The sequence below is a fragment of the Kitasatospora sp. NPDC040550 genome (assembly GCF_055594965.1).
The window spans coordinates 1-56715 of record NZ_JBVIWC010000030.1; the positions used below are offsets into that span (position 1 = coordinate 1).

Below are 56715 nucleotides of genomic sequence, written 5' to 3' on the forward strand. Positions count from 1 at the left end.
CGAATCCAGCCGCAATCCGATAAAAAGCGCACGCCGAATAAGCACCGAGCCGAGACGCGAAAAAGCGAAACGACCGGCACGAACCGGAAGTGGTGTTTCAAGGGATTGGCTGCCTCAGGACCGTCCGCGCAGATGCGTGTCCGGTGCTCCCTGCCGGGCAGCTCGAAGAACTGTACGCGCATCTGGGTCCGGATGCAAACGACCTGCAAAAGGGGGCAGGCCGGGCCCCGGGGAGAGGGGTCCGGCCTGCCTGGCGCGAGCGCGTCGAGCGCGCAGCCGGCTCAGCTGTTGGTGGGGAAGCCGAGGTTGATGCCGCCGTGCGAGGGGTCCAGCCAGCGCTGGGTCACGGCCTTGCCGCGGGTGAAGAACTGGACGCCGTCCGGGCCGTACGCGTGGGCGTCGCCGAACAGCGAGGCCTTCCAGCCGCCGAAGGAGTAGTAGGCGACCGGCACCGGGATCGGCACGTTGATGCCGACCATGCCGACCTCCACCTCGAACTGGAAGCGCCGGGCCGCGCCGCCGTCGTTGGTGAAGAGGGCGGTCCCGTTGCCGTACGGGTTGGCGTTGATGAGCGCCAGGCCCTCGTCGTAGGAGGCGACGCGCACGACGGAGAGGACCGGGCCGAAGATCTCGTCGTTGTAGACGGACATGCCGGGCTTCACGTGATCGAACAGCGTGGGGCCGAGCCAGAAGCCGTCGGCGGTCGGGCTGCCGTTCTTGTCCTCGGCGGTGACCGGGTGCTTGCGGCCGTCCACGGCGAGCTCGGCACCGTCGGCGAGGCCGGACTCCACGTAGGAGGTGACCTTGTCACGGTGCTGGCCGGTGACCAGCGGGCCCATCTCGGAGTCGCCGTTGCAGCCGGGGCCGACCTTCAAGGTGGCGATCCGCTGCTTGATCTTGTCGACCAGCTCGTCACCGATCGGGTCGACGGCGACCAGGACGGAGACCGCCATGCAGCGCTCGCCGGCCGCGCCGAAGCCGGCGTTGACGGCGGCGTCGGCAGCGAGGTCGAGGTCGGCGTCGGGCAGCACCAGCATGTGGTTCTTGGCGCCGCCGAGGGCCTGCACGCGCTTGCCGTAGCGGGTACCGGTCTCGTACACGTAGCGGGCGATCGGGGTGGAGCCGACGAAGCTGACGGACTTGACGTCCGGGTGCTCCAGCAGGCGGTCGACGGCCACCTTGTCGCCGTGCACGACGTTGAAGACGCCGTCCGGCAGGCCGGCCTCCTTCCACAGCCCGGCCAGGAAGTTGGCCGCGGACGGGTCCTTCTCGGAGGGCTTCACCACGACGGTGTTGCCGGCCGCGATGGCGATCGGGAAGAACCACATCGGCACCATGGCCGGGAAGTTGAACGGCGAGATGATCGCGACCGGGCCGAGCGGCTGGCGGATCGAGTAGACGTCGATGCCGGTGGAGGCCTGCTCGGTGAAGCCGCCCTTGATCAGCTGCGGGATGCCGCAGGCGTACTCGACGACCTCCAGGCCGCGGGCGATCTCGCCCAGCGCGTCCGAGTGCACCTTGCCGTGCTCGGCCACGATGATCTCGGCCAGCTCGTCCCGGCGGGCGTTCAGCAGCTCGCGGAAGGCGAAGAGCACCGTGCTGCGCCGGGCCACCGAGGCGGTGCGCCACTCGGCGAAGGCCGAGGCGGCGGCGGCCACGGCCTGGTCGACCTCGGCGATCCCGGCGAAGTCGACCTGGCCGGCGACCTGGCCGGTGGCCGGGTCGAAGATGTCACCGCGGCGGGGCGCGGCACCGGCGGTGGCGACCGACCGGCCGCCGATCCAGTGAGTGATGTGCTTGCTCAAGTCCGTCTGCCTCCGAAGTCCCGGGCGGCGTCCTGCCACCGGTCCGGTCTGGCGCCGCCCGCGAGAGGGTCGGGCGACGGGAAATCACGGGGCTACCGCGCTCGTCTCCCAGTCTGCTGGCCTCCGGAGCGCGGCTCAACGAACAGGCTGACGGGGATCGCGGATTCAGCCTTACAGGTCGTCCGGTCGTCCGCCCACTGCGCCGAACGGGTGGGGGTCACGGCCCGGCGGCTCAGGACTCCTCGTCCTCCAGGTACGGGTCGTGCAACCCGTCCGCCGCCTCCTGGGTCTCCAGCAGGTCCAGCCGGAGGTCCTGCGCCCAGGCCAGCGCCCACCGTTTGAGCCCGTCCACCGCGCCGGCCTCGACCCCGCGGGCACGGAACCGGCCGTCCGCCGCCTCGGCCAGCGTCTCCAGCCGGTCGGCGAGCCCGCCCGGCTGGAAGTCCGGGTCCAACTCCCCTGCCAGGGCCAGCAGTTCGCCCTCGCGGTAGTTGCGGGTGAGGGCGTGCACGTCGATCAGGTCGCGCGGCATGCCCCGGTCGACCAGCAGCGCGGTGGTCAGCGCCGCGGCGTCCTCCAGGGCCACCACCGGCAGCACCAGCGGGGGCCCGTCCGCCTCCGGGGCGCCGAAGTCCAACCGGACCGGCCGGTGGCCGAGCGGCTCCTTCCGCAGCTCCACCGAGTGGACCCGCCCGCCCAGCGCCAGCCGTACGGTCAGCTGTTCCAGCCGCGGCGTGCCGGGCCGTTCGGCGACCCCGCCGCCCGCCGCGCGGTACGCCTCGGTCAGTGCGGCGGCCACCTCGGGCAGGTCGGCGCCGCCGGTGGCCAGGGTGAGTCCGTCCTGTCGGCAGGCCGGGACCCCGTGGGCGCGCAGCGCGTGCCCGCCGGCCAGCGCCAGCCCGTACCGGGTGCAGACGGGCTCGGCGAGGGCGGCCAGGCGCAGCTGGGCGGCACCCGGCCGGAGGGAGGGGTCGACGGCGTGCGGGGCGGTGGTCACGCCTCCAGTCTGACCCGGGCGCCCGCCCCGCGCGCTGCCGCCGCGAACGGCCCGCGAACCTCCCGCGACCGGCACCCAGTCCGTCCGCGACCCGCCGCGACCCGCCCGCGCTACCAGCCGCCGAGCCCGGCCGCCGCCTCGTGCAGGGCCAGCTCCAGCAGCACCGGGTCGTTGAGCCGCCCGGAGCCGTCGGGCGGCACCAGCCAGCGCACGCCCCGGCTGCGGCGTCCGGGGTGCGGGACGACGATCCAGGTGCCCTCCCCCGCGCAGCGCACCCCGGTGCCGACCCAGCGGGCGGCGGTGCCGACGGGCACCAGGAAGCTGACGTGCTCCTCGCCGAAGTCGGTGAGGACCGGGCCGCGGAAGCCGGTGTCCAGCACGTCCAGTGCCGGTCGCCCGAGCCGCCCGGGGACGGCGAGGACGTCCCAGCGGCGCCCGGCCGGTAGCAGGACCAGGCCCAGCCCGGTGCGTTCCCACTGCTCCCGGAAGTCGTCCGGGTCCGCTGCCACCTGGGCGAGCCAGTGCAGTCCGGTGCTGTCCATGTCGTGTCCCCGCTCCTCGCCGTTTCCTACGGTCGGACGTGGCGGGAGTGCGAGACCCGCCGTCACCGAGGAGAGGCGGACGGCGGGTCCCTCTTACACGGGTCGCGGGAGATACCCCACGATCGGAGGTGGTCAGCTGTCGAAGCCGAGCCCCATCCGGTCGAGGGTGCGCAGCCAGAGGTTGCGGTGGCCGCCGTTGCGGTCGGCGCGCTCCAGCGAGCGGGTGGTGATCTCGATCCCGGCCCAGCGCACCGGTTCGGGCGGGAACGGCAGCGGCTTGGAGCGCACCATGTCCAGCGAGGTGCGCTCGGTGCGCTCGCCGGCCAGCAGGTCGAGCATCACCTCGGCGCCGAAGCGGGTGGCGCCGACGCCGAGCCCGGTGTAGCCGACGGCGTAGGCGACCTTGCCGCGGTAGGCGGTGTCGAAGAAGGCCGAGAAGCGGCTGCAGGTGTCGATGGCGCCGCCCCAGGCGTTGGTGAAGCGCAGCCCCTCCAGCTGCGGGAAGCAGCGGAAGAAGTGGTTGGCCAGGGTGCGGAAGGTCTCCGGGCGCTGGTCGTACTCGTGCCGGACGTGGCCGCCGTAGTGGTAGACGGCGTCGTAGCCGCCCCAGAGGATCCGGTTGTCGGCGGACAGCCGGAAGTAGTGGAACTTGTTGGCGCTGTCGCCGAGCCCCTGCCGGCCGCGCCAGCCGATCGAGGCGAGCTGTTCGTCGCTGAGCGGCTCGGTCATCAGCGCGTAGTCGTACACCGGGACGACGTACGGACGGACGCGCTTGAGCAGGGACGGGAAGACGTTGGTGCCGAGCGCGACCCGGCGGGCGTGGACCCGGCCGTACGGGGTGCGGGCGGCCATCCCGCTGCCGTGCTCGCGCAGCTCGGTGGCCCGGGTGTGCTCGTAGATCCGGACGCCCAGGCCCAGGCAGGCCTCCTTGAGGCCCCAGGCGAGCTTGGCGGGGTGGACCATCGCCACCCCGTCCTTGTCCCAGAGGCCGCCGAGGAAGGTCGGCGAGTTCACCTCGGCGCGCAGCTGGTCGGCGTCCAGGACGGTGAGCTCGAAGCCGTACCGGGCGACGGCCTCGGCGACCTCGTGCAGCTCCTCGACCTGGTGCGGCTGGGTGGCGACGTCGATCTCGCCGGTGCGCTCCCACTCGGCGTCGATGCCGTAGCGCTTGAGGGTGGCCTCGATGCCGTCCAGGTTGGCGGCGCCGAGGCGTTCCAGCTGGGCGAGTTCGGAGGGCCAGCGCTCCAGGCCGTTGCCGAAGCCGTGGGTGAGGCTGGCCGCGCAGAATCCGCCGTTGCGCCCGGACGCGGCCCACCCGACCTCGTGGCCCTCGACCAGGACGACGTCCAGCGAGGGGTCGCGCTCCTTGGCGATGAGCGCGGTCCACAGTCCGGAGTAGCCGCCGCCGACGACCAGCAGGTCGCAGGCGGTGTCGCCGACCAGGGCGGGCAGCGCCTCGGGCCGGCCGGGGTCCTCCAGCCAGAAGGGGGTGGGCCTGGCGTCACTGAGTGCGCGGGCGGAGTCCATGCATTATCAGCCACTTTCCACGAATAGGTGATGGTACGAACCACCGCTGACCGACCGTACGTCAGGCGGTGGCCTTGCGGCGGTTGCCGAGCCACTGGCCGGCCACGGTCAGCGCGACCGCGGCCACGAACATCGCGGTGCCGATGACGTTCACCTGCACCGGGATGCCGCGCTGCGAGGCGCCCCAGACGAACATCGGGAAGGTGACCGTGGTCGGGCCCGAGTTGAACTGGGTGATGATGAAGTCGTCGAAGGAGAGCGCGAAGCTGAGCAGCGCGCCGGCGGCGATGCCGGGGGCGGCCAGCGGGAGGGTGACCCGCAGGAAGGTCTGGACGGGGGTCGCGTAGAGGTCCTGGGCGGCCTGTTCGAGCCTCGGGTCCATGCTCATCACGCGCGCCTTGACCGCCGTCACGACGAAGCTCAGGCAGAACATGATGTGGGCGATGAGGATGGTGGTGAAGCCGAAGGGGATGCGCATGTTGAGGAACAGCGTCCCCAGCGAGGCGGCCATGACGACTTCGGGCATGGCCATCGGCAGGAAGATCATCGCGGTGGTGGCCGAGCGGCCGCGGAAGCGGTAGCGGGCCAGCGCGAAGGCGACCATGGTGCCGAGCACGGTGGCGCCGATGGTGGCGAGCACCGCGATCTGCAGGCTGAGCGAGAGCGACTGGCACATGTCGGCCACGCCGCAGGGGTTGGTCCAGGCGTCGGTGGAGAACTCGTTCCACTCGTAGTTGAACTTGCCGACCGGCTTGTTGAACGAGAAGGCCAGCACGACCAGGTTGGGCAGCACCAGGTAGGCCAGGGCCAGCAGGCCGGCCAGGACCACCAGATGGGCGCGGACCCACTTCAGGATGCGGGACATCAGACCAGTTCCTCCGTCCCGGCCTTGCGCATGTAGACCGTCACCATGCCCAGGATCAGGGCCATCAGGATGAAGCTCAGCGCTGCCGCCGTGGGGTAGTCGAGCACGTTCAGGAACTGCTTCTGGATGCCGTTGCCGACCATCTGCTCGCTCGGCGAGCCGAGCAGCTGGGCGTTGATGTAGTCGCCGGAGGCGGGGATGAAGGTGAGCAGGGTGCCCGCGACCACGCCCGGCAGCGAGATCGGGAAGGTGACCTTGCGGAAGGTGGTGAAGGGCCGGGCGTAGAGGTCGCCGGCCGCCTCGTGCAGCCGGGGGTCGATCCGCTCCAGCGAGGTGTACAGCGGGAGGATCATGAACGGCAGGAAGTTGTAGGTGAGGCCGCAGACCACGGCCAGCGGGGTGGCGAGCACCCGGTCGCCGGAGGTGAGCCCGACGGCGTTGGTGAGGTCCAGGACGTGCAGGGTGTTGAGCGCGCCGACCACCGGTCCGCCGTCGGACAGGATGGTCTTCCAGGCCAGCGTGCGGATCAGGAAACTGGTGAAGAACGGCGCGATGACCAGGATCAGGATGACGTTGCGCCAGCGCCGGCTCGCCTTGAAGGCGATGGTGTACGCCAGCGGGTAGCCGATGGCCAGGCAGAGCACGGTGGCGATGGCCGCGTAGGAGAACGAGCGGACGAAGTGCCACTTGTACTCGACCAGGGCGTCCCAGTAGGTGGCGAAGTGCCAGGTGACCTTGAAGCCCGCCTCCAGCGAGCCGGTCTGCAGCGAGGTGGACGCCTGGTACACCATCGGCACGGCGAAGAAGACGACCAGCCAGGCGATGCCGGGCAGCAGCAGCCAGTACGGGGTGAGCTTGCGCTTCGGCTTCGGCGCGGGCTCGCCGAGCGGGATGACCTGGGGGGCGGCCGCCGGGGTGGTGGTGGTCATGCGGCCTCCTCCGCGGTGCCCGCGTCGATCGCCTGCGCGGCGTCCAGGGCGAAGGAGTGCGCCGGGTTCCAGTGCAGCTGCACGGGGGCGCCGGGGACGATCCGGGCGTCGCGCTCCATGTTCTGCTCGAAGACGGTGACCTCCTGGCCGCTGTCGGTGCGCACCACGTACTGGGTGGAGACGCCGATGAAGCTGGAGTCGAGCACCGTGCCGGCGAGCCGGTTGCGGCCCTCGGCGACCGTCTCGGAGGCGTGGCTGATGGTGATCTTCTCCGGGCGCACGCCCAGGTGGACCAGCTTGGCCTCGGTGGCGCAGCGCGCCTTCGGCACCGCGAGCCGGCTGCCGGCGACGGTGAGCAGCAGGTCCCCGCCCGCGCCGCCGGTGACCTCGGCGGGCAGCAGGTTGGACTGGCCGAGGAAGTTGGCCACGAAGGTGGTGCCGGGGTTCTCGTACAGGTCGGCGGGCGCGCCGAGCTGCTCGACCCGGCCGCCGTTCATCACCGCGATGGTGTCGGCCATCGTCATGGCCTCCTCCTGGTCGTGGGTGACGTGCACGAAGGTGATGCCGACCTCGGTCTGGATCCGCTTGAGCTCCAGCTGCATCTGGCGGCGCAGCTTGAGGTCGAGGGCGCCGAGCGGCTCGTCCAGCAGCAGCACCTGGGGGTGGTTGATCAGGGCGCGGGCGACCGCGACGCGCTGCTGCTGGCCGCCGGAGAGCTGGTGCGGCTTGCGCCGGGCGTACTGGCCGAGCTCGACCAGTTCCAGCATGGACTCGACCTGCTTCTTCACGTCCTTCTTGCCGCGCCGGCGCAGGCCGAAGGCGACGTTCTCGAAGATGTCCAGGTGCGGGAAGAGCGCGTAGCTCTGGAAGACGGTGTTGACCGGGCGCTTGTACGGGGGCAGCGCGGTGACGTCCTGGCCGCCGATCAGGACGGTGCCGCTGGTGGGCTCCTCCAGGCCGGCGATCATGCGCAGGGTGGTGGTCTTGCCGCAGCCGGAGGCGCCGAGCAGGGCGAAGAAGGAGCCCTGGGGGACGGTCAGGTCGAGCGGGTGGACGGCGGTGAAGGAGCCATAGGTCTTGCCGATGCCGGTGAGGCGGACGTCGCCGCCGGCCGCGGCGCGCAGCTGGTCTGTCATGGGGTGTCTTCCTGGGTCTTTCTGCCGGGGGTGGGGGTCAGGCGCCGATGAGCTTGGAGAACTTCTGCTCGAAGTCGCTCTCCTCGGCCTCGGTGAGGGTGCGGAACACGTGCGCCTTGGCCGCCATCTCGGGGGTGGGTACGACCAGCGGGTTGGCCGCGCTGTCCGGGGCGAGGGTGGCGAGCTCGTCCTTCATCCCGGTGACGGCGGAGACGAAGCCGATGCCCGCGACCAGCTGCGCCGCGATCTTCGGCTGATAGTAGAAGTCGATCAGCTTCTCCGCGTTCGTCTTGTGCCGCGCCTTGGCCGGGACCAGCATGTTGTCGGTCGAGGCGAGGTAGCCCTTCTCCGGGATGACGAACTCGATGTCCGGGTTGTCGGCGCGCAGTTGGATCAGGTCGCCGCCCCAGGCGACGCAGGCGGCGATGTCCCCGGAGGACAGCTCCTGGCCGTAGTCGTTGCCGGTGAAGCGGCGGATCTGCTTGTTGTCCACGGCCTTCTGCATCCGGGCGATCGCGCCGGCGTAGTCGTCGGCGGTGAACTTCGCCGGGTCCTTGTCCATGTCGAGCAGGACCATCCCGATGCTGTCGCGCATCTCGGAGAGGAAGGTGACCCGGCCCTTGAGCTCGGGGTCGTCCAGCAGCTGGGAGACGCTGGTGACCTCCTTGCCCTTGGTCGCCTTCCGGTTGTAGGCGATGACGGTCTGGATGCCGGCCCAGGGGTAGGTGTAGAGCCGGCCCGGGTCCCAGTCGGGGGCGCGGAAGCGGGCCTCGACGTTGGTGATCGCGGTGGTGACGTTCGCCGGGTCGAGCTTCTGCGCCCAGCCGAGCCGGATCAGCCGGGCGGCCATCCAGTCGGTGAGCACCACCAGGTCGCGGCCGGTGTCCTGGCCGGCCGCCAGCTGCGGCTTGACCTTGCCGAAGAACTCGACGTTGTCGTTGACGTCCTCGTTGTACTTGACCTTGATGCCGGTGGCCGCGGTGAAGGCGTCCAGGGTGCCGTGCTTCTGCTTGTCCTTCTCGTCGGTGTCGACGTACAGCGGCCAGTTGGAGAAGTCGACCTCCTTCTCGCTCCCCGAGTGGTCCTCGGCGGCGTTGGCGGTCGAGTCACCGGTCGCCCTGGGGGCGGCCGGGATGCCGCAGGCCGCCAGGGTGCCCGCCCCGGCGGTCAGGGCGGCGGCGCGCAGCAGGGTGCGGCGGCCGACCGCGGCCCGGCCGCTGGTCAGACTGCGTTCCCAGGCCCTGCGGACGGGTTCGGGCAGACCGTCGGTGAGCTCGTTGAACGCCTTGAACGCCATGGAACGGGCCTCCTGGGGGGGGGACGGCGGGTGCGTGGGGGAGCACCCGGCCTGAGGGGTTATCGGTCTCCGAAGACGGTGCGGTGCCAGTCCTTGCGGGCCACCGCGGTGGTGTCGAACATGACGTGCTTGACCTGGGTGTACTCGTCCAGCGAGTACTGGGACATGTCCTTGCCGTAACCGGACGCCTTGTAGCCGCCGTGCGGCATCTCGCTGATGATCGGGATGTGGTCGTTGACCCAGACGCACCCGGCGGCGATCTCCCGGGTGGCGCGCAGCGAGCGGTGCACGTTGCCCGTCCAGGCGGAGGCGGCCAGGCCGTACGGGGTGTCGTTGGCGAGCCGCAGGCCCTCGTCGTCGCCGTCGAAGGGCAGCACCACCAGCACCGGGCCGAAGACCTCGCCCTGGACCACCTCGCTGTCCTGGACCGCACCGGTGATCAGGGTCGGCGCGTAGTAGGCGCCCCGGGTGAGGTCGAAGCCGTCGTGGCCCTTCTCCGGCGCGGGGCCGCCGGTGACGACGGTGGCGTAGGAGCGGGCGCGCTCGACGAACCCGGCCACCCGGTCCCGGTGGGCGAAGGAGACCAGCGGGCCGAGGTCGGTGTGCGGGTTGCGGGGGTCGCCGATCCGGACGGCCGCGAAGAGCTCGGCGACACCGGCCACGAAGGCGTCGTAGAGCGGGCGTTGGACGTACGCGCGGGTGGCGGCGGTGCAGTCCTGGCCGCCGTTGATCAGTGAGGCGGCGACGGCGCCGTGCACCGCGGCGTCCAGGTCGGCGTCGTCGAAGACCACGAACGGGGCCTTGCCGCCGAGCTCCAGGTGGGTGCGCTTGACGCTCGCGGTGGCGAGCTCGGCGACCCGCCTGCCGACGGCGGTGGAGCCGGTGAAGGAGACCATCGCGACCCCGGGGTGGGAGACCAGGTGCTCGCCGGCGGTGCGCCCGGCGCCGGTGACCACGTTGACCACGCCGTCCGGGATGCCCGCCTCGGTGCAGGCCCGGGCGAACATCACCGAGGTCAGCGGGGTCAGCTCGGCCGGCTTGAGGACGATGGTGTTGCCCGCCGCGATCGCCGGGAGGATCTTCCAGGCGGCCATCTGCAGCGGGTAGTTCCACGGCGAGATCGAGCCGACCACGCCGATCGCCTCGCGCCGGACGTAGGAGGTGTGGTCGCCGGAGTACTCGCCGGCCGCCTTGCCCTCCAGGTTGCGGGCGGCGCCGGCGAAGAACGCGGCGTTGTCGACGGTGCCGGGGACGTCGAACTCGGTGGCCAGCTTGACCGGCTTGCCGGTCTGCGCGGTCTCCACCCGGGCGAGGTCGGCGGCGTTCGCGCCCAGGACGGCGGCCAGCCGGGTGAGCGCCTCGGACCGGGCCCCCGGGGTGGCCGAGGACCAGCCGGGCAGGGCGTCCCGCGCGGCGGCGACGGCGGCGTCCACGTCCCCGGCGGTGGCCAGCGTGACCTCTTCGGCCACCGTGCCGTCGGCGGGGTTGACGACCTGGAAGGGCTCTCCGCTCCCCCGGGCCTGACGGCCCGCGATGTACTGCGCGCCCGTGCCGAAGTCGGTCAGGTCCATCTGGGTTCCTCCAAGAGCCGGCGGTTCGACCGCGCTGCGGCGAAACGCTTCCGCGGTGGGGGTCTGCGGTCCCGCTGACCTTGCCAACTGCGGGGTTGACGTGACAAGGGTCACTTCGACAGTCTCGACACGAAGGGCCTTACAGAGTGCAAGGCTCCTCGCAGGGCAACAGGTCGTCGCGACGATGCATGATTCACCTGACACTCTGTCCCCTTCACCCCCTCCCCTCCCACCTCCCCCGCCCTGGAGGCCCGCGATGCTCCCCACCGTCGCCCGTGTGCTCGACCTGGAGGTGATGCGGCGCGGCCTGCCCCAGGTGGTGGCCGGCGCCGACCACCTGGAGCGACCGGTCCGCTGGGTGCACGTCAGCGAGCTGCCCGACGTCGCCGGCGTGCTGCAGGGCGGCGAGCTGGTGCTGACCACCGGCATCGCGCTGCCCGAGGACCGCGAGGGCCTGGCCCGCTACGTCCGCGACCTGGACGACGTCGGCGTGGCCGGCCTGGTGGTCGAGTTCGGCCGGCGCTACTTCGACTCGCTCCCGCGCGCCCTGGTGCACGCCGCCGAGCAGCGCGGGCTGCCGCTGATCGCGCTCCGCCGCGAGGTGCGCTTCGTCGCCGTCACCGAGGCCGTGCACGCCCTGGTGGTGAACGCCCAGCTGGAGCAGCTGCGGGTCTCCGAGTCGGTCCACCAGGTCTTCAACGAGCTGGTGGTCGAGGGTGCCGAGCCGCCCGAGGTGATCCGCCAGGTGGCCCGGATGGCGGGCGCGCCGGTCGTCCTGGAGAACCTGGCCCACCAGGTGCTCGCCCACGACAGCGCCGGACGCCCCGAGGCCGAGCTGCTGGAGGACTGGGAGCGCCGCTCGCGCGGGGTCCGCCCGCCCGGCCGCACCGGCCACGACCCGCGCAGCGGCTGGCTGGTGACCACCGTCGGCGCCCGCGGCCAGGACTGGGGCCGGCTGGTCCTGGTGCTGGAGCCGGGCCCGCTGCCGGAGGGCGAGGCCCACCCGCACGCCATGCTGCTGGAGCGCGGCGCCTCCGCGCTGGCGCTCAACCGGCTGGTGGTGCGCGACCGGGAGAGCCTGGAGCGGCAGACCCACCGCACCCTGCTCTCCGGCATCCTCACCCACGCGCTGACCGTCTCCGAGGTGGCCCTGCGCGCCCAGGCGCTCGGCGTCCCGCTGGACGGCCGACGGCTGGTCGGCGTGGTGCTGCGCCAGCGCCGGGGGCCGATCCCGGCCGCGCTGGAGGCCCAGGCCCGGCTGCGCGACTTCACCGAGCTGGCGGCCGGCGCGGTGCGGGCCAGCCGGCTCTCCGCCCTGGTCGGCGCGCTGGACGACGAGGGCGTCGGCCTGCTGATCGCGCTCGGCGCCCAGCAGGACGAGCACTCCGCGCTGGAGGCCTTCTCGGCCACCCTGCGCCGGATGTCCGCCGAGTCCGGCCGGGAGCCCGCCGACACCCCGGGGCCGGTCGTCGCGGTCGGCTCCTCGGTCGGCTCGGTCCGCGACGCCCGGCGCACCCTGCTGGAGGCCGCCCAGGTCGCCGACGCGGCCCTGCACGACGCGCCCGGCGGGGGCCGGACCGCCTCCTACTACCGGCTGCCGGACGTCCGGCTGCGCGGCCTGCTCCACCTGCTGCGCGACGACTCCCGCCTGCAGACGTACGTGGAGCGGGAGTTGGGCCCGCTGCTGGCCCACGACGCCGAGCACAACGGCCAGTTGGTGCAGATGCTGCGGATCTACCTGGAGCAGGGCCGGAACAAGTCGGCGGCGGCCGACGCCGCGCACCTGTCCCGGCCGTCCTTCTACGACCGGCTGCACAAGGTCGAACGGATCCTCGGCGTCGACCTCGACCAGGTGGAGTCCTGCCTCTCCCTGCACGTGGCGCTGCTCGCCCTGGACGCCGTGCGCCGGTAGGGCCGGACGGGGTCACACCCCGGTGATGCGCCCCCAGACCTTGTGCAGCTCCGGCCGCTCGGCCGAGGTGACGTCCCGCATGCTGCGCAGCCGGGCGCGCATCTCCTCGGTCGGGAACACCAGCGGGTTCTCGGCGAGTTCGGCCTTGTCCTTGTCCCCGCTGTCCGCCAGCACCTCGCGGGCGGCCGGCACCGGGCAGATGTACTGGACGGCCGCGGCGAGCTCGGCGGCCACCTCGGGCTGGTAGTAGTAGTCGACCAGCAGCTCGGCGTTGCGCTTGTGGACGGCCCGGTTGGGGATCATCAGGCTCTCCGCCCACAGCTCGCCGCCCTCCTCCGGCACCACGAAGGCGATGTCGGGGTTCTCCGCGGTGAGCTGGACGGCGTCACCGGAGTAGGCCTGGCAGGCGATCGCGGCACCGGAGGCGAGGTCGCTGGTGTAGTCGTTGCCGGTGAAGCGGCGGACATGCCCGGTGTCGACCATCCGCTGCACCAGGTCCATCGCCTTGTGCGCGTCGTCGTCCCCGAACCGGGCGATGTCCGCGCCCTGGGAGAGCATCAGCAGCCCGAGCGCCTCGTCCAGCCCGGCGAACAGCGTGATCCGGCCCTTGAGGTCGGGCGCCCAGAGGTCGGCGGTGGACCTGAGCTCCCGGCCGAGCGCCTTGCGGTTGTACGCGATGCCGGTGATCCCGGACTGCCAGGGCACGCTGCGCCGGCGTCCCGGGTCGAAGACCGGGTTCGCCAGCTGCGGGTCCAGGTTGGCGGTGACGTTGGGCAGGTTGGCCCGGTCCATCGCCTGCACCCAGCCCAGCGAGACGTACCGCCCGGCCATCCAGTCGCTGATCACCATCAGGTCCCGGCCCGGGTCCGCGCCCTGGGTGAGCACCGGGCTGATCTTGCCGAAGAACTCGTCGTTGTCGTTGATGTCCTCGGTGTAGGTGACCGCGATCCCGGTCTTCTCGCTGAACGCGTCCAGGGTCGGGCGCTTGCCCTGGTCGTCGGTGTCGATGTACTGCGTCCAGTTGGAGAAGTTCAGCCGCTTGTCGTGCTCCGAGCGGTCCGGTGCCGAACGGCGGTCCTCGGCGACGTACGCGGACGGGATGCCGCAGCCGGTCAGCGTGCCGGCGCCGAGCAGCGCGGCCCCGCCGAGGACGGAACGCCGGCGCAGGCGCGTCGGGCCCTGCGGGCGGTCGGCGGAGGATCGGCGGGTCGGGGTGGAGCTGCGGGACATGTGGGGGCCTTCCGGAGCGTGGAACGGCCCCGGGAACACGCGGGTGCGCCCGGGGCCGTCCTGGTAGGTACGTCAGACGGTGTGCGCGTCGGCCAGCGACAGCGCCTCGTCCAGCACCGCGAGGCCGGCCTTGGCCTCCTCCTCGGTGACGGTGCACGGCGGGACGACGTGGAAGCGGTTCATGTTGACGAACGGCCAGAGCCCGCGCTGCTTGCAGGCGGCGGCCAGCTCGGCCATCGGCGCGTTGGCGGCGCCCGCGGCGTTGTAGGGGACGAGCGGCTCCCGGGTCTCCCGGTCCTTCACCAGGTCGAGCGCCCAGAACACGCCCAGGCCGCGCACCTCGCCGATCGAGGGGTGCCGCTCGGCCAGCTCGCGCAGACCGGGGCCGAGCACCGTCTCGCCGATGTGCTTGGCGTTCTCGACGATGCCCTCCTCCGCCATGGCGTTGATGGTGGCCACCGCCGAGGCGCAGGCCAGCGGGTGCCCCGAGTAGGTGAGCCCGCCGGGGAACGGCCGCTCGGCGAAGGTGGCGGCGATCTCGGCGTTGATCGCCACGCCGCCCAGCGGGACGTAGCCGGAGTTGACGCCCTTGGCGAAGGTCATCAGGTCCGGCACCACGCCCCAGTGGTCGGCGGCGAACCACTCGCCGGTGCGTCCGAAGCCGGCCATCACCTCGTCCAGGACGAACACGATCCCGTGGCGGTCGCAGATCTCCCGCACCCCGGCCAGGTAGCCCGGCGGCGGGATCAGGATGCCGGCGGTGCCGACCACGCTCTCCAGGATGACCGCGGCCACCGTGCCCGGTCCCTCGAAGGCGATCACCTGCTCCAGGTGCGCCAGCGCGCGCTCGCACTCCTGCGCCTCGTCCTCGGCGTGGAAGTTGGAGCGGTAGGCGTACGGGCCCCAGAAGTGCACCACGCCGGAGACACCGGTCTCGTTGGCCCAGCGCCGCGGGTCGCCGGTGAGAGCGATCGCGTTGGCGGTGGCGCCGTGGTACGAGCGGTAGGTGGAGAGCACCTTCTGCCGGCCGGTGTGCAGCCGGGCCATCCGGATGGCGTTCTCGACCGCCTCGGCGCCGCCGTTGGTGAAGAAGATCTTGTCCAGGTCGCCCGGGGTGCGCTCGGCGATCAGCCGGGCCGCCTCGCTGCGCGCCTCGACCGCGAAACCGGGGGCGATCGTGCAGAGCTTCGCCGCCTGCTCCTGGATCGCGGCGACCACCTTCGGGTGCTGGTGCCCGATGTTGGTGTTCACCAGCTGCGAGGAGAAGTCGAGGTAGCGGTTGCCGTCGTAGTCCCAGAAGTACGAGCCCTCGGCGCCGGCCACCGCGAGGGGGTCGATCAGCGCCTGGGCGGACCACGAGTGGAAGACGTGCGCGCGGTCGGCGGCCTTGACCGCCTTTCCGGCGGCTGAGTCAGCGGTGGGGATGCTCATGCCGGTAAGGCTAGGGCCGAGCGCCCCCGAAGTGCAGTTTCATCCTGTCAGCCGGACGCGCGACCCGCCGACAGGGTGCAAAGCGACAGGGCCCGGGTCGAAAAGACCCGGGCCCCTTGTCAGTTCAGCTGATTGTTCAGATCGCGGTCATACCCCGCCCGATGGTCACGACCCGCTAGATCGCGGTCATGACGTGCCCGATGGTCATGACCCGCTAGATCGCGGTCATACGGTGCCCGATGGTCACGACCCGCTAGATCGCGGTCATGACGTGCTTCACCCGGGTGTAGTCCTCGAAGCCGTACGCCGACAGGTCCTTGCCGTAGCCGGACTTCTTGAACCCGCCGTGCGGCATCTCGGCGACCAGCGGGATGTGGGTGTTGATCCAGACGCAGCCGAAGTCCAGGCGGCGGGACATCCGCATGGCGCGGGCGTGGTCCTTGGTCCAGACCGAGGAGGCCAGCGCGAACTCGACGCCGTTGGCGTACTCGACGGCCTGGTCCTCGTCGGTGAACTTCTGCACGGTGATGACCGGGCCGAAGACCTCGTTCTGGATGATCTCGTCGTCCTGCAGCAGGCCGGAGACGACGGTCGGGGCGTAGAAGTAGCCCTTGTCGCCGACCCGGTGGCCACCGGCCTCGACCTTGGCGTGGGCGGGCAGCCGCTCGATGAAGCCGGCCACCTGCTTGAGCTGGTTGGCGTTGTTCAGCGGGCCGTAGAGCACGTCCTCGTCGTCCACGCCGCCGGTCTTGGTCTCGGCCGCGGCCTTGGCCAGCGCCTCGACGAAGGCGTCGTGGATCGACTCGTGCACCAGCACGCGGGTGGCGGCGGTGCAGTCCTGGCCGGCGTTGAAGTAGCCCGCCACCGAGATGCCCTCGACGGCCTCGGCGATGTCGGCGTCCTCGAACACCACGACCGGGGCCTTGCCGCCCAGCTCCAGGTGGACCCGCTTGACGTCCTTGGAGGCCGACTCGGCGACCTGGATGCCGGCGCGCACCGAACCGGTGATGGAGGCCATCGCCGGGGTCCGGTGCTCGACCATCAGCTTGCCGCTCTCGCGGTCGCCGCAGATGACGTTGAAGACGCCGGCCGGCAGCTCCAGGTCCTTGAGGACGCCGCCGATGATCTCGGCCAGCAGCACGGTGGAGGCCGGGGTGGTGTCCGAGGGCTTGAGGACCACGGTGTTGCCCGCGGCGATGGCCGGGGCGAACTTCCAGACCGCCATCATCATCGGGTAGTTCCACGGCGCGACCTGGGCACAGACGCCGACCGGCTCGCGGCGGATGATCGAGGTCATGCCGTCCATGTACTCGCCGGCGGCCTTGCCCTCCAGCAGCCGGGCGGCACCGGCGAAGAAGCGGATCTGGTCCACCATCGGGCCGATCTCCTCGGAGAGGGTCAGCGCGCGGGGCTTGCCGGTGTTGCGCACCTCGGCGTCGACGAGCTCGTCGGCCCGGGTCTCGACCGCGTCGGCGATCTTGAGCAGCAGCTTCTGCCGGGTGCTCGGGGTGGCGTCGCGCCAGACCGGGAAGGCGGCGGCGGCCGAGGCCATGGCCGCGTCCACGTCAGCGGCACCGGACAGCGGCGACGTCGCGTAGACCTCGCCCGTGGTCGGGTCGACGATGTCGAGCGTGCGGCCGTCTGCCGCGTCGACGAACTCACCGTTGATGTAGTTGCGCAGCGTGCGAAGGTCGCTCACGGGTCTCTCCTCGGTCTGGGCCTGCGGCGTTGCAGATTCCGGCGCCATGGTACGTCGACGGATCCGGCCTACGAAGGGTGCCGAGTGGCCCGGCCGGGAGCGGCGCGGTCCACTGGTGGCGGAATGCGCGCCGCCCTGCGGGGGCGCGCGCGTACCGTGCCAGAGTAGCCGCAGGACTGCCGGGATCGACAGGCGCGGTACGCATCTGCGATGAAATCCGCATGGGATTTCAAGGAGCACGACGAAATCAGCAGTTTCCACGCTTGCGAACGGGGGAACGATCAGGCACAGTGGCCGCGTGGCCAACCGCGACCGGAACGCGAGTGTTCCCCTCGACGCCGCCTCCAAGGCGATCATCGAGCAGCTCCAGGAGGACGGGCGCCGCCCGTACGCCGCCATCGGCAAGGCCGTCGGCCTGTCCGAGGCAGCCGTACGGCAGCGCGTCCAGAAGCTGCTCGACCAAGGCGTGATGCAGATCGTCGCCGTCACGGACCCGCTCACCGTCGGCTTCACCCGCCAGGCGATGGTCGGGATCCGGGTCGAGGGCGACATCGAGCCCGTCGCCGACGCGCTGGCCGCCCTCGACGAGGTCGACTACGTCGTCTGCACCGCAGGCTCGTTCGACCTCCTGGCCGAACTGGTCTGCGAGGACGACGAGCACCTGCTCGAAATGATCAACAAGCGCATCCGCGCGCTTCCCGGCGTGCGGAGCACCGAGAGCTTCGTTTACCTGAAACTCCGGAAACAGACCTACACCTGGGGCACCCGATGACAGCCGACCCGGCGCAGAAGGACCTTTCCAAGACCGCCTACGACCACCTGTGGATGCACTTCACCCGCATGTCGTCGTACGAGAACTCCCCCGTGCCGACCATCGTCAAGGGCGAGGGCACGTACATCTGGGACGACAAGGGCCGGAAGTACATCGACGGCCTGGCCGGCCTGTTCGTCGTGCAGGCCGGTCACGGCCGCACCGAGCTCGCCGAGGTCGCCGCCAAGCAGGCCAAGGAACTCGCGTTCTTCCCGATCTGGAGCTACGCGCACCCCAAGGCCGTCGAGCTGGCCGAGCGCCTGGCCAACTACGCCCCGGGCGACCTCAACAAGGTCTTCTTCTCCACCGGTGGCGGCGAGGCCGTCGAGACCGCCTGGAAGCTCGCCAAGCAGTACTTCAAGCTGATCGGCAAGCCGACCAAGTACAAGGTCATCTCCCGCGCCATCGCCTACCACGGCACCCCCCAGGGCGCGCTGTCCATCACCGGCCTGCCGGGCCTCAAGGCCCCGTTCGAGCCGCTGGTGCCGGGCACCCACAAGGCCCCGAACACCAACATCTACCGCGCCCCGCACTACCTCGAGGGCCCCGACGGCACCGTCGACCCCGAGGCGTACGGCCGCTGGTGCGCCGACCAGGTCGAGGAGGCCATCCTCTTCGAGGGCCCCGAGACCGTCGCCGCCGTCTTCGTCGAGCCGGTGCAGAACGCCGGCGGCTGCTTCCCGCCGCCGCCCGGGTACTTCCAGCGTCTGCGCGAGATCTGCGACCGCCACGACGTGCTGCTGGTCTCGGACGAGGTCATCTGCGCCTTCGGCCGCCTCGGCACCATGTTCGGCGCCGACAAGTTCGGCTACGTGCCGGACATGATCACCTGCGCCAAGGGCATGACCTCGGGCTACTCCCCGATCGGCGCCACGATCATCTCGGACCGCATCGCCGAGCCGTTCTACAAGGGTGACAACACCTTCCTGCACGGCTACACCTTCGCCGGCCACCCGGTCTCCTCCGCCGTGGCGCTCGCCAACCTCGACATCTTCGAGCGCGAGGGCCTCAACCAGCACGTGCTCGACAACGAGTCGCGCTTCCTGGGCACCCTGAGCAAGCTGCGCGACCTGCCGATCGTCGGCGACGTCCGCGGCAACGGGTACTTCTACGGCATCGAGCTCGTCAAGGACAAGGTCACCAAGGAGAGCTTCAACGACGAGGAGACCGAGCGCGTGCTCTACGGCTTCCTGTCGAAGGCCCTCTTCGACAACGGCCTGTACTGCCGCGCCGACGACCGTGGCGACCCGGTCGTCCAGCTGGCCCCGCCGCTGATCTCCGACCAGTCGACCTTCGACGAGATCGAGCAGATCCTGCGGACCAGCCTCACCGACGCGTGGGCGAAGCTCTGATCCCCTGAGCCCTCCTCCCCACCCTCCGCCGAAGGGCGGCCCCGCACCCGCGGGGCCGCCCTTCGGCGTTCACGCAACGCCACGGAACATCACAGTCGTACGACCAAACATGCCTGAATGCGGGTGATTTGCCCGTGATGGACCAGAGCGCCGCAACCGCGACCGGCCCCGGTCGTTCTAATCTGACGACTGTCATATCCCTGCGGCCACCCAGGATGGAACCTCATGTCAGCGGCACCGCCTGACAACGACGTGCTGTGGGCCCGAGGGATCGTCAAGTCCCACGACGGCACCCCCGCCCTGCGCGGCATCTCCATCGGCGTCCGCGAGGGCGAGGTGCTCGCCGTCACCGGCCCGCGCGGCTGCGGCAAGAGCACCCTGCTCGGCTGCCTCTCCGCCCAGCTCCCGGTCGACGAGGGCGAGGTCTGGTTCAACAGCTCCCCCGTCCACACCCTCGGCCGCGCCGGACGCGAACGGCTGCGCCGCGACCGCTTCGGCTTCGTCGGCTCCGAGCCCCACCTGGTGCCCGAGCTCAGCGCCCGCGAGAACGTCGCCCTGCCGCTGCTGCTCGCCGGCGCCGGCAACAAGGCCGCCTACACCGCCGCCGACGAGTGGCTGGAGCGCCTGGACGTCGGCGAGATCGGCCGCCGGCGCCCCGACCGGCTGGTCCAGAGCCAGCGCCAGCGGATCGCCGTGGCCCGCGCCCTCGCCCCGCTGCCGCCCGTCGTCTTCGCCGACGACCCCACCGCCCCGCTGCACCGCGAGGCCGCCGACCAGGTCCTGCGGATACTGACCAGCGCGGCCCGCTCGCACCAGCTCACCCTCGTCCTGGCCACCCACGACCCCGAGCTCGTCCGGTTCGCGGACCGCGCCGTCGCCCTCGTCGACGGACGCCTCACCGCCCCCGCCGCCCCCGTCCCGCGCGGCGCCGCCGCCCCGGGCGCGACCGGTGCCTCCGCCGTCACGGCCACCCGCCGCTGACCGCCCCAGTCGCTGACAGAGCCGAGCCGCTGAAAGAGTCGACGTGTTCTACCTCCGTCTGGCCCGGGGCTACCGGGTGCCCGACCTCGGCCGCTGGCTGCTCACCGCACTGGCGGCCGCCGTCGTCGCCGCCTTCCTGCTGCGCTCCCTCGGCCGCGCGCTGAGCGACCCGCTCGGCGGCGCCGACGCGTTGGCGCGACTGCTCTGGTGCCTGCCGCCGCTCGCCGCCGTCGCCTGGTTCGCGGCCGTCGCCGCCCGCTCGGTGCCCGCCCGACGGCCCGAGCGGATCGCCGGCCTCACCGCCGCCGGGGCCGGCTCCCGCCGGATCCGCACCCTGATCGCCGGCGAGGTCGCCCTCGCCTGCACCCTCGGCAGCGTGCTCACCCTGCTGGTCTTCCTGGTGCTGCGCAACGACATCGCCGGCCCCTCGCTCGCCCCCGACCTCGGCATGGGCGTGCCGCTGCCCGCCGCCGCGCCGGTCACCCTGCTCGCCCTGGTCCCGTTCACCGCCGGCCTCGCCGCCGGCTTCTCGGTGCCCGTCGCCGAGACCCTGCCCGGCGGCCGCACCCGCGGCCGGACCGGCTTCGGCCCGCTGCGGATCGCCGTACCGGTCGGACTCGTGGTCATCGGTGCCGCGCTCGAACTCATCGCCCTGCGGCCCGGCGCCCCCGCCGACGGCCGTCCGATCCACCTGCCCGCCGGACTCGGCACCACCAGCACCGCTGCCCTCGGCGGCTGGGCCGGCGGCGCGCTCGGCCTCGCCCTGCTCACCGGCCCGCTGCTCGCCTGGACCGGACGGCTGCTCGCCCTCGGCCGGCCCACCCCGCTGCGGCTGCTCGCCGGACGCGGCCTCACCGCCCAGGCCCGTCGGCTCGGCCCGCCGCTGGCCGTGCTCACCCTGGTCGTCGCCCTGGTGCTGACCACCGTCCGCTACTGGATCGGCACCCCCGACAGCGCCGACGCGCTGCCCGCCGTCGAGGCCTGCCTGGTGCTCGGCTGCACGGTCGCCGCGGTGATCGCCCGGCTCGCCGAGGTCCGCACCGACCGCCGGGAGATCACCGAGGCGCTGCTGCGCCTCGGTGCCTCGCCCCGACTGCTGTTCGGCGCGGTCGCCCTGCGCACCCTCGCGGTGGGCACCACCCTGCTGCTGACCGGCGGGGCGACCGCCGCGCTGGCGGCCGCCGGACTGCGTTAGCCCTCCGCCGGTCCTGCTACCGCGGTCCTCAGCCCGCCGCGGCGAGCTGGCCGCAGGCGCCGTCGATCTCCTGGCCGCGGGTGTCGCGGACAGTGGTCGGCACGCCGTGCGACTGGAGCCGACGGACGAACTCGCGCTCGTCCTCGGGCCGGGAGGCGGTCCACTTGGACCCCGGGGTCGGGTTCAGCGGGATCAGGTTGACGTGCACCCGGTGGTTCTTGATCAGCCGGCCGAGCAGGTCGGCGCGCCAGGCCTGGTCGTTGATGTCCTTGATCAGCGCGTACTCGATGGAGATCCGGCGGCCGGACTGCTCCGCGTAGTTCCACGCCGCGTCCAGCACCTCGGCGACCTTCCACCGGGTGTTCACCGGGACCAGCTCGTCGCGCAGCTCGTCGTCCGGCGCGTGCAGCGACAGCGCCAGGCGGCAGCTGAGGCCCTCGTCCGCCAGCCGGTTCATGGCCGGCACGAGACCGACCGTGGAGACCGTGATACCGCGCTGGGACAGGCCGAAGCCGTCCGGAGCCGGGTCGGTCAGCCGGCGGATCGCGGCCAGCACCCGGTTGTAGTTGGCCAGCGGCTCGCCCATGCCCATGAAGACCACGTTCGACAGCCGCGCCTCGCCACCGGGGATCTCGCCGGCCTTGAGCGCGCGCATCCCGGCGGCGATCTGCTCGACGATCTCGCCGGTCGACAGGTTGCGGGTCAGCCCCGCCTGGCCGGTGGCGCAGAACGGGCAGTTCATGCCGCAGCCGGCCTGCGAGCTGATGCACATGGTGACCCGGTCCGGGTAGCGCATCAGCACCGACTCGACGAGCGTGCCGTCGAACAGCTTCCAGAGCGTCTTGCGGGTGGTGTCGTCGTCGCAGGAGACGTGCCGGACCACCGACATCAGCTCGGGCAGCAGGCTCTCGGTCAGCTTCTCCCGGCTGCCGGCGGGGATGTCCGTCCAGCTCGCCGGGTCGTTCGACATCCGGCCGAAGTAGTGGTTGGAGAGCTGCTTGGCGCGGAACGGCTGCTCGCCCAGCTCGGCGACGGCCTCCTTGCGCTCGGCGGGGCTCAGGTCGGCGAGGTGTCGCGGGGGCTTGGCGCCGCGCGGCGCGACAAAGGTGAGTTCTCCGGGCTTAGGCATGGTTGTTCCAGTGTCGCAGACGCGCGGGGGCCCCGGACGCCTGGCATCCGGGGCCCCGTTGCGCAACGGTCGGTGGGCGGGTCAGCTCCCGACGAAGGCCGCCAGCAGCAGCCAGACCACCGGGGCGGTCGGCAGCAGCGAGTCCAGCCGGTCCATGATGCCGCCGTGGCCGGGCAGCAGGGTGCCCATGTCCTTGATCCCGAGGTCGCGCTTGATCATCGACTCGCCCAGGTCGCCCAGGGTCGCCGTGACCGCGGCGCAGCCGCCCAGGATCAGGCCCTGCCACCAGCTGCCGCCGTCGATGATCAGCTGCATCAGCACGGCGCCGGCCAGCATCGACAGGCCGATGCCGCCGGCCAGGCCCTCGCGGGTCTTGCCGGGGCTGATCGTCGGGGCCAGCTTGGTCCGGCCGAACTTGTAGCCCACCGCGTAGGCGCCGGTGTCGCTGCAGATCGTGACGATCAGGAAGAGCACGATCCGCTGGGGGCCGTCGTCGGCCGCCAGCATCATCGCCACGAAGGTCGCCAGGAACGGCACGTAGAAGGCGGTGAACACCCCTGCCGTTATGTCCCGCAGGTAGTTCTCCGGCGGTTCGGCCATCCGCCAGACCATCACCGCCAGTCCGGTCAGCGCGAGCGAGGCCGCGGCCCACTCGACGCCGGCCCAGTAGCCGGTGGCGATCATGGCGATGCCGCCCACGACCAGCGGGATCAGCGGCGCCTTGATCTGCTTGCGCTCGGACAGCCGACTGGTCAGCTCCCAGACGCCGACCGACGCCGCGGCCATCACCACGAACAGGAACAGCGCCTTGACGACGAAGAGCGAGGCGATGATCACCACGCCGAGGCCGACCCCCACGCCTATGGCGGCCTGGAGGTTACGGCCGCCGCGCTGCTTGCGCGGCTCCGGCTGCGGGGCGGGCTGGGCGGCCACGGGTGTCTCCTGCCCTGGATGGGACGACGGCACGAAGGGGGGCTGCCCGGCCGCCCAGTGGCGCTGCGGCGGCGCGGGATGCACCGGAGCCCCCGGGTACGGCGGGGTGCCGTGGCCGGGGGCGGGGGTGGCGTCGTCGGTTATCGCGCGCAGCACGACCGTCTCCGTCACGCCCGGCGGCGGCGTCCCGGGCTGCTCGTCCCGGAACAGCGGCCCGCCCGCCCGACCGGCCTGCCCGGCCTGGTCGGCGGCGGGACCGGCCGGAGCGCCGGCCGGGCCGCCGACCGGTCCGTTCGCGGGGCCGTTGACCGGGCCGTTCGCGGGGCCGTTGACCGGGCCGTTCGCCGACCCGTGGTCGGGCGCACCGGGGTGCGGGCCGGGATCGGCCGGTACGGGAGGCATGACCTGAGTCTCCTCCGCGTCGCCGCCCCAGTACACCGGAGGCTGCTGCGAGTGATCCGAACGGAGGTCCTGGTCCCCCGGGACGGCACCCGGCCCGCCCTGGTGGGCGGCCCGGGGCTCCGGGTGACCGGGGTGCCCCGGCGCCGGACCGGCCGGCGGCCGGGGTCCCTGCGGCTGCGGCGCCGGGCGGTAGGGCTGGAACTGCTGGTCGGACGGGCCCCAGTAGCCAGGGGCGTCAGGGGCGTCGTTCATCAGACCTCGAGCAGCTCGGCTTCCTTGTGCTTGAGCAGCTCGTCGACCTGGGCCACGTACTTGGCCGTGGTGTCGTCGAGCTCCTTCTCGGCGCGGCGGCCGTCGTCCTCGCCGACCTCGCCGTCCTTGACCAGCTTGTCGATGGCGTCCTTGGCCTTGCGGCGGACGGCGCGGATCGAGACCTTGGCGTCCTCGCCCTTGGTCCGGGCGATCTTGATGAACTCCCGGCGGCGCTCCTCGGTCAGCTCCGGCAGCACCACTCGGATGATGGAACCGTCGTTCGAGGGGTTGACGCCCAGGTCGGAGTCGCGGATCGCCTGCTCGATGGCCTTCAGCGCGGTCTTGTCGAACGGCGAGACGACCGCCATGCGCGGCTCCGGCACCGAGAACGAGGCCAGCTGGTTGATCGGCGTGATGGCGCCGTAGTACTCGGCGACGATCTTGGCGAACATCGCCGGGTGCGCACGGCCGGTACGGATGGCCGCGAGGTCGTCCTTGGAGACGGCGACGGCCTTCTCCATCTTCTCCTCGGCCTCGAGGAGGGTCTCTTCGATCACTGTGAACTCCCTGTCCGGTTCATCTGCTGTTGTCCCGACCGGTGTCGGCATCGGGGCCGGTCGCGGCGGACGCCGTCCCGTACGGCGGCTTGCTGCTCAGGCCCGGACAGAATCCTGGCTGATGAGTGTGCCGATCTTCTCACTCTTCACCGCACGCGCGATATTGCCCTCCGCCAGCAGTTCGAACACCAGCATCGGGAGGTTGTTGTCCTTGCACAGGGTGATCGCGGTGAGGTCGGCGACCTTGAGGTCGCGCGCGATGACCTCGGAGTACTCCAGTGCGTCGAACTTGACCGCGTCCGGGTTGGTCCGGGGGTCGGAGTCGTAGACGCCGTCCACGCCGTTCTTGCCCATCAGCAGGACGTCGGCGTGGATCTCCAGCGCGCGCTGGACGGCCGTGGTGTCGGTGGAGAAGTACGGCATGCCCATACCGGCACCGAAGATCACCACACGGCCCTTCTCCAGGTGCCGGACGGCCCGCAGCGGCAGGTACGGCTCGGCGACCTGGCCCATCGTGATGGCGGTCTGGACCCGGGTCTCGATGCCCTCCTTGACCAGGAAGTCCTGCAGCGCCAGGCAGTTCATGACGGTGCCCAGCATGCCCATGTAGTCGGAGCGGGCCCGGTCCATGCCGCGGACCTGCAGCTCGGCACCCCGGAAGAAGTTGCCGCCGCCGATGACCACCGCGACCTCGGTACCGGCGCGCACGACCGTGGCGATCTCACGGGCGATCGCGTGCACGACGTCCGGGTCGACGCCGAGCCCGCCACCACCGGCGAAGGCTTCACCGGACAGCTTGAGCAGCACCCGGCGGCGCGAGCCCGCCTTGGGGTCCTGCGCGGTCTCCTGCGTCTCCTGCATGGACTTCTCCTTTAGTGCACCTGCTGGCTCACAGGCCTGGGCGTGCGGATGCCCGGCCTGCGCGTACACGAGAGGAGGCCACTGCCGCGGGAACCGGTTCGGTGTCCTGCACGGCAATGGCCTCCTCGTCGTTCATGGTGCCGACACGGCCCGCCCATGGACGGTTGGCGCTGGGTGAGCCCGTTCGGCGATCCGCCCGCCCCGATCAGTGGGCGGGGGCGGTTCCCAGCCTAGAGGGGCCGGGGACCAGGTGGAACGTGGCTCAGGCGCCGACGCGGAAGCGGGCGAAGCGCTTGAGGGAGACGCCGGCCTCCTCGAGGACCTTGGCGACGGTCTTCTTGTTGTCCTTGGCGAAGGCCTGCTCCAGGACGGAGTTCTCCTTCACGAAGCCGGTGACGCGACCCTCGACGATCTTCGGCAGGGCGGCCTCGGGCTTGCCCTCCTCGCGGGCGGTGGCCTCGGCGACGCGGCGCTCGTTCTCGAGGGCCTCGGCCGGGATCTCCTCGCGGGAGAGGTACTTCGGCGCGAAGGCGGCGATGTGCTGCGCGACGTCCTTGGCGACCTCGGCGTTCTCCTTGTCCAGCTCGACCAGGACGCCGACGGCCGGCGGCAGGTCGGGGCTGGTCTTGTGCAGGTAGACCGCGACGAAGCCGTCACCGTCGAACTGGGCGAAGCGACGGAAGACGATCTTCTCGCCCAGGGTCGCGTTGGCCTCGTCCACGAACTGCTGGACGGTCTTGCCGGCCTCGATCTCGGACGCCAGGGCGGCGTCCAGGTCGGCCGGGGCCGTCTTGGCGACGTGGGCGGCGATCGCGTCGGCGACCTGGACGAAGTTGTCACCCTTGGCGACGAAGTCGGTCTCGCAGTTCAGCTCGACCAGGACGCCGGACTTCTTGTCCTCGGCGATCAGCGCGGCGACGGCGCCGTTGGAGGCGTCACGGCCCTCGCGCTTCGCGACGCCCTTCTGGCCCTTGATGCGCAGGAGCTCGACGGCCTTCTCGACGTTGCCCTCGGCCTCGTCCAGGGCCTTCTTGCAGTCCATCATGCCGGCGCCGGTGAGCTCACGGAGCTTCTTGACGTCCGCGGCGGTGAAGTTCGCCATGGTGTGAATCTCTTCTCGCGTCTCGCGTGTCTGCGTGGAGTGGCGCCGGGACCGATGGTTCGGTCCCGGCGCGGGAGAGAGGGGCACCTGCCGGTGTCGTACCGGCGAGTGCCCCTCACCCGTGGTACGTCAGGCCTGCTCGGCCGGAGCGTCGGTGGCCGGAGCCTCGGCGGCCGGGGCCTCGACAGCCGGGGCCTCGACGGCGGGAGCCTCGGCGGCGGCGGGGGCCTCCTCGGCCTTCTTCTCGCCCTCGATGAGGTCCTTCTCCCAGTCGGCCAGCGGCTGGTCGGCGCCCGGCTCGGCCTTGGTGTCGCCCTTGGCAACGCCGGCGCGGGACTTCAGGCCCTCGGCGACGGCGTCGGCGATCACGCGGGTCAGCAGGGTGACGGAGCGGATCGCGTCGTCGTTGCCCGGGATCTTGTAGTCGACCTCGTCCGGGTCACAGTTGGTGTCGAGGATGGCGACGACCGGGATGTTGAGCTTCCGGGCCTCGCCGACCGCGATGTGCTCCTTCTTGGTGTCCACGATCCAAACGGCGCTGGGAACGCGCTGCATGTCGCGGATACCGCCGAGGGTCTTCTCCAGCTTGTCGTGCTCGCGCTGGAGGACCAGGAGCTCCTTCTTGGTGAGGCCGGAACCGGCCACGTCCGAGAAGTCCAGCTCGCCGAGCTCCTTGAGGCGCTGCAGGCGCTTGTAGACGGTCGAGAAGTTGGTCAGCATGCCGCCGAGCCAGCGCTGGTTCACGTAGGGCATGCCCACGCGGGTGGCCTGCTCGGCGATGGCCTCCTGGGCCTGCTTCTTCGTGCCGACGAAGAGGACGCTGCCGCCGTGGGCAACGGTCTCCTTGATGAACTCGAAGGCGCGGTCGATGTAGTTCAGCGACTGCAGCAGGTCGATGATGTAGATGCCGTTGCGCTCGGTGATGATGAAGCGCTTCATCTTCGGGTTCCAGCGGCGGGTCTGGTGACCGAAGTGGACGCCGCTCTCCAGCAGCTCCCGCATCGTGACGACGGCCATTGCCGTGCTCCTCAGGTGTTACGGCCCGACTGCGGCGACCCTCGGGGGTTCCCCTCGGGTGAAGTGCCTACGGCCGGGTCAGTCTCGGTTGTCCGTGGCGGCCAGGTGACAGCCACGCCTGACGCCCCGATCGTGCCGAGCCGCTTCCACCCGCTCGGTCCGGGGACCGGTCGGGCTCGGCGGACCGAGCGGCACTCGCACCTGGCGGGGGGCCGCGGAAGAACCGTGTCCGACCACCGGTGGCGGGGCGTGCGAAGTCGACCCGGTGGACCGGGTCGCGTGTGAAGTGTACGGGAAGCGTCGAGCGGCGAGCGACTTCGCGGGCGTCCGGGGGCCTGCGGGCGGACTGCGCCCGGGCGGCGGATGGCCTGGCGGAAGCCCGGGAAACGGCCGCGGCGGACGGGGCCGCGGCGACCGGCGAACGGGCGCCGGCTGGTCGGCTCTCTGCCCACCGACCGGTCCTCGTATGCCGTTTGTACACCGGACGGCGGCACCCGTACACCCGTCAGGGGGATGGCGGCCGGCAGTGGGGGTGGTTTGTCCACAGGAATCCGGAAGGGGGTGGTCTGGGCGGCCGGGCCCGGCCAACCTCGGGGCATGACTGGGCGCAGCGGGGTTCGAGGGGTGGTCGCGGAGGCGACCGGGTGGGTGGTCACCCGGGTGGTGCGGGGGATCGCACTGGTGGTCGTGCTCGCCCTGGTGGCGGGTGCGGGGGTGGTGCGGGCCGCCGCGGCGGGCGGGGGCGGCCCGGGCACGGGTGGCGCGGGCACAGGTGGTGCGGGCACGGGTGGCGCGGGCGGGGGCTCCGCCGACCGGGGGCCGGCGCGGGCCTGGCCGGTGGGCGGGCCCGGCGGGGTGCTGGGGCGCTTCGAGCCGCCGGCCAAGCCGTGGGCGGCCGGGCACCGGGGCGTGGACCTCGGCGCCGCGCCCGGGGCGGAGGTGCGGTCGGCGGCCGCCGGGGTGGTCGCGTTCTCCGGGCTGGTGGCCGGGCGGCCGGTGGTGACCGTCGTCCATCCGGACTCCGGGACTCCCCCACTGCGGACCACCTACCTGCCCGTCACCGGCACCGTCCCGGTCGGCACCGGGGTGGCCGCCGGGCAGGTCGTCGGACGGCTCGCCCCGGACGGGCGGCACTGCGGCGCACGGGACTGCCTGCACTGGGGGCTGCTGCGCGCGGGCCGCTACCTCGATCCACTGGCCCTGCTGGGCACGGGACGGGCCCGGCTGCTGCCGCTGGGCGGAAGGTGACCGCGCGGAACCCGAACGGCGCGGAACGTGGACGCGCGGGGTGGCGGCGCGCGGGGTGGCGGCGCGCGGCAGGGCGGGGGGGGGAGGAACGGGCGGGACGAGGGACGGACGGGGGTGGGGCGGGTCAGGTCCGGTCGAGGCCGTGCAACGCCAGGGCCACCGCCGCGTCCGCGACCGCCTCCGGGGACTCCACCGGGCAGCCCGTACGGTCCCCGGTGGCGAACTGCTCGGTCCGGCGCACGGCCGCCTCCACGATCCCCTGCAGCAGCGCCGCGGCGAGCCGGGGCTGGTCGTGGCCGAGCTCCTCCAGCGCCCGGACGACCAGGCCGACGAGCCCGCCGTGCGCCGCCCGGATGCGCTCGCGCGCGGCCTCGTCCAGTTCCAACGCCGAGATGGCCGTGACCGCCCGGTGCCTGGGGTCCCCGGCCAGCGCCAGCTGGCCCCGGACGTACGCCTCGATCCGCTCGGCGGCGCTCTCGCAGCTCGCCATCCCGGCCTCGATCTCGGCCGCCCAGAGCGGGAAGTCCACCTCGCACAACGCCTCGACCACGGCGGCGCGGGAGCGGAAGTACTCGTAGACGGAGGAGCGCGCCAGCCCGGTGCGGGCGGCGAGCGAGGGGAAGGTCAAGGCCTCCATGCCGCCCTCGGTGAGCAGGGCGCGGGCAGCGTCCAGGAGGGCTGCCCGCTGCAGCTGGCGATGCTCGGCCACCGTGGCCGCTCGGATCTTCGGCACGGACCCACTGTACGGAGCCGCGCGCGCGGCCGGAACGGCGCCGCGCATTCGGAGGAGGAGCCGGCCCGGCGGGCGGCTCCGGCGCCCGCTACCGGACGTCCGAGAGCTTGGCCCGCAACTGGAGGACGGACTTGGTGTGGATCTGGCTCACCCGGCTCTCCGTCACCCCCAGCACCTGGCCGATCTCGGCGAGGGTGAGGCCCTCGTAGTAGTAGAGCGTGACCACGGTCTTCTCCCGCTCGGGAAGGGTGTTGACCGCCTGGGCCAGGAGTCTGCGCAGCTCGCGGTCCTCGGCCACCTCGACCGGGTCGTCCGCGCCGTGGTCCTCCAGGGTGTCCACCAGGCTGAGCCGGTCGCCGCCCTCCCCCACCGGGTGCAGCAGTTCGTCGAGGGCCACCACGTTGGCGAGCGACAACTGGCTGAAAATCGCGTGCAGGTCCTCGATCGCGATCCCCATCTCGGCCGCGACCTCGGGCTCGTGCGGCGTCCGGCGCAGCCGGGCCTCCAGCGTCGCGTACGTCCGCTCGACGGCCTTCGCCTTCTGCCGCACCGAGCGGGGGATCCAGTCCAGGGCGCGTAGCTCGTCGATGATCGCGCCGCGGATGCGGCTGATCGCGTAGGTCTCGAACTTGATGGCGCGGTCGATGTCGAACTTCTCGATCGCGTCGATCAGCCCGAAGACCCCGGAGGAGACGAAGTCGGCCTGCTCGACATTGGAGGGCAGGCCGACCCCGACCCGCCCCGCCACGTACTTGACGAGTGGTGAGTAGTGGAGGATCAGCTGCTCGCGCAGCCGCTGGTCGCCGGTCTCCTTGTAGGAGCGCCAGAGTTCTTCGAGCGCGCTGCGCCCCGGGGCGCCGGGCTCCCGGGCGTCCCGGGCGCCGGGCGGGGAGGTGGCGTCCTGCGCCGGGGCGCTCGAAGGCGACCGGGGGGCGCGGGGTACGGCCGCACCCCCCGGCGCGTCCGCCTCGCCGAGCGCCCCGGTGCCGTGGACCGTCTCGACACCGCGAGCGGCGTCGGCGCGCTGGGCCGGGTCGGCGTCCCTGGTCGTGTCCGCGGGCTGGCCCGGCACCACCGTCGGCCGGCCGCCCTGACGCGACAGACCTCCCTTCGTCCCCGCCGCCTTGGACGGGAACTCGGTCGCGGGTCGCCGCTCGGTCCGCGGCCCTCCCGCGGACCGAGCGCCACCGGTCACTCTGTGTCCGGGAATGTGTGTGGGCATACGTAGGTCTGCGCCGTTCTGCCGAGTCATGTGCTGATAGGGAAGGCATGTGGAGCGTAGCGTGACCGACTCACTGCAAAGCGCTACCGCCACTCGGTCGTCCCCCGATCCGGTGGCGTTCACCCATCGGATCCGGGCAGACGAGCGGAAGAACCGGATCAGCAGGTCAGCCGGCCCGTCCCGGCCCTCTTCTCCCGGGCGCACCTGTGTTCGTGCCCCTGAGCGCTCACCTCCTGCGCACCACGCGCCAGTGCGCGCCGTGCCGCTCCACGAAGCCGAGCGAGGCCAACTCGTAGAGCCGTTGCAGGACTTCGTCCGGCGGGAGCCCGGACTGCCGGGCCAGTCGCTCGACCGGAGCGCCTTCGGCCGTGGCCGGCACGGCCTCCAGCACCCGGGCCACCGGCGGATCCAGCAAGTCCCGCGGCAGCACCGGGCCGCTGCGCTGCGGGGCCAGGTCGTCCCCGATCGCCCCGACCAGCTCGGTGATCTCGGCCGCGTCGGTGACCAGCGTGGCGCCGCCGCTGCGGATCAGCGCGTGCACCCCGGCGGAGAGCTCCGAGGTGACGGGCCCCGCGACGCCCATGGTGTGGCGGTTGAGGTCCCGCGCCCGCCTGGCCGTGCTCAGGGCGCCGCTGCGCACGGCCGCCTCGACCACCACCGTGCCCCGGGTCAGCGCCGCGATGACCCGGTTGCGGAGCACGAAGCGGAACCGGTTCGGGTGCTCGCCGGGCGGGAGCTCGCTGACCAGCAGGCCCTGCTCGCCGATCCGCCGGATCAGTTCGGCGTTCCCCTTCGGGTAGGCCACGTCGACCCCGCAGGCGAGCACCGCGACCGTCATCCCGCCGACGGCCAGCGCCCCGCGGTGGGCCGCCGCGTCGATCCCGTACGCGGCACCGGAGACCACCACCCAGCCGCGCTCGGCCAGTTGGGCCGCAAGCTCGCCGGCGACGTGGGCGCCGTAGGCCGTGCAGGCCCGGGAGCCCACCACCGCCACCGAGCGCAGCGCGAGCAGCCGCAGTGAACCGGTACCGGTCGTCCACAGCCCGATCGGACGTCCGTCGCCCAGGTCGTCCAGTTGACTGGGCCATTCCGTGTCCCCCGGAATGATGAAGCGTCCACCGACGTCCCGTACCCGTTTCAGGTCGGCCACCGGGTCGAGGCCGGGGAGTCGGGCCTGGTAGGCCGCGAGCCGGGCCCCGTCCAACCCGGGGTGGTCGGGGACGGCGCCCTCCCGGATCGCCCGCACCACGTCGACGGCGGGGAGCTCGTCGAGCCAGCGGCCGACCACGGCGTCGCCCGGTTCGCTGAGCCGGTTGAGCAGCACCCGGGCGAGGCGCTCCGGTTCGGGCGCGACCGCCGGGCCGGCTTCGCCCGCGTGGGCTGCCCGGGACTGCCGCAACAGCTGGTTCATACCGCCTCCTCGTCCTTCGCCGGGGGCCCCTCGGGCTCCGGCCGTGCTTCGGGCCGGTCGTCGGGGCCGCTCCGGCGCTGGGCCGGGATGCCGCCGAGGCGGCCGTGACCGCGCCCGGGCAGCGGCAGCCCCTGCTCGACACCGGTGCGCAGGACCAGGGCAGTGCGCACGTCCCCCCGGTCCGGCCGGTCGCGGCCGGCCAGGTCCGCGACCGTCCAGGCGACCCGGAGCACCCGGTCCAGGCCGCGGGCCGTCAGCAGCCCGCGCTCCAGCTGGCGGGCGACGTCGTTGAGCGCGCCGGCCTCGAGCTGCCAACGGGTGCGCAGTTCGTGGCCCGGCACCTCGGCGTTGGTCCGCCACGGGGTGTGCGCCAGCCGCGCGGCGGCCCGCTCCCGCGCCGCCAGCACCCGGGCCGCGACGGTCTCGGTGGTCTCCGCCGTGGTGTCCCGCTCCATCAACTCGATCCTGGTCACGGGGGCGACCTGGACCTGGAGGTCGACCCGGTCCAGCAGCGGCCCGGAGAGCCTGCCCTGGTACCGGCTGACCATGACCGGGGTGCACTCGCAGCCCTCGCCCCGCCGCGAGTACCGGCCGCACGGACAGGGGTTGGCGGCCAGGCAGAGCAGGAACCGCGCCGGGAGCCGCAGCGAACCGGCGGAGCGGGCGATCACCACCTCGCCCGACTCCAGCGGCTGGCGCAGCGCGTCGAGCACCCGCACGGGGAACTCGGGCGCCTCGTCCAGGAAGAGCACGCCCCGGTGGGCGAGGGAGACCGCGCCCGGTCTCGGCAGGCCGCTGCCGCCGCCGACGATCGCGGGCATCGTGGTGGAGTGGTGCGGGGCGCAGTAGGGCGCGGAGTCGATCAGCGGGCGCCCGGCCGGGAGCAGGCCCGCCACCGAGTGGACGGCCGTGACCTCCAGCGACTCCTTCTGGGTCAGCGGCGGGAGCAGCGCGGGCAGCCGCTCCGCCAGCATCGTCTTGCCCGCGCCCGGCGGCCCCTTGAGGTAGAGGTGGTGGCCTCCGGCGGCGGCGATCTCCAGGGCCCGCCGGGCCTCGTACTGGCCGGCCACGTCCGCCAGATCGAGGCGCAGGGCCCGCTCGTCGGGCAGGCCCCGGACGCCCGCGCTGGGCAGCATCAGGCCGGCCATCAGCGGATCCGGCCGGCCGCTGAGCGGATCCGGCGGCTCCTCCGGTGCCTCCGCCCCGGTCAGGACGGCGACCAGCTGGCGCAGGCTGCGCACCCCGATCACCGTCACGCCCGGCACGAGCGAGGCCTCGGGCGCCGTCTGCTCGGCGACCACGACCCGTTCGTACCCGGCGTCGGCGGCGGCCAGCACCGAGGGCAGCACCCCGCGGACCGGCCGCACCCGGCCGTCCAGCCCCAGCTCACCGATCAGCAGCAGGTCGGCGATGACGGACGGGTCCAGCCGTTCGGCGGCGGCCAGCACGGCGCAGGCCACCGCGAGGTCGAAGCCGCTGCCGCTCTTGGGCACCGAGGCGGGGCTGAGCCCGACGGTCAGCTTGCGCTGCGGCCAGGCCTCCCCGCTGTTGCAGACCGCGGCGCGGACCCGGTCGCGGGCCTCGGTGAGCGCCTTGTCGGGCAGGCCGACCAGGGTGAACGCGGCCACCCCGGGCTCCAGATCGGCCTGGACCTCGACGATCACTCCGTCGACCCCGACCAGCGCGACGGAACAGGTACGGGCGAAGGCCATCTCAGACCACCCCCCGCAGGTGGTCGACCAGGGCCGCACCCCGCGCCCGGTTGACCACGGCCACCAGGTCGATCCGCACCCCGCCCGGTGGGGCGGGCGGCCACTGCGGATCGGACGGCCCGGGGTCGTACCCGGGCCCGGCCAGCCGGGCGAAGTGCTCGGGCCAGCGTTCCGCCAGCCAGCGCTCGGCGAGCCGCCGCAGCCGGGCGGCCTTGGCCCGGTCGATGGCCTCGCTGGGCTGTTGGAAGCCCCGCTCGGAGCGGGTCTTCACCTCGCAGACCGCGACCGTGTCGCCGTCGAGGGCGACGATGTCCAGCTCGCCCTCGGCGCAGCGCCAGTTGCGGTCGAGGATGCGGAGCCCGGCGTCCGTGAGGTGCCGGGCGGCGACCCGCTCCCCGTAGCGGCCGAGCCCGTTCCTGGTGCTGCGGTCCTCCCCGGCCCCGCCGTCCGCTCCGGTCGCGGCCGCGTTCGGTACGGCCCGGTCCTGCACGGTCTGGTCCTGCACGATGGTGTTCTGCACGGTGACCACCTCCGCCGAGGAGGCTGCACCACCGTGCGCACCGACGCCGGGAAATTCCGTTCCCCTGTGGATAACCCGGGCCTGTGGACAACTCTTGTCACCCGCAGGAGTGAGAAGCCCCCGTCACGCGAAATTCGGCTGGACAACGCGGGACGGAGTCGTTCAACGTCAGTTCCCGAAGCCGGACTCGTCCGAGGGCAGCTCCAGATCGCTCTTCGCGAGTTCCTCGATGTTCACGTCCTTGAAGGTCAGCACCCGGACCTTACGGACGAACCGGGCCGGCCGGTACATGTCCCAGACCCACGCATCCGCCATCGACACCTCGAAGAACACCTCGCCCTGGACCGAGTGCACCTGCAGCTCGTAGTCGTTGGTGAGGTAGAACCGTCGCTCGGTCTCGATCACGTACTTGAACAGGCCGACGACGTCCCGGTACTCCCGGTAGAGCTTGAGCTCCATCTCGGTCTCGTACTTCTCGAGATCTTCGGCACTCATCCAGGCGTCCCCTCAACTTGTCACGTCCACCCATTGTGGACCACTGCACCCACGCTCAGAGCCGTACCGGATCGACCGGCGGGCCCTCTGCGAGCAGTCGCTCCAGGAAGTCCGCCAGTCCGGCCGGATAGACCGTCTCGGCGGTCCCCCGCAGTTCCTCGACCGTCCACCAGCGCGCCGCGAGCAGCTGGGCGTGCTCGTCCTCGCCCATGCCCGAGTGGTCCAGGCCCGTCTCCGTGGTCCGGGCCAGGTGGAACCACTGCTCCTGCTCGTAACGCTGTCCCCGAAAGGAGAACGACACCGTGCCGTACGCCACCAAGGGCCCCAGGGCCACACCCCGCAAGCCGGTCTCCTCCGCGAGCTCCCGCTCGGCGGCCGCCCGCACGTCCTCCCCCGGCTCCAAGCCGCCCCCGGGCGTGAACCACCACGTCTCGTCGGGCACCGCGGGATCGACGCCCAGGAACAGGAGGATGCGGTCCAGCCCGTCCAGCAGCAGGATCCGCGCCGCCCGGCGACGCTGTGCAGTCATGGCAGCGCTCCCCGCTCCTTCCGTTCGCATCGGTGGCGCTACCGATCCTGCCACCCGGCGCGTCCGTCCGGGGCGATGTTCGGCAGAGCGGCCCGACCTGCGACGGCCGCGCTCAGGAGCTGCGCCCCCGGCGGAGCCGGCGCGCCAGGCCGGCCACCCCGCCCACCGCCGAGGTCAGCACGATCAGCGCCGCGCCCGCGACGGTGGCGTAGGCGGCGGGCTCCAGCGGGCCCGGCTCCGCGGCCCTGGGGCCCGCGAAGGCGTCGAAGGCCGAGGTCCGTTCCAGCAGGGCGGTCCGGCCGAGCGGCAGCAGGGTGGCCTCGACCCTCGCCTCGACGGCGGTGGCCGGGACGGTCCCGCCGTCGACCTCCAGGTGGGTGCGGGAGTCCAGCGAGCCGACCCGGTTGTCACCGAGCATGAACAGCCGGCCCTGCGGCACCGTCACACTGAACGACTCGCCCTGACGGCCCTGGGTCGCGAGGTACGGCTCGTCCACCGGCTGCCCGTTGACCGTCAACCGGTGGTCCGCGGCCGTGGTGGCGACGGTGTCGCCGCCGACCGCGACGACCCGCTTGACCATGAGCTCCCCGCCCCAGGCCTGGTCGCGGAAGACCACCACGTCGCCCCGGCCGACGGCGCCGCCGTCGACCTTGCGGGCGAGCACGGTGTCGCCGATCCGCAGCGTCGGGTGCATCGAGGCGGTGGGGATCTTGTACGGCCGGTAGTCGACCGCGATCAGGGCGAATCCACCGATCATCAACACCAGCCCGAGCGCGATCGCGACCCCTTGCAGCACCGCGGCGGGCCGGCGGCCGGACGGAGCGGGCGCGGCCGAGTGATCGGCCGACTGTTCCACGACACTGCTCATCGACACCGTCCACCTTCGGCCGACCGGAGAACACCACTGGCACGCCGGTGGCTCGGGCGCGAACGCCGACGGGCCGTGGCACGTCCGAGCAGATTACTCGTCGGTACCACGGCCCGCGCAAGGGTCGGGGAGGAACAGCTGGAGCTCAGGACTCCTTCCGGCGCTCCGTCCGGGCCCGCGCCCGACGCACCAGCGGAAGCAGTGCGACGGCCCCCACCGCACCGACCACGGGGGGCGCGACCGGCAAGGCCGCCGCCAGGCCCTTCTGGTCGAAGGTGTCCGGCACCGGGAGCGTGGACCAGTGGCCGATCGGCCAGGCCACCACGAAGGCGCGACCGATCACGTTGTCCACCGGCACGGACCCGCCGCCCGGCTGGTCCATGTGGAAGCGGGAGTCCAGCGAGTCCGCGCGGTGGTCGCCCATCACCCAGATCCGCCCGTTCGGCACCTTGATCGGGCCGAAGGGCTGAGTCCCGCAGGGGGTGTTGCCCGGGTAGATGTACGGCTCGTTGAGCGCGACGCCGTTGACCTTGACCGGCCCGTCGTCCTTGCACTCGACGGTGTCGCCGCCGACCGCGATGACCCGCTTGATCAGGTCCTTCTCGTTGGCGGAGGGCATCAGCCCGACGAAGCTGAGCACGTCCTGGACCCCGCGGACGAAGGAGTTGCTGCTCTGCTGGGTCGGCTCGTCGCCCAACCAGCCGCCCGGGTCGTGGAACACCACGACGTCGCCGCGCTCGGGCTCGGCGCCGAACCACGGGGTCAGCTTGTCCACCAGCACGCGGTCGCCCACCTGCAGCGTGTTCTGCATCGACTCGGACGGAATGGAGAACGCCTGGACGAAGAAGGTCTTGATCACCAGCGCCAGGATCAGTGCGATGCCGACCAGGATCGGCAACTCCTTCAGGAAGGAGCGCTGCTTGCGCGGCTTGGCCGGAGCCTCCGACTCCGACCCGTCGGTCGGCCCGCTCTCCGGCTGCCGGGGCTCCGCCGGGCCGTCGGCCCCGCTCCCGTGCTCGTCGGCGGTCTGGGCGGCCGCGTCCTCGACCGCGGCGGAAGGCGCCGAGGACTCGGCAGACCGGGTCACCCGACCGCCCGGGCCCTCGGGTTCCCCGGCGCCTGAGCGGGCGCCGATCACCAAATCCCCCACAACGTCTCCTCCCTGCTGTGCGGACGCCTGCGCGCCCGCGCTCAGAGTGCCGCACAGCGGGCACCACGCTCACCACGACCATGAACGCATCAGGATTGCCCACAGCAGGCTCTCCTGACACCAACCCGGCCCCGGCGCACGGCCGGGACCGCTCCCGGCCGCACCTGCACTTCTCTATCACTCCAGGGCATCCGGCTCGCGGTTCCACACGCGCCGTCCGGCCGTCCGACGACCGGAGCGGCTCACCGCGGAGGCCGCCCCGACCGGCGAACGACGAACGGAAGGATGCCCAACACACCCATAACGAGCGGTGGTTCCAATGGAACCGGCCCAATGCCCATCGATTCCGGCGCAGTTCCGCCGGGCCGCGAGGTCGCGGCGAGAGAGGAGAGTGAACCGGGTTCGGCGAGTTGATGGATCCGGCCCAGCGGCCACCCGATCATGAAGGCGCGACCGACCACGTCGCTCAGCGGGACGGTGCCCTGCCCGGGGTTGCCCATGTGGAAGCGGGAGTCGGCGGAGACGTCGCGGTGGTCCCCCATCACCCACAGCCGCCCCTTCGGCACCGTCACCTTGAACGGCTGTCGGGACGGCGGGTTGCCCGCCGCGAGGTACGGCTCGTCCACCGCCCGGCCGTTGACGCTGAGCCGCCCCTGCGGGTCGCAGCACTCGACGGTGTCCCCGCCGACGCCGATCACGCGCTTGATCAGGTCCTGCTCGTTGTCGGACGGCAGCAGCCCGACGAAGGTCAGCACGTGCTTCGCCGGGCCCAGGACCGGACCGTCCTCGGAGGCCTTGTGATCGTTCTCCAGCCAGCCGCCCGGGTCCTTGAACACCACCACGTCGCCGCGCTGCGGCTCACTGCCGAACCAGGGGGTCAACTTGTCCACCAGCACCCGGTCCCCGACCTGGATGGTCTGCTCCATCGAGCCCGAGGGGATCACGAACACCTGGATCATGAAGGTCTTCATCACCAGTGCCACCAGCAGGGCCACCAGGATGATCAGCGGGAACTCGCGCAGCAGCGAGCGCTTGCGCCGTCGGGCCGCGCGGCGGGCGCTGCGGCGACGATCGGCGCGGCCGCGGACCGGCGCGACCGGTTCGGCCCCGGACTCCCCCGCTTCGCCCCCGTTCCCGCCCGGTTCCGGAGCCGGTCGGTCGGCGACCCGGCCCCTACCCCTGGTCCCCACGGCCACCAGTCCCCGGGACGGCGGCGAAGGCCGCGGGACGGTCCAGGCCGGTCAGGCGCGAGAACGGGTAGACCACCCAGTCCGCCCGGCCGATCACCTTGTCCTCGGGCACGAAGCCGCCGCCGGGCTCCCCGAGGTGGTCGCGGGAGTCCCGGGAGGCGCTCCGGTGGTCACCCAGCACGAACAGCTTGCCGTTCGGCACCAGGACGTCGAAGGCCACGGCGGACGGCTGGTCGCCCGGGGCCAGGTAGGCGCGCTCGTCGAGCGGCACATCGTTGACGGTGAGCGGCGCCCCCGGGCCCGTGCTCCGCACCCGGTCCCCGGCGACGCCGATCACGCGCTTGACGTAGACCGTGTCGCCGGCCGGGACCAGCCCCAGCTCCCGGCCGACCGAGCGGAGACCGTCCCAGAACCCCGGCGGCTCGGCCGAATCGCGCAGGAAGGAGCCCGTCCCGTCGAAGACCACCACGTCACCGCGCTGGGGATGCCCGCCGAAGGCGTAGGCGAGCTGGTTGGCGATCAACCGGTCGCCGGGCTGCAGGGTGTCCTCCATCGAGCCCGAGGGCACCGAGAACGGACGGGCCACGAAGGCGTTCACCAGGAGCAGGGCCGCCAGACAGATCCCGACCAACAGCAGCAGGTCCCGCGAGCGCGACCGCCCGGGCTCCTCGACCTCGGCCCCGGCCCCGGCCTCACCCTCGGCTCCGTCCCCGTTCTCGGGCTCAGCCCCGGCCCCCGCCGACTGCCGCTCCGGCTCGGAAACGACCGCGGACCGCGACAGCGAGTCCGCACCGGTGGGTGCGGGACTGCCGTCGCGGTCCGCGGGTGGTTCGTGCGTGCTCATCGGGCGCAGAGCTTACCTTGCGGTGGCCCGGTCCCTCGGAGCGCTCCGGTCCCCCGGCGCGGCCGGGGGGCGGTGGATCAGCGGTCGCGCTTCTCCTTGATCTTCGCGGCCTTGCCGCGGAGGTCACGCAGGTAGTACAGCTTGGCGCGGCGAACCGCACCGCGGGTCACGACCTCGATCTTCTCGACGACCGGGGTGTGCACCGGGAAGGTGCGCTCCACGCCGACGTTGAAGCTGACCTTGCGGACGGTGAAGGTCTCACCGATGCCGGCGCCGTGGCGGCGGATGACGACGCCCTGGAAGACCTGGACACGGGAGCGGTTGCCCTCGATGACCCGGACGTGAACCTTCAGGGTGTCACCGGCGCGGAAGGCCGGGATGTCGGTGCGCAGCGAGGCCGCGTCGACAGCAGCGAGCTTGTTGCTCATGTTGCTCTCCATCGCAGGCGCCACGGGCCGCCCACGGAAGTTCGTCACAATGGGGTGAGCTGCGGGCCGCATCGGCTGACGGCGGCCCCCCGTGGCGGGGGCGCCGGTCCACGTGCCCCCTACGGAAGGGGGCCAGCGACAGACAGCAGCGGCCTATTCTTCCACATCGACGGCCGTGGACCGAAATCGGCCGAGCTCCTCGTCCCAGGCCAGGCCCAGGACGTCGAGCGCCGCCCGGTCCTTCTTGTCGAAGGCGCCGTACTGCCAGCGCCCGACCAGATCGGGCCGGTTGGCCAGGGTGCGGGCGAAGGCCTGCTCCCGCCGCCAGCGGGCGATCTTGCCGTGGTTGCCGCTGAGCAGGACGTCCGGGACGGTCCGGCCGCGCCACTCGGCGGGCTTGGTGTAGACCGGGCCCTCCAGCAGGTCGGCCATCGCGCCGGGCGCGAAGGAGTCGTCCCGGTGCGACTCGGCGTTGCCGAGCACGCCGGGCAGCAGCCGGGCGATCGCCTCGACCATCACCAGCACCGCGACCTCGCCGCCGGCCAGCACGTAGTCGCCGATCGAGACCTCGACCACCGGCATCCGGGTGGCCGCCTCCTCGATGACCCGGCGGTCGATGCCCTCGTACCGCGCGGGGGTGAACGCCAGCCAGGGGCGCCCGGCCAGTTCCTGGGCGAGCTCCTGGGTGAACGGCCGCCCGCTGGGCGTGGGAACGACCAGGGTGGGCACCTCGCCCTCGGGGCCGCCGGCCACCACCGCGTCCAGCGCCTCGCCCCACGGCTCGGGCTTCATCACCATGCCGGGGCCGCCGCCGTACGGGCTGTCGTCCACCGTGCGGTGCACGTCGTGGGTCCATCCGCGCAGGTCGTGGACGTGCACGTCCAGCTGGCCGCGGGCCCGGGCCTTGCCGACCAGCGAGATGTTCAGCGGCTCCAGGTACTCCGGGAAGATCGAGACGACATCGATCCGCATCCCCGACTGGACGCCCGGAGTGACCACCGGGGCGGTCTCCGGGGCGCTCTCCGGGGCGGCCTCCGCAACGACCGTCGGGGCGGCCTCCGCAGCGGCTGTCGGAGCGGCCTCCGCAACGACCGTCGGGGCGAGGTCCTGCTCGGCGCTCACTCCGACTCCTCCGGCTCCTCCGAAGCACCGCCGGCGACCTCGGCCTCGTCGAGGTCGATCAGCCCGGGCGGCGGGGTGATCACGGCCCGCTGGTTCTCCAGGTCGATGGTCGGCACGATCTGGGTGACGAAGGGCACCAGCACCTCCGTGCCGTCGGCCTTCTCCACCGTGAGCAGGTCCTGGTACGGCAGGTGGACGACCGCGGTCAGCTCGCCGACCCGGGTGCCGTCGAGCAGCACCACGTCAAGGCCGACCAGCTGGTGGTCGTAGTACTCCTCCGGATCGTCCGGACGCTCCTCCGGGTCGACCTCGGAGATCAGCACGGTGCCCCGCAGTGCCTCCGCCGCGTTGCGGTCCTTGACGCCGGCGAAGCGCAGCAGCAGCCGACCGCTGTGCACTCGGCCGGACTCGACGGTCAGGGGCCCGGCCGAGGCCGGGTCGGTGAGCAGGACGGCACCGGGGCCGAGCCGGAGTTCCGGCTCGTCGGTGCGGACCTCGACACTGACGTCCCCCCGGATGCCGTGGGCACGGCCGATCCTGCCGACGACGAGCTGCACGGTGATCGTTCTCCTGGAGTTGCTGGGCGAGAAGGCAGGGACAAAGGCTGGTGACGAACACCGGTGACCAGCACCGGTGACCAACAGCGGCGGCCGGGACCGGTGACGAAACCGGTGGCCCGGACCGGTGACGGAGCTGAGGCCGGCGGCCGGAGACAGAGAAAGGCCGACCGGGACGACATGCGTCCCGGTCGGCCTCAAGCCCGACGGCTGAACGAGCAGCTGCGTCAGCGAATGTTGTCCACGTCGACCAGGTCGACCCGGACGTTGCGACCGCCGAGGGCGCCGACCACGGTGCGCAGTGCGCGCGCCGTGCGGCCACCCCGGCCGATCACCTTGCCGAGGTCATCGGGGTGCACCCGCACCTCGATGGTGTTGCCCCGACGCAGGTTGCGCGAGCGCACCTGTACCTCGTCGGGGTGCTCGACGATGCCCTTCACCAAATGGTCGAGGGCGTCCTCGATCACGATCAGGCCTCGGCGCCGGCGTCGGCCTCAGCCTCGGCCTTGTCCGACTTCTTGGCCTTCGGGGTGATGGCGACACCGGTGGTGGCGTCCTCGAAGCCGGCGACGGCCTTCGCGAACAGGTGCGAGAAGTCCTCGACCTTGGGCTCGGCGACCAGCAGCGGCGCCGGGGCCGGCAGGCCCTTGAACTTCTGCCAGTCACCGGTCAGCTTGAGGATGGCGAGCACCGGCTCGGTCGGCTGGGCGCCGACGGACAGCCAGTACTGGGCGCGGTCGCTGTCGACCTCGATCTTCGAGGGGTTGTAGGTCGGCTGGTAGATGCCGATCTCCTCGATCGCGCGGCCGTCACGCTTGGTGCGCGAGTCGGCGACGACGATGCGGTAGTGCGGGGCGCGAATCTTGCCGAGACGCTTGAGCTTGATCTTGACTGCCACGGGAGTGGATTCTCCTGGTGTTGACGTGGGTGAGCGGTCTCGCCGTCCGCGTGGGGTTGCGGGGCGGTCCGCTCAAGGGACACGCCAGCCGTAGGAGAGAGGGGTCCTGCTCGGCTGCCGAGTACTCAGCTGTCCATTCTGCCATATCGGCGGCAGGGCTCTTCACCCGGCCTTCGCAGACGGAGCCGGGGAGCACCTGCACCGGAGCTGGGAAGCATCTCGAGCCGGAGCCGAGGGAGGAGCCGGGGAGCACCTCGGGCGAAGGCACCTCGGGCGGAGCCGAGGGGGCCGGGCCGGAGCAGGGGGAACCGCTCAGGGCTCGACCGGGAGCCCCCGCTCCCGGTCAGCCCACGGACTCATCGATGCCACCGGTGCCGATCATTCCGGCCGAGCCGACTGCCCGCACAGTCGCCGACCGGTCCCGACCCCGGATTACGCGATCTTGAACGGCTGCTGGCACGCGCCGCAGACGATGGACGCCTGGGCGAGCACCGACGGCACGACCCGGACGTTGCGCCCGCAGCCGCAGACCGCCTTGACCCGGACGCCGCCCCCGGAGGAACCGTGCCGGGCGGCCGGGCCGCGGAACGCGCGGTTGGTGCCGTCGCCGGCCACCGCTTCCTGGTGCGCGCCGAGGGCGCGGTCCAGCCGCTCGATGGTCTCGGCGTAGCGCTCCTGCGTCTCCTTGAGCATGGTCACCTGGGAGAAGCCGCTGCTGGCGTGCGGCTCGACCGGGTGCGCCAGGCCCAGCTCGGAGGCGAGCATCAGGAAGCGCCGGTTGTGGTAGCGGCCGGCCCGCGAGGTGTCCCGGATGTCCCGGGCCGCGGCCAGACCGTGGGCAGCCTCGTGGAGGAGCCGCTCGAAACCGAGCCGCGTGCCACAGGCCGAGGAGGACTCGCCGATCAGTGCCTCGGGCGAGGCCAGGTCGGGGAGGTCCTGGTGGTAGGCCTGGATGTCGCTCCAGGCGGCGGCCAGTTCGGCCGCGAGGACGAGGGGCTGTGTCGTGCTCACGCTAGACCAACGATGCAGAGTGCGCCGATGTTCCGCATGTTCCCGTTCTCCGGGAATTCCCAGGGAACTCCCAGGAATGCACGACTGCGCGCGAATTGCGCGTTCCGGATCTGAGGCAAGACCAACCCCCTGCGGGTTTCGGCCCGTCGCAACGTCGGCGGGCCTCGTGAATTCCGTCCGGGGAGCGGGCTGTCGCCCCCTGGACGTACGGCCCGTGGACCCGTCGAAGTTGACAGGGCCACGGGCCGTACACCGTACCGCTATTCCGTTAATACCGGCAGTTGACCGGCCAGTAGGGATGTAACCTACTCGGCCCCCTCCGGCAGAGTTACCGGATTCTTACCCACCCGCATTCCGGGCAAATGTCGCCGCCACCGGTCATTACCCGACGACCGCCGACATCGGTGGGCGGCACGCGATCAGTACGCGCACGCCACGATCACGTCAGTACGAGCGGGCGACGATCGCGATATTGCCGTCCTGGTCGTCCGCCTGCGGCACCGAACCGTCGGCCGCGACGATGCAGCGCACCGTGACGCCCTGCTCGGCCAGCTTGGCCTCGCCCTCCGGGCCGAGGTCGGCCCAGGAGATCCGGGCCCAGCCGGTCGCGGCGGCCTCCACGGCCTCGTCGAGGGTCTTGACGTCGACGGTGCGGGACTCGCGGCGCTCGCGGGACTGGCGCAGCAGCAGCGCCTGGTCCTCCTCCAGGAGGCCCGGCAGCAGGGCGGCCAGCGCGTCGATGGAGACCGGCTCCTTGCCGCCCGGGATGCGGCGGGCCAGCATCGCGGTGCCGTTCTCCAGGTCGCGCGGGCCGACCTCGATGCGCAGCGGAACGCCCTTGAGCTCCCAGTCGACGGCGCGGCGGCCGAACGGGGTGTCGGTGCGGTCGTCGACCACGACCCGGATGCCGACGGCCTCCAGCTGGGCGCCGATCTCGCGGACCTTGGCGATGACGGCGTCGTCGCCCTTGATGGCCAGCACCACGGCCTGGACCGCGGCCAGGCGCGGGGGCACCCGCAGACCGTTGTCGTCGCCGTGGGACATGATCAGGCCGCCGACCATGCGGGTCGAGACGCCCCAGGAGGTCTGCCAGACGTACTCGCGCTCGGCGCCCTGCAGCTGGTAGGTGGTGTTGAACGCCTTGGCGAAGTTCTGGCCCAGCTCGTGGCTGGTGCCCATCTGCAGCGCCTTGCCGTCACCCATCATGCCTTCGAGGGTGAGGGTGTTGATGGCGCCGGCGAAGCGCTCCTTGGCGGTCTTGCGGCCGAGCACGACGTCGATGCCGAGCACGTTGGTCATGAAGTCGCCGTAGACCTGGGTGTGGATCATCGACGCGTACGCACGGGCGTCCTCGTAGGTGGCGTGGGCGGTGTGGCCCTCCTGCCAGAGGAACTCGGTGGTGCGCAGGAAGACGCGCGGGCGGAGCTCCCAACGGACCACATTGGCCCACTGGTTGATCAGCAGGGGCAGGTCGCGGTGGCTCTGCACCCACTTCGAGAAGTACTCGTTGATGATGGTCTCGGAGGTCGGCCGGACGACGACCGGCTCCTCCAGCTGCTTGCCGCCGCCGTGGGTGACCACCGCGAGCTCGGGCGCGAAGCCCTCGACGTGCTCGGCTTCCTTCGTCAGGTAGGACTGCGGGATGAACATCGGGAAGTAGGCGTTCTGGGCGCCCGCCTTCTTGATGCGCGCGTCCATCTCCTGCTGCATCCGCTCCCACAGGCCGTAGCCGTACGGTCGGATGACCATGGTGCCGCGCACCGGACCGTTGTCGGCCAGCTCGGCCTTGTTGATGAGGTTCTGGTACCAGCGCGGGAAGTCTTCCGCCTGAGGGGTGAGAACGGGTGCCTTAGCCATGGGCGGAATGGTACGGGGATCGGCCCCCTCACTTCGAATCGGTATCACACCGATGAGGGGGTGAGGACACCCTCAGTCGTGGCACACCGACCGCAGGGCGCCCGCAGGGGGCGCACGACCGCGACACGCGCGCACCACCCTGCACCCCTCTGGACGCCGGGCCCGACCCGCTGTTGGCTGGAGTGGGGCGGGACTTTGGGGGAGCCGTAGCTGCACACCGAAGGACCGGATGGGAGGCCGCGATGGCTTCAGCTCGGACGACCGGCACGACCGCACGACCAGGGACCGCACGACCGGCGGGCGCACGACCGACCGGCGCACGACCGCACCACCCCCCGCAGGAGGCCGCGGGGCCCGCGCGGGCGCGCGACTGGGCGGAGATCCAGGAGCGCATGCTGGTGCCGCTCTACGAGGCGGTCTACGACCGCCTGGAGGTCGGCCCGGCGAGCAGCGTGCTGGGACTGGGCTGCCGGTCCGGACTGGCCCTGCTGCTGGCCGCCGGACGGGGCGCCCAGGTCGCCGGGCAGGAGCCGCGGGACGAGCTGCGCGAACTGGCCCGGGGCCGTCGGCTGCGGGTGTGCGCAGGGGCCCGGCTGGCCGCCGCCGTCCCCCGCTCGGCCCATTCGCTGGTGACGGTCTTCGACCAGTTGCCCGGCTCCGCCGAGCCCGGGCCGGTGGTCGCCGAAGCGGCCCGGCTCACCCTCCCGGGCGGGCACGTGGTGCTCGCCGCCTGGGGACCGCGGGAGCGCTGCGAGAGCGCCCCGGTGCTGGACGCGGCCCGCCGGACGGCCGGGCGGACCGCCGCGCGCGACCCGTTCGAACTGAGCGCGCCGGGAGCGCTGGAGGACCTGCTGGCCCCGGTCGGCCTGCGTCCGGCCGGCAGCGGCCGGGTGAGCTGCCCGTTCGCGTACCCGGACCTCGACAGCGCGGTGCGCGGCCTGCTCTCCACCGGGCTGTTCGAGGCGGCCGAGGAGTTCTCCGGCGCCCCGCTGGTGGCCAAGGAGCTGGAGGAGGCGCTGCAGCCGTACCTGCGCCCGGACGGCTCGGTCCGGATGGAGAACGTCTTCCGCTACCTGGTCGCCGAGCGGCCCCGCTGAGCGCGGGCGGCCCCGCCGGAGGCGGCTCGGGCGCACGGAAACCGGGGGCGCCCGCCACCACGGCGGGCGCCCCCGGTTCCCCGGCTCACGCCTCCTCTTCGGCGGCCTTCCGCGGCACCCCGGCGGCCCGGTAGGCCGCCTCCTCGTCCAGGGTCTCCGCCTCCAGCAGCGCCGCCGCCAGCGCGTCCAGCCGGTGCCGCTCCTCGTTCAGGATCCGCACCGCGTCCTCGTAGCACTCGGCGACGATCCGCCGGGCCTCCTCGTCCACCGCGTCCAGCGTGGTCGGCGCCGCCGAGAGCCCGTACGCGCCCTGGGCGTCCGCGGGCACGGCGGTGAGCCGTCCGACCCGCTCGCTCATCCCCCAGCGGCCGGCCATCCCGCGGGCGATGTTGGTGACCTGCTCCAGGTCGCTCTCCGCGCCGGTGGTGATCACCCCGTAGACCACCTGCTCGGCGGCCATCCCGCCGAGCGCGCCGATGATCCGGCCGCGCAGGTAGGGCTCGGTGTACGAGTAGCGGTCGTTCTCCGGGGTGGAGAGGGTGACGCCGAGGGCGCGGCCGCGCGGCACGATGGTGATCTTGCGGACCGGGTCCGCGCCCGGCTGGAGCATGCCCAGCAGCGCGTGGCCGCTCTCGTGGTACGCCGTCCGCTCGCGCTCCTCCTGCGGCATCACCAGCGGTCGAACGGCGCCGAGTTGGACCTTCTCCAGGGCGTCCGAGAGGTCCCGCTCGTTGACCGCGTCCTGCTGCCGCTTGACGGCCAGCAGGGCGGCCTCGTTGACCAGGTTGGCGAGTTCGGCCCCGGTCATCCCGGGGGTGACCTTGGCCAGCTGGGTGAGGTCGGTGTCGCCGGCCAGCGGGACGGTCCGGGTGTGGATGCGCAGGATCGCGGCGCGCCCCTCCCGGTCGGGCGGGCTGACGGTGATCCGGCGGTCGAAGCGGCCGGGGCGCAGCAGCGCCGGGTCGAGCACGTCGGCCCGGTTGGTCGCGGCGATCACGATGACGCCCTCGGAGCCGGTGAAGCCGTCCATCTCGGTGAGGATCTGGTTGAGCGTCTGCTCGCGCTCGTCGTGCCCGCCCATGCCGCCGCCGGCGCCGCGCTGGCGGCCGATGGTGTCGATCTCGTCGATGAAGATGATCGCCGGGGCGACCTTGCGGGCCTCGGCGAACAGTTCGCGGACCCGGCTGGCCCCGACGCCGACGATCATCTCGATGAACTCGGAGGCGGAGGCGGAGAAGAACGGCACGTCCGCCTCGCCGGCCACGGCCCGGGCCAGCAGGGTCTTGCCGGTGCCGGGCGGGCCGCTGAGCAGCACCCCGCGCGGCATCTTGGCACCGAGCTTGCGGTAGCGCTCGGGGTGCTTCAAGTAGTCGACCACTTCGGTGAGTTCGGCCTCGACCTCGTCGATGCCGGCCACGTCGGCGAAGGTGGTGCGCTTGCCCTGGTCGGCGGTGACCGGCTTGGGCGGGGCCTTGCGGCCGAGCGGCCCGCCGCCGAGTCCGCCGGCCATCCGGCGGGCCAGCAGCACCCAGATGAAGACCAGCAGCAGCATCGGGGCGAGCGAGAGCAGCAGGTTGGTCAGGAAGCTGCGCTGCTGGACCGGGGAGGTGGCCGTGACCTCGACGCCCTGCTGCTGCAGGGTGGTCCACAGGTTGTCGCCCGCGAAGGAGGGGCGCTGGGTGTCGAAGTCCGTGTAGTCGCCCTTGCCGCCGTCGGGTTTGGGCTGGGCGCTCTTGAGGGTGCCCTCGATCGCGTCGCCCTTGGCGTAGATCTTGGTGATGTTGCCCTTGTTCAGCTGGTTGTTGAACTCGGTGTAGGAGATCGTGGTGGCGCCCTCGTTGCCGAAGAACGACAGCAACAGGTCGGAGATCAGGAACACCACGAGTGCGGTGAGGACGAGGCCCGCCCAGCCACCGGGCATCCGGCGGCGGGGCGGCGGCGGGGGCGGGGCGCCCTCGGACCGCCAGGGCTGGTCGGGGGTCTGGCGCGGCGGCACGGGTTCGGTCACCCACCGGACGATACGGACAGCCGCTCGGGCGGGCCAACCGCAACGCCGCGCCCGGCTGCCCGTACGGCCGCACCCAGGCCCGTGCCCCTCGGCCTCCGACCAGCGGATATGACCTCCCGTCGGCGGACTACGCCGCGCCGCCCGGCCACTCCTCCGCGGTCAGCGCGAACCGCTCGTGGTCGCGCCAGTCCCCCTGGAGGAACAGCATCCGCGGGGTGTAGCCCTCGTGCCGGAAGCCCAGCCGCTTGGCCAGCGCGATCGAGCGCTCGTTCTCCGGCTGCACGTTGATCTCCAGCCGGTGCAGGCCCAATCCGTCGGCCGACTGCGGGGCGAAGCAGCGGTCCAGGATCAGCCGCAGGCCCTCGGTCATCCGCCCGGTGCCGGCGTACGGCAGGTACGAGTCGTAGCCCAGCGAGGCGTTGCAGAACCGGCCCATCACGATGTTGGCGACGTTCACCTTGCCGACCAGCCCGCCGGTCTCCCGGTCGATGATCAGGAACGTGCGCAGGCCGGCCCCCTGGCGGCCCAGCAGTTCCGGCAGCCCGTCCGGCTCGACCGGGTTCCACCGTCCGATGTGCTCGGCGGACCGTCGGACCGCCTCCGCGTACCCAACCTCGTCCTCGGCCCTCGGGGCCCTGATCATCACTCGCACGCCGACATCATCTGACATGCCGACATCATCCGGCACCACGAAGCCCGTCGGACACGGCAGCACACCCCGGAGCACCGGCCCCTCCGAGCCGCCCCGGACACCCGACGCCCGGATACGCCGAGGCCCCGGACACGCGAACGGCCCGCCGCCCGGAGAACTCCGGACGACGGGCCGCACAGCGGGACGCGCCGAGGACTACAGCAGGTCCTTGAACTCCTTGGGCAGTTCGAAGTCGGCCGGGCCCTTGCCCGCGCCGAGGCCGAACGCGCCGCCGCCCTCGGCCGGGGCCTGACCGGCGCCCGGGCCGAGCGCGCGGCGCTCGGCGGCCGCGGCCTCCTCCTGCGCCCGCTTCAACGGGTTGCCGCTCTTGCGCTTGCCCTTGGCCTGCGGGGCCTTCTTGCCGGACTTCTTCCCGCCGCCGCCCATGCCCGGGATCCCCGGCATGCCGGGCATGCCCTTGCCGGAGGCCATCGCGGACATCATCTTGCGGGCGTCGAAGAACCGCTCGACCAGGTTCTTGACCTCGCCGACCTGGACGCCCGCGCCCTTGGCGATGCGGGCCCGGCGGGAGCCGTTGATCAGCTCCGGCTCGGCGCGCTCGGTCGGGGTCATCGACTTGATGATCGCGCCGACCCGGTTGACGTCCTTGTCGTCGATGTTGTTGATCTGCTCGCGGATCTGGCCCATGCCGGGCAGCATGCCGAGCAGCTTGGAGATCGAGCCCATCTTCTGGACCTGCTCCAGCTGGGACAGGAAGTCGTCCAGCGTGAAGGCCTTCGGGCCGCCGCGCAGCTTCGCGGCGATCTTCTCGGCCTCGGCCTGCGAGAAGGTCTGCTCGGCCTTCTCGATCAGCGAGAGGACGTCGCCCATGCCCAGGATGCGCGAGGCCATCCGGTCCGGGTGGAAGGCGTCGAAGTCGTCGACCTTCTCGCCGTTGGAGGCGAACATGATCTGGCGGCCGGTGACGTGCGCGACCGACAGGGCGGCACCGCCGCGGGCGTCGCCGTCGAGCTTGGAGAGCACGACACCGGTGAAGTCGACGCCGTCGAGGAAGGCCTGCGCGGTGGTGACCGCGTCCTGGCCGATCATCGCGTCGACGACGAACAGGACCTCGTCCGGGTTCACCGCGGCGCGGATGTCCGCGGCCTGCTGCATCAGTTCCGCGTCGATGCCCAGGCGGCCGGCGGTGTCGACGACGACGACGTCGTACTGCTTCTGCTTGGCGTACTCGATCGAGTCCTTGGCGACCTGCACCGGGTCGCCGACGCCGTTGCCCGGCTGCGGGCCGTAGAAGGCCACGCCGGCGCGCTCGGCGACCACCTGGAGCTGGTTGACCGCGTTGGGGCGCTGGAGGTCGCAGGCGACCAGCAGCGGGGTGTGCTTCTGCTTCTTGAGCCAGGCGCCGAGCTTGCCCGCCAGGGTGGTCTTACCGGCACCCTGCAGACCCGCGAGCATGATGACCGTCGGGCCGCTCTTGGCGAACCGCACCCGGCGGGTCTCGCCACCGAGGATGGCGATGAGCTCCTCGTTGACGATCTTGATGATCTGCTGCGCCGGGTTCAGCGCGCCGGAGACCTCGACGCCGAGCGCCCGCTCCTTGACCTGCTTGATGAAGGCCCGGACGACCGGCAGCGCGACGTCCGCCTCCAGCAGCGCGATGCGGATCTCGCGGGCGGTGGCGTCGATGTCCGCCTCGCTCAGGCGGCCCTTGCCCCGGAGGTTCTTGAACGTCGCTGCGAGGCGATCGGAAAGGGTGTCGAACACGTCGTCGCGGGTCCTCTGCGGCATCGGTATCGGTACGGTCGTCGTCCCCCAGGGTATCCGGCCGCCCCGGGTACGGTCTCCACCCCCGTACGAGCAGCCCTCCACCGCCCGTGCCGGAGGCCCTCCGCGGCCCGTGCCGGAGGCCCTCAGCCCAGCGCCGACCGGACCGCCGACGCCACCTCCCGGGCCCGCTCGGCGTCCAGCGGCAGGCCCGCCGGATCGGTCAGGTAGAAGGAGTCGACGGCCTCCGCCCCCAGCGTGGAGACGTGCGCGGTGCGCACCCGCACCCCCGCCCCGTCCAGCGCCCGGCCGATCCGGTGCAGCAGCCCCGGGGCGTCGTGCGCCCGGACCTCCAGCACCGTCGCGGTCGCCGAGGCCACCGCGGGCGCCACCGTGACCAGCGGCGGCGGGGTCGGGATGCCCTTGCGGCGCGGGGCGGCGGCGTCCCGCTCGGCGAGCCGGCGGGAGACGTCCAGCGAGCCGTCCAGCGCCCGGCGCAGGTCCGCGCGCAGCCGGGCCGCCTCCGGCAGCTCGCCGAACTCGGCCGCCACCCGCCAGGACAGCAGCAGCACCGGGCCGGCACCGATCGGGTCCAGCTCGCGCAGGCCCGCCGAGCGGACGGTCAGCCGGTGCAGCGCCAGCACCCCGGCGACCGTGCCGAGCAGCCCGGGCCGGTCCGGGACGGCCAGGTTCAGTTCGACGCCCATCGGCTCGGTGTCGGGGTCCGCCCCCTCGGCCTGGGCCAGCAGCGACAGCGCGGGGGCGCCGGTGCGGGCGGCCTCGACCGCCAGCCGCTCCTGCTCCGCGCCGGGCGGCGCCTGCGCCGGGGCGGCCCCGCCGCCGGCCAGCTGCGCGGCCACCCGGGCCACCAGGCCGTCCACCAGGGAGGCCCGCCAGCTGCTCCACGCCGCCGGGCCGGTGGCCAGCGCGTCGGCCTCGGTCAGGGCGTGCAGCAGTTCCAGCTCCGGCAGGGTGCCGACCGCCTTGGTGATCGCCTCGACGGTGGCCGGGTCGTCCGGGTCCCGCCGGGTGGCGGTGTCCACCAGTGTCAGGTGGTGGCGGACCAGCACCGCCAGGGTCTCGGTGTCCTCGGCGGGGAAGCCCATCCGGGCGGCCAGGTCGCGGACGATCACCTCGCCGGCCTCGCTGTGGTCGCCGGGCCAGCCCTTGCCGAGGTCGTGCAGCAGCGCGGCGACCAGCAGCAGGTCCGGTCGGGCCACCCGGCGGGTCATCGCCGCGGCCCGGACCGCCGTCTCGACCAGGTGCCGGTCCACCGTCCAGCGGTGCACCGCGTTGCGCTGCGGACGGCAGCGGACCCGCTCCCAGTCCGGCAGCAGCCTGGTCACCAGCCCCTCCGCCTCCAGCGCCTCCCACACCGGGACGGCCGCCTCCCCCGCCCCCAGCAGGGTCACCAGCTGCTCGCGCGCCTCGTCCGGCCAGGGCACCGGCAGCGGGCGGCACTCGGCGGCCAGCCGGCGCACCGTCGCGTACGAGACGGTCAGCCCGTTCTGCGCGGCGGCGGCCGCGGCGCGCAGCGGCAGCACCGGGTCGGCGGCCGGGCGGGCGGCCTGGGCGAGCACCGCCTCGCCGTCCTGCTCGACCACGCCCTCGGCGAGCGGTCGGCGGGCGACCGCGCCCCGGGCCACCGCGCCGGCGCCCCGCCCGGCGCCGGTGAACGGGAAGCCCAGCCGGACGGCCCGGCGGCCCCGGCCGGACCGGGCGGCGAGCACCCGGTCCACCGCCCGCCAGGTGACGTCGCTCGCGTAGGCGATGGTCCGGGCGGCCTCGTAGACCTGGCGCAGCAGGGTGTCGGCGTCCAGCACGCCGAGCCGCTCGGCGACCTGGTCCTGGTCCTGGAGGCCGAGCCGCTCGGTGGCCCGGCCGGTGACCAGGTGCAGCGCGTCGCGGACGTCGGCGAGGCGCAGGGCGGCGGCGTCCAGTCCGTCCCGGGGCGCGTCGGCCAGCCAGGTGGCGGCGACGGCGTCCAGCGCGACCAGGTCGCGCAGACCGCCGCGGGCCTCCTTGAGGTCGGGCTCCAGCAGGAAGGACAGTTCGCCGTGCCGCTCGGCCCGCTCCCGGCCCAGTTCGCGCAGTTCGGGCAGCCGCGCGGGGGCGCTCGCGCGCCAGTCGGTGAACACCGCGGAGCGCAGCGCGGCGGTGAGTTCCCGGTCCCCGGCGAGGTGCCGGGCGTCCAGCAGGCCGAGCTGGGCCTTGAGGTCGGTGGCGGCCACCGCCCGGGCCTCGGCGACGGTGCGCACCGAGTGGTCGAGCTTGGCGCCCGCGTCCCAGACCGGGTACCAGATCCGCTCGGGCAGCTCACGGGGGATCGGGCCGGAGTGCAGCAGCAGGACGTCCAGGTCGCTGCGCGGGGACAGCTCGCCCCGGCCGTAGCCGCCGACGGCGACCAGCGCGACGCCGGCCGCCGGGGCTCCGGCGTCGGCGAGCAGCCCGGCCAGCCAGTCGTCGGTGAGCCGGGCGAGCGCGGCCCGGCGGGGGCGGCCGGTCAGCCCGGGGCGCTCCAGCAGCGCGGTCCTGGCCGCCGCGTGGCCGAGGGGGTCGGAGGGGCTGGTCTCGGTGGTCATGCGCGTGGGTCCCGTCCGTGGTGCGGATGAGCCGTCGTAGGGCTGGGCCGTCGGGGGCTGAGCCGTCGGGGCTGGGCGTCGCGGGGCCGAGCCGTCGTACGGCTGAGCGGGGATGCGCCGACGGGCGGACCCGCCCCGGGCAGGGGGCGGATCCGCCGGATCGGTCAGTGCCTCACAGGGCGTCCGGGCCGCGTTCACCGGTGCGGACCCGGACGGCCGTGTCGACCGGGACGCTCCACACCTTCCCGTCGCCGATCTTCCCGGTGCGGGCGGCCTTCACCAGGACGTCGATCAGGTCGTCGGCGTCCTCGTCCTCGACCAGGACCTCGATCCTGACCTTCGGTACCAGGTCGACGGTGTACTCGGCGCCCCGGTAGACCTCGGTGTGGCCGCGCTGGCGGCCGTAGCCGCTGGCCTCGGTGACGGTCAGGCCGTGGACGCCGAAGGCCTGCAGGGCGGCCTTCACCTCGTCCAGGCGGTAGGGCTTGATCACGGCGGTGATGAGCTTCATCAGGCGTCGACCTCGGTCTTCTCAACGGACGTCCCGGCGGACGTGTCGGCGGGCTTTCCGGCGGGCGGGTCGGCGGGCTTCCCGGCGGGCTTCCCGCCGTGCGCGGCACCGGCGCCCACGGTCGGGAGCGCCCGGGCCAGCCCCGCGCCGACGGCGCTGAAATCGTAGGCGGACTCGGCGTGTTCGGCCTGGTCGATGCCGGCCACCTCGACCTCCTCGGGGACCCGGAAGCCGACCAGCTTGTCGACCGCCTTGGCCAGCAGCCAGGACAGCACGAAGGAGTACGCGGCGACCACCGCCACGCCCATCGCCTGCTTGCCGAGCTGGCCCAGCCCGCCGCCGTAGAACAGGCCCTTGGCGGTCTGGCCGACCCCGCCGGTGGCGAACAGGCCGATCAGCAGCGAGCCGATCGCCCCGCCCACCGCGTGCACGCCGACCACGTCGAGCGAGTCGTCGAAGCCCCAGCGGTACTTGAGCGAGACGGCGGCGGCGCAGACGGCGCCCGCGATCAGGCCGATCGCCACCGCGCCGAGCGGGCTGACCGAGCCGCAGGCCGGGGTGATCGCGACCAGCCCGGCCACCGCGCCGGAGGCGGCGCCCAGCGTGGTGAACGCGCCGTGCTTGAGCTTCTCGAAGGCCAGCCAGCCGACCAGCGCCGCACCGGTGGCGACCTGGGTGTTCACCATCGCCATCGCGGCCACGCCGTTGGCGGCCAGCGCCGAGCCGGCGTTGAAGCCGAACCAGCCGAACCAGAGCAGCCCGGAGCCGAGCATCACCAGCGGCAGGCTGTGCGGGCGCATCGGGTCCTTCTTGAAGCCGACCCGCTTGCCCAGCACCAGGCAGAGCGCGAGGCCCGCGACACCGGCGTTGATGTGCACGGCCGTGCCGCCGGCGAAGTCGATCACGCCGTTGCGGTCGCCCAGCCAGCCGCCGTTGCCGTTGTCGAAGAAGAACACCCAGTGCGCGACCGGGAAGTAGACCACCGTCACCCAGAGCGCGATGAACAGGCCCCAGGCGGAGAACTTGGCCCGGTCCGCGATCGCACCGCTGATCAGCGCCGGGGTGATGATCGCGAACATCAACTGGAAGACCGCGAACGCCGTGACCGGGATCGATCCGGTGAGCTCGTTCAGCCCGATGTTGCGCATCCCGAGGAAGTCCAGGTTGCCGATCAGGCCGGCGAAGGAGTCGGGCCCGAAGCTGAGCGAGTAGCCGTAGAGCACCCAGAGCACGCTGACGATGCCGAGCGAGAGGAAGCTCATCGCCAGCATGTTCAGTGTGCTCTTGGCCCTGACCATGCCCCCGTAGAAGAAGGCCAGGCCCGGGGTCATCACCATGACCAGGGCCGCACTGATGAGTACGAAGGCGGTGTCGCCCGCGCTGAAGCCGTCCGGCATCGGCGTCTCCTCTGCGTGAGTGCCGCTCCACCCCCGGGTACCTGTCCCGTGCCACCCGGGGTGGCGGCGATGAAGAGGAGAGTGCCGAAGCCTGGTTTCGGCCAGTGCGGCCGGTTGTTTCGCGGCCGTGACGCGTGCGTCGCGCGGGTTACGGGCACGTGAACCGCGGCCCGGACGCGGGGCCGGATGGGTTACCGTGCCGCCTCACCGCACCGCCCGTACCGCCTCACCTCGGCTCGGCACCGCCTCAGCTCGGCGCCGCACCGCCCGGGCCGGGGCGCGCCGGGCCGCCCCCGACGTGCCACCGACCGTGACGGCGGCGGCCGTCACGGTCGGTGGAGCCCCGCCGGAGTCGCTCAGACCACCGAGACGAACTCCGGGATGTCCTGGACCACCCGCTCCTTGAGCCGGCTCACCGCGTCCACGCCCTGGAACCGGGCCGCCGCGGCCTCCGTGGTCTTGCGGACCCGGGAGTTCAGCCGCTCCGAGCGCACCTTGGTCGCGATGTCGACCGCCTGCTCGGCGTACCTCGCCGCCTCCTCGGCCTCCCGCTGCAGCAGGTGCACGCTGGCCATGCCGATCAGGTTGAAGGCGTACGACCGCACGTGGTCGTCGTCCTGCCGGAACAGGTCGACCGCGCGCTCCATCACCGGCGCCGACAGCGAGGCGTACAGCTGGGCGCTGTCCGAGTGGTACGCGAGGTCCCGGTAGGAGTGGGCGTTCTCGGCGTTCAGCTCGGCCGGCGAGAAGAACTTCAACCAGTCCGGGTCGCCGTCACCGTCGCGGATGTCGGTGAAGGTGTCCTCGGACAGCCGGATCGCCCGGGCGCAGCGGTTCACCTCGCCGATGGTGGCGTAGGCGCGCGCCTCCATCGCGTACAGCAGGGACTGCTGGCGCGGGGTGGCGGTGTCCCGGCTGCCGTACTGCGCCAGGTGGATCAGCTCCAGGGCGTCCTCGCCCCGGTTGAGGTGGATCATCTGGCGGCTCATGTCGGTGAGGATCAGCGCGCCGAACGGGCGGTCGCCGGCCTCCTTGGCCGCGTGCAGCGCCAGCACGTAGTACTTCTGCGCGCTCGGGTGCATCCCGACGTCGTACGACATCCACCCGGCCAGGTGGGCGAGTTCGGCGGTGAGCCGGAACAGCCGCTTGGTGGTGTCCTCGGTGTACGTCTCCTGCAGCAGGTCGGTGACCTCGTGGAGCTGGCCGACCACGGCCTTGCGGCGCAGCCCGCCACCGTTCTGGGCGTCCCACTGGCGGAACATGACCGTGGTCTGCTCCAGCAGTTCCAGCTCCGGTTCGGAGAGCCGGCCGGTGAAGGCCTCGCCGCCGTTGGCCGCGGTGAGGATCGGGGTGGGGACGCCGGTCGGGCCGGGCGC

At 72.5% G+C, this 56715-nt stretch carries 51 protein-coding genes (1 of these 51 only partly in view); 7 read left to right on the forward strand and 44 right to left on the reverse strand.

Going from position 1 to position 56715, the window contains the following annotated elements; all coding sequences use genetic code 11:
- The 10 genes from ACZ58X_RS33370 to ACZ58X_RS33415 all read right to left on the reverse strand — a co-directional run.
- Positions 1 to 182: hypothetical protein (locus tag ACZ58X_RS33370; protein WP_470337329.1), on the reverse strand; the 182-nt coding region annotated here is incomplete at its 3' end.
- Positions 183 to 281: 99 nt separating this feature from the next.
- Complete coding sequence (locus ACZ58X_RS33375) at positions 282 to 1805, reverse strand: CoA-acylating methylmalonate-semialdehyde dehydrogenase (RefSeq protein ID WP_470337330.1); 1524 nt, start codon at positions 1803 to 1805, stop codon at positions 282 to 284.
- 232 nt (positions 1806 to 2037) lie between these two features.
- Complete coding sequence (locus ACZ58X_RS33380) at positions 2038 to 2802, reverse strand: nucleotidyl transferase AbiEii/AbiGii toxin family protein (RefSeq protein ID WP_470337331.1); 765 nt, start codon at positions 2800 to 2802, stop codon at positions 2038 to 2040.
- 110 nt (positions 2803 to 2912) lie between these two features.
- Positions 2913 to 3344 carry a bifunctional DNA primase/polymerase gene (locus tag ACZ58X_RS33385; RefSeq protein ID WP_470337332.1) on the reverse strand — a complete coding sequence of 144 codons (432 nt, stop codon included), beginning with the start codon at positions 3342 to 3344 and terminating at the stop codon, positions 2913 to 2915.
- A gap of 132 nt (positions 3345 to 3476) precedes the next feature.
- Positions 3477 to 4871: an NAD(P)/FAD-dependent oxidoreductase gene (locus ACZ58X_RS33390; RefSeq protein WP_470337333.1), complete on the reverse strand. Its 1395-nt coding sequence runs from the start codon at positions 4869 to 4871 to the stop codon at positions 3477 to 3479.
- 61 nt (positions 4872 to 4932) lie between these two features.
- The gene (locus tag ACZ58X_RS33395; RefSeq protein ID WP_188307049.1) at positions 4933 to 5736 is read right to left on the reverse strand and encodes an ABC transporter permease; all 804 of its coding nucleotides are present in this window, start codon (positions 5734 to 5736) and stop codon (positions 4933 to 4935) included.
- Positions 5736 to 6665 (reverse strand): ABC transporter permease, encoded by a 930-nt coding sequence (locus tag ACZ58X_RS33400; protein WP_470337334.1) that lies wholly within the window; start codon positions 6663 to 6665, stop codon positions 5736 to 5738. Before ACZ58X_RS33400 ends, ACZ58X_RS33395 begins: the two co-directional genes overlap by 1 nt.
- Complete coding sequence (locus ACZ58X_RS33405; RefSeq protein WP_470337335.1) at positions 6662 to 7801, reverse strand: ABC transporter ATP-binding protein; 1140 nt, start codon at positions 7799 to 7801, stop codon at positions 6662 to 6664. The genes ACZ58X_RS33400 and ACZ58X_RS33405 overlap by 4 nt, the downstream gene beginning before the upstream one ends.
- Positions 7802 to 7838: 37 nt before the next feature.
- Positions 7839 to 9098 (reverse strand): polyamine ABC transporter substrate-binding protein, encoded by a 1260-nt coding sequence (locus tag ACZ58X_RS33410; RefSeq protein ID WP_470337336.1) that lies wholly within the window; start codon positions 9096 to 9098, stop codon positions 7839 to 7841.
- A gap of 59 nt (positions 9099 to 9157) precedes the next feature.
- Positions 9158 to 10669, reverse strand: a complete 1512-nt coding sequence (locus ACZ58X_RS33415; protein WP_470337337.1) for a gamma-aminobutyraldehyde dehydrogenase — start codon at positions 10667 to 10669, stop codon at positions 9158 to 9160.
- 256 nt (positions 10670 to 10925) lie between these two features.
- On the opposite strand from ACZ58X_RS33415, the gene ACZ58X_RS33420 reads away from it, so the two are divergent.
- Positions 10926 to 12581, forward strand: coding sequence for a PucR family transcriptional regulator (locus tag ACZ58X_RS33420; RefSeq protein WP_470337338.1), 1656 nt, complete (start codon positions 10926 to 10928; stop codon positions 12579 to 12581).
- 12 nt (positions 12582 to 12593) lie between these two features.
- Here the strand turns inward: ACZ58X_RS33420 and ACZ58X_RS33425 are convergent, their stop codons facing one another.
- The 3 genes from ACZ58X_RS33425 to ACZ58X_RS33435 all read right to left on the reverse strand — a co-directional run bounded on the left by ACZ58X_RS33425 (position 12594) and on the right by ACZ58X_RS33435 (position 16989).
- The gene (locus tag ACZ58X_RS33425) at positions 12594 to 13811 is read right to left on the reverse strand and encodes a polyamine ABC transporter substrate-binding protein (protein WP_470337339.1); all 1218 of its coding nucleotides are present in this window, start codon (positions 13809 to 13811) and stop codon (positions 12594 to 12596) included.
- Between the two features lie 72 nt (positions 13812 to 13883).
- Entirely contained in the window at positions 13884 to 15242 is a 1359-nt protein-coding gene (locus ACZ58X_RS33430; RefSeq protein ID WP_470337340.1) for an aminotransferase class III-fold pyridoxal phosphate-dependent enzyme, read from the reverse strand.
- A 253-nt stretch (positions 15243 to 15495) separates the two neighbouring features.
- Entirely contained in the window at positions 15496 to 16989 is a 1494-nt protein-coding gene (locus ACZ58X_RS33435) for a gamma-aminobutyraldehyde dehydrogenase (RefSeq protein ID WP_470337341.1), read from the reverse strand.
- Positions 16990 to 17239: 250 nt separating this feature from the next.
- Here ACZ58X_RS33435 and ACZ58X_RS33440 point away from each other — a divergent pair, with 250 nt between their 5' ends.
- The 4 genes from ACZ58X_RS33440 to ACZ58X_RS33455 all read left to right on the forward strand — a co-directional run bounded on the left by ACZ58X_RS33440 (position 17240) and on the right by ACZ58X_RS33455 (position 21280).
- A complete protein-coding gene (locus tag ACZ58X_RS33440) occupies positions 17240 to 17713 on the forward strand; it encodes an Lrp/AsnC family transcriptional regulator (protein ID WP_030306695.1) in 474 nt (157 codons plus the stop codon).
- Positions 17710 to 19104 carry an aspartate aminotransferase family protein gene (locus ACZ58X_RS33445; protein ID WP_360233231.1) on the forward strand — a complete coding sequence of 465 codons (1395 nt, stop codon included), beginning with the start codon at positions 17710 to 17712 and terminating at the stop codon, positions 19102 to 19104. Before ACZ58X_RS33440 ends, ACZ58X_RS33445 begins: the two co-directional genes overlap by 4 nt.
- A 225-nt stretch (positions 19105 to 19329) precedes the next feature.
- A complete protein-coding gene (locus ACZ58X_RS33450) occupies positions 19330 to 20085 on the forward strand; it encodes an ABC transporter ATP-binding protein (RefSeq protein ID WP_470337342.1) in 756 nt (251 codons plus the stop codon).
- 43 nt (positions 20086 to 20128) lie between these two features.
- Positions 20129 to 21280 carry a hypothetical protein gene (locus ACZ58X_RS33455; protein ID WP_470337343.1) on the forward strand — a complete coding sequence of 384 codons (1152 nt, stop codon included), beginning with the start codon at positions 20129 to 20131 and terminating at the stop codon, positions 21278 to 21280.
- Between the two features lie 28 nt (positions 21281 to 21308).
- On the opposite strand, the gene rlmN is transcribed toward ACZ58X_RS33455, so the two are convergent.
- From rlmN to rpsB, 6 genes are all read right to left on the reverse strand, one after another.
- Complete coding sequence (gene rlmN, locus ACZ58X_RS33460; protein WP_470337344.1) at positions 21309 to 22409, reverse strand: dual-specificity RNA methyltransferase RlmN; 1101 nt, start codon at positions 22407 to 22409, stop codon at positions 21309 to 21311.
- Between the two features lie 81 nt (positions 22410 to 22490).
- Entirely contained in the window at positions 22491 to 23744 is a 1254-nt protein-coding gene (locus ACZ58X_RS33465; RefSeq protein WP_470337345.1) for a phosphatidate cytidylyltransferase, read from the reverse strand.
- A 251-nt stretch (positions 23745 to 23995) separates the two neighbouring features.
- Positions 23996 to 24553: a ribosome recycling factor gene (gene frr, locus ACZ58X_RS33470; RefSeq protein ID WP_360233219.1), complete on the reverse strand. Its 558-nt coding sequence runs from the start codon at positions 24551 to 24553 to the stop codon at positions 23996 to 23998.
- A gap of 96 nt (positions 24554 to 24649) precedes the next feature.
- Positions 24650 to 25414, reverse strand: a complete 765-nt coding sequence (gene pyrH, locus ACZ58X_RS33475; protein WP_030056790.1) for a UMP kinase — start codon at positions 25412 to 25414, stop codon at positions 24650 to 24652.
- Between the two features lie 262 nt (positions 25415 to 25676).
- Positions 25677 to 26516 carry a translation elongation factor Ts gene (gene tsf / locus ACZ58X_RS33480; protein ID WP_470337346.1) on the reverse strand — a complete coding sequence of 280 codons (840 nt, stop codon included), beginning with the start codon at positions 26514 to 26516 and terminating at the stop codon, positions 25677 to 25679.
- A 129-nt stretch (positions 26517 to 26645) separates the two neighbouring features.
- Positions 26646 to 27533, reverse strand: a complete 888-nt coding sequence (gene rpsB, locus ACZ58X_RS33485) for a 30S ribosomal protein S2 (RefSeq protein WP_470337347.1) — start codon at positions 27531 to 27533, stop codon at positions 26646 to 26648.
- A 597-nt stretch (positions 27534 to 28130) separates the two neighbouring features.
- On the opposite strand from rpsB, the gene ACZ58X_RS33490 reads away from it, so the two are divergent.
- A complete protein-coding gene (locus tag ACZ58X_RS33490; RefSeq protein ID WP_470337348.1) occupies positions 28131 to 28781 on the forward strand; it encodes a peptidoglycan DD-metalloendopeptidase family protein in 651 nt (216 codons plus the stop codon).
- A 124-nt stretch (positions 28782 to 28905) separates the two neighbouring features.
- Here ACZ58X_RS33490 and ACZ58X_RS33495 read toward each other — a convergent pair whose 3' ends face one another.
- From ACZ58X_RS33495 to proS, 18 genes are all read right to left on the reverse strand, one after another.
- On the reverse strand, positions 28906 to 29490 hold the full coding sequence (locus ACZ58X_RS33495; RefSeq protein ID WP_470337391.1) for a TetR/AcrR family transcriptional regulator: 585 nt from the start codon (positions 29488 to 29490) through the stop codon (positions 28906 to 28908).
- A gap of 112 nt (positions 29491 to 29602) precedes the next feature.
- Entirely contained in the window at positions 29603 to 30586 is a 984-nt protein-coding gene (gene whiG, locus ACZ58X_RS33500) for an RNA polymerase sigma factor WhiG (protein WP_470337349.1), read from the reverse strand.
- Between the two features lie 376 nt (positions 30587 to 30962).
- Positions 30963 to 32147, reverse strand: a complete 1185-nt coding sequence (gene dprA / locus ACZ58X_RS33505; protein ID WP_470337350.1) for a DNA-processing protein DprA — start codon at positions 32145 to 32147, stop codon at positions 30963 to 30965.
- Entirely contained in the window at positions 32144 to 33859 is a 1716-nt protein-coding gene (locus tag ACZ58X_RS33510) for a YifB family Mg chelatase-like AAA ATPase (RefSeq protein WP_470337351.1), read from the reverse strand. The genes dprA and ACZ58X_RS33510 overlap by 4 nt, the downstream gene beginning before the upstream one ends.
- A gap of 1 nt (position 33860) precedes the next feature.
- Entirely contained in the window at positions 33861 to 34379 is a 519-nt protein-coding gene (locus ACZ58X_RS33515) for a YraN family protein (RefSeq protein WP_470337352.1), read from the reverse strand.
- 168 nt (positions 34380 to 34547) lie between these two features.
- Positions 34548 to 34874: a DUF2469 domain-containing protein gene (locus ACZ58X_RS33520; protein WP_030056781.1), complete on the reverse strand. Its 327-nt coding sequence runs from the start codon at positions 34872 to 34874 to the stop codon at positions 34548 to 34550.
- A 55-nt stretch (positions 34875 to 34929) separates the two neighbouring features.
- Positions 34930 to 35403 (reverse strand): NUDIX hydrolase, encoded by a 474-nt coding sequence (locus tag ACZ58X_RS33525; RefSeq protein ID WP_470337353.1) that lies wholly within the window; start codon positions 35401 to 35403, stop codon positions 34930 to 34932.
- Between the two features lie 112 nt (positions 35404 to 35515).
- Positions 35516 to 36271 (reverse strand): signal peptidase I, encoded by a 756-nt coding sequence (gene lepB, locus ACZ58X_RS33530; protein WP_470337354.1) that lies wholly within the window; start codon positions 36269 to 36271, stop codon positions 35516 to 35518.
- Between the two features lie 145 nt (positions 36272 to 36416).
- Positions 36417 to 37421, reverse strand: a complete 1005-nt coding sequence (gene lepB / locus ACZ58X_RS33535) for a signal peptidase I (protein ID WP_470337355.1) — start codon at positions 37419 to 37421, stop codon at positions 36417 to 36419.
- A gap of 242 nt (positions 37422 to 37663) precedes the next feature.
- Positions 37664 to 38611, reverse strand: a complete 948-nt coding sequence (gene lepB / locus ACZ58X_RS33540) for a signal peptidase I (RefSeq protein WP_470337356.1) — start codon at positions 38609 to 38611, stop codon at positions 37664 to 37666.
- Positions 38595 to 39455, reverse strand: a complete 861-nt coding sequence (lepB, locus tag ACZ58X_RS33545; protein ID WP_470337357.1) for a signal peptidase I — start codon at positions 39453 to 39455, stop codon at positions 38595 to 38597. The genes lepB (ACZ58X_RS33540) and lepB (ACZ58X_RS33545) overlap by 17 nt, the downstream gene beginning before the upstream one ends.
- Positions 39456 to 39532: 77 nt before the next feature.
- Positions 39533 to 39883 carry a 50S ribosomal protein L19 gene (rplS, locus tag ACZ58X_RS33550; protein WP_030056776.1) on the reverse strand — a complete coding sequence of 117 codons (351 nt, stop codon included), beginning with the start codon at positions 39881 to 39883 and terminating at the stop codon, positions 39533 to 39535.
- Between the two features lie 153 nt (positions 39884 to 40036).
- Complete coding sequence (gene trmD / locus ACZ58X_RS33555; RefSeq protein WP_470337392.1) at positions 40037 to 40855, reverse strand: tRNA (guanosine(37)-N1)-methyltransferase TrmD; 819 nt, start codon at positions 40853 to 40855, stop codon at positions 40037 to 40039.
- 146 nt (positions 40856 to 41001) lie between these two features.
- Positions 41002 to 41562, reverse strand: a complete 561-nt coding sequence (gene rimM, locus ACZ58X_RS33560) for a ribosome maturation factor RimM (protein ID WP_470337358.1) — start codon at positions 41560 to 41562, stop codon at positions 41002 to 41004.
- 227 nt (positions 41563 to 41789) lie between these two features.
- Positions 41790 to 42029, reverse strand: coding sequence for an RNA-binding protein (locus ACZ58X_RS33565; RefSeq protein ID WP_030056773.1), 240 nt, complete (start codon positions 42027 to 42029; stop codon positions 41790 to 41792).
- 2 nt (positions 42030 to 42031) lie between these two features.
- Complete coding sequence (gene rpsP / locus ACZ58X_RS33570; RefSeq protein WP_470337359.1) at positions 42032 to 42460, reverse strand: 30S ribosomal protein S16; 429 nt, start codon at positions 42458 to 42460, stop codon at positions 42032 to 42034.
- A 432-nt stretch (positions 42461 to 42892) separates the two neighbouring features.
- Positions 42893 to 43471 carry a hypothetical protein gene (locus tag ACZ58X_RS33575; protein ID WP_188307074.1) on the reverse strand — a complete coding sequence of 193 codons (579 nt, stop codon included), beginning with the start codon at positions 43469 to 43471 and terminating at the stop codon, positions 42893 to 42895.
- A 444-nt stretch (positions 43472 to 43915) separates the two neighbouring features.
- Positions 43916 to 45328, reverse strand: coding sequence for a proline--tRNA ligase (gene proS / locus ACZ58X_RS33580; RefSeq protein ID WP_470337360.1), 1413 nt, complete (start codon positions 45326 to 45328; stop codon positions 43916 to 43918).
- Positions 45329 to 45720: 392 nt separating this feature from the next.
- Here proS and ACZ58X_RS33585 point away from each other — a divergent pair, with 392 nt between their 5' ends.
- On the forward strand, positions 45721 to 46425 hold the full coding sequence (locus ACZ58X_RS33585; protein ID WP_470337361.1) for a class I SAM-dependent methyltransferase: 705 nt from the start codon (positions 45721 to 45723) through the stop codon (positions 46423 to 46425).
- A gap of 85 nt (positions 46426 to 46510) precedes the next feature.
- Here the strand turns inward: ACZ58X_RS33585 and ftsH are convergent, their stop codons facing one another.
- The 7 genes from ftsH to nsdA form a co-directional block, all read right to left on the reverse strand.
- Positions 46511 to 48433 (reverse strand): ATP-dependent zinc metalloprotease FtsH, encoded by a 1923-nt coding sequence (ftsH, locus tag ACZ58X_RS33590; RefSeq protein WP_470337362.1) that lies wholly within the window; start codon positions 48431 to 48433, stop codon positions 46511 to 46513.
- 127 nt (positions 48434 to 48560) lie between these two features.
- On the reverse strand, positions 48561 to 49103 hold the full coding sequence (locus ACZ58X_RS33595) for a GNAT family N-acetyltransferase (protein ID WP_470337363.1): 543 nt from the start codon (positions 49101 to 49103) through the stop codon (positions 48561 to 48563).
- 177 nt (positions 49104 to 49280) lie between these two features.
- A complete protein-coding gene (gene ffh, locus ACZ58X_RS33600; protein ID WP_470337393.1) occupies positions 49281 to 50849 on the reverse strand; it encodes a signal recognition particle protein in 1569 nt (522 codons plus the stop codon).
- A 146-nt stretch (positions 50850 to 50995) separates the two neighbouring features.
- On the reverse strand, positions 50996 to 53431 hold the full coding sequence (locus ACZ58X_RS33605; protein WP_470337364.1) for a [protein-PII] uridylyltransferase: 2436 nt from the start codon (positions 53429 to 53431) through the stop codon (positions 50996 to 50998).
- Positions 53432 to 53603: 172 nt separating this feature from the next.
- Positions 53604 to 53942 (reverse strand): P-II family nitrogen regulator, encoded by a 339-nt coding sequence (locus ACZ58X_RS33610; RefSeq protein ID WP_350508264.1) that lies wholly within the window; start codon positions 53940 to 53942, stop codon positions 53604 to 53606.
- A complete protein-coding gene (locus ACZ58X_RS33615) occupies positions 53942 to 55339 on the reverse strand; it encodes an ammonium transporter (protein ID WP_470337365.1) in 1398 nt (465 codons plus the stop codon). The genes ACZ58X_RS33610 and ACZ58X_RS33615 overlap by 1 nt, the downstream gene beginning before the upstream one ends.
- 356 nt (positions 55340 to 55695) lie before the next feature.
- Positions 55696 to 56715, reverse strand: partial view of a transcriptional repressor NsdA gene (gene nsdA, locus ACZ58X_RS33620; RefSeq protein ID WP_470337394.1) — the 3' portion only. It continues 477 nt past the right edge of the window; the window shows 1020 of its 1497 coding nt (coding positions 478-1497); its start codon lies beyond the right edge, outside the window; the stop codon is at positions 55696 to 55698.

What these genes read in the sequence shown, in the direction of transcription:
- ACZ58X_RS33385 (WP_470337332.1), bottom strand. Translation starts at nt 3,344, where the DNA reads ATGGACAGCACCGGACTGCACTGGCTCGCCCAGGTGGCAGCGGACCCG.
- ACZ58X_RS33390 (WP_470337333.1), bottom strand. Translation starts at nt 4,871, where the DNA reads ATGGACTCCGCCCGCGCACTCAGTGACGCCAGGCCCACCCCCTTCTGG.
- ACZ58X_RS33395 (WP_188307049.1), bottom strand. Translation starts at nt 5,736, where the DNA reads ATGTCCCGCATCCTGAAGTGGGTCCGCGCCCATCTGGTGGTCCTGGCC.
- ACZ58X_RS33400 (WP_470337334.1), bottom strand. Translation starts at nt 6,665, where the DNA reads ATGACCACCACCACCCCGGCGGCCGCCCCCCAGGTCATCCCGCTCGGC.
- ACZ58X_RS33405 (WP_470337335.1), bottom strand. Translation starts at nt 7,801, where the DNA reads ATGACAGACCAGCTGCGCGCCGCGGCCGGCGGCGACGTCCGCCTCACC.
- ACZ58X_RS33410 (WP_470337336.1), bottom strand. Translation starts at nt 9,098, where the DNA reads ATGGCGTTCAAGGCGTTCAACGAGCTCACCGACGGTCTGCCCGAACCC.
- ACZ58X_RS33415 (WP_470337337.1), bottom strand. Translation starts at nt 10,669, where the DNA reads ATGGACCTGACCGACTTCGGCACGGGCGCGCAGTACATCGCGGGCCGT.
- ACZ58X_RS33420 (WP_470337338.1), top strand. Translation starts at nt 10,926, where the DNA reads ATGCTCCCCACCGTCGCCCGTGTGCTCGACCTGGAGGTGATGCGGCGC.
- ACZ58X_RS33425 (WP_470337339.1), bottom strand. Translation starts at nt 13,811, where the DNA reads ATGTCCCGCAGCTCCACCCCGACCCGCCGATCCTCCGCCGACCGCCCG.
- ACZ58X_RS33430 (WP_470337340.1), bottom strand. Translation starts at nt 15,242, where the DNA reads ATGAGCATCCCCACCGCTGACTCAGCCGCCGGAAAGGCGGTCAAGGCC.
- ACZ58X_RS33435 (WP_470337341.1), bottom strand. Translation starts at nt 16,989, where the DNA reads ATGGCGCCGGAATCTGCAACGCCGCAGGCCCAGACCGAGGAGAGACCC.
- ACZ58X_RS33445 (WP_360233231.1), top strand. Translation starts at nt 17,710, where the DNA reads ATGACAGCCGACCCGGCGCAGAAGGACCTTTCCAAGACCGCCTACGAC.
- ACZ58X_RS33450 (WP_470337342.1), top strand. Translation starts at nt 19,330, where the DNA reads ATGTCAGCGGCACCGCCTGACAACGACGTGCTGTGGGCCCGAGGGATC.
- rlmN (WP_470337344.1), bottom strand. Translation starts at nt 22,409, where the DNA reads ATGCCTAAGCCCGGAGAACTCACCTTTGTCGCGCCGCGCGGCGCCAAG.
- ACZ58X_RS33465 (WP_470337345.1), bottom strand. Translation starts at nt 23,744, where the DNA reads ATGCCTCCCGTACCGGCCGATCCCGGCCCGCACCCCGGTGCGCCCGAC.
- pyrH (WP_030056790.1), bottom strand. Translation starts at nt 25,414, where the DNA reads ATGCAGGAGACGCAGGAGACCGCGCAGGACCCCAAGGCGGGCTCGCGC.
- tsf (WP_470337346.1), bottom strand. Translation starts at nt 26,516, where the DNA reads ATGGCGAACTTCACCGCCGCGGACGTCAAGAAGCTCCGTGAGCTCACC.
- rpsB (WP_470337347.1), bottom strand. Translation starts at nt 27,533, where the DNA reads ATGGCCGTCGTCACGATGCGGGAGCTGCTGGAGAGCGGCGTCCACTTC.
- ACZ58X_RS33490 (WP_470337348.1), top strand. Translation starts at nt 28,131, where the DNA reads ATGACTGGGCGCAGCGGGGTTCGAGGGGTGGTCGCGGAGGCGACCGGG.
- dprA (WP_470337350.1), bottom strand. Translation starts at nt 32,147, where the DNA reads ATGAACCAGCTGTTGCGGCAGTCCCGGGCAGCCCACGCGGGCGAAGCC.
- ACZ58X_RS33510 (WP_470337351.1), bottom strand. Translation starts at nt 33,859, where the DNA reads ATGGCCTTCGCCCGTACCTGTTCCGTCGCGCTGGTCGGGGTCGACGGA.
- ACZ58X_RS33520 (WP_030056781.1), bottom strand. Translation starts at nt 34,874, where the DNA reads ATGAGTGCCGAAGATCTCGAGAAGTACGAGACCGAGATGGAGCTCAAG.
- ACZ58X_RS33525 (WP_470337353.1), bottom strand. Translation starts at nt 35,403, where the DNA reads ATGACTGCACAGCGTCGCCGGGCGGCGCGGATCCTGCTGCTGGACGGG.
- lepB (WP_470337354.1), bottom strand. Translation starts at nt 36,271, where the DNA reads ATGAGCAGTGTCGTGGAACAGTCGGCCGATCACTCGGCCGCGCCCGCT.
- lepB (WP_470337357.1), bottom strand. Translation starts at nt 39,455, where the DNA reads ATGAGCACGCACGAACCACCCGCGGACCGCGACGGCAGTCCCGCACCC.
- rplS (WP_030056776.1), bottom strand. Translation starts at nt 39,883, where the DNA reads ATGAGCAACAAGCTCGCTGCTGTCGACGCGGCCTCGCTGCGCACCGAC.
- trmD (WP_470337392.1), bottom strand. Translation starts at nt 40,855, where the DNA reads ATGCGGATCGATGTCGTCTCGATCTTCCCGGAGTACCTGGAGCCGCTG.
- proS (WP_470337360.1), bottom strand. Translation starts at nt 45,328, where the DNA reads ATGGCTAAGGCACCCGTTCTCACCCCTCAGGCGGAAGACTTCCCGCGC.
- ACZ58X_RS33585 (WP_470337361.1), top strand. Translation starts at nt 45,721, where the DNA reads ATGCTGGTGCCGCTCTACGAGGCGGTCTACGACCGCCTGGAGGTCGGC.
- ACZ58X_RS33595 (WP_470337363.1), bottom strand. Translation starts at nt 49,103, where the DNA reads ATGTCAGATGATGTCGGCGTGCGAGTGATGATCAGGGCCCCGAGGGCC.
- ACZ58X_RS33605 (WP_470337364.1), bottom strand. Translation starts at nt 53,431, where the DNA reads ATGACCACCGAGACCAGCCCCTCCGACCCCCTCGGCCACGCGGCGGCC.
- ACZ58X_RS33610 (WP_350508264.1), bottom strand. Translation starts at nt 53,942, where the DNA reads ATGAAGCTCATCACCGCCGTGATCAAGCCCTACCGCCTGGACGAGGTG.
- ACZ58X_RS33615 (WP_470337365.1), bottom strand. Translation starts at nt 55,339, where the DNA reads ATGCCGGACGGCTTCAGCGCGGGCGACACCGCCTTCGTACTCATCAGT.